General features: G+C 71.6%; 55 protein-coding genes and 1 tRNA gene (2 of these 56 only partly in view). 23 read left to right on the top strand and 33 right to left on the bottom strand.

Annotation, left to right across the window (positions count from 1 at the left end; genetic code table 11):
- The 3 genes in view from ASE01_RS25415 to ASE01_RS07505 are tightly spaced (at most 29 nt apart) and all read right to left on the bottom strand, a layout consistent with a single transcriptional unit that may run on beyond the window.
- Positions 1-88: the 5' end (the start) of an RDD family protein gene (locus ASE01_RS25415; protein ID WP_082605902.1), read on the bottom strand. 1,112 nt of this gene lie to the left of the window's left edge; the window shows 88 of its 1,200 coding nt (coding positions 1-88); its start codon is at positions 86-88; its stop codon lies beyond the left edge, outside the window.
- A 29-nt stretch (positions 89-117) separates the two neighbouring features.
- Entirely contained in the window at positions 118-1,788 is a 1,671-nt protein-coding gene (locus ASE01_RS07510; RefSeq protein WP_056749564.1) for a hypothetical protein, read from the bottom strand.
- A complete protein-coding gene (locus ASE01_RS07505) occupies positions 1,785-2,633 on the bottom strand; it encodes a PP2C family protein-serine/threonine phosphatase (protein ID WP_056749563.1) in 849 nt (282 codons plus the stop codon). Before ASE01_RS07505 ends, ASE01_RS07510 begins: the two co-directional genes overlap by 4 nt.
- Before the next feature lie 33 nt (positions 2,634-2,666).
- On the opposite strand from ASE01_RS07505, the gene ASE01_RS07500 reads away from it, so the two are divergent.
- Positions 2,667-4,955, top strand: coding sequence for a helicase-associated domain-containing protein (locus tag ASE01_RS07500; RefSeq protein WP_235535902.1), 2,289 nt, complete (start codon positions 2,667-2,669; stop codon positions 4,953-4,955).
- 34 nt (positions 4,956-4,989) lie between these two features.
- Positions 4,990-6,666, top strand: coding sequence for a DNA repair helicase XPB (locus ASE01_RS07495; protein WP_056749562.1), 1,677 nt, complete (start codon positions 4,990-4,992; stop codon positions 6,664-6,666).
- 144 nt (positions 6,667-6,810) lie between these two features.
- On the opposite strand, the gene lon is transcribed toward ASE01_RS07495, so the two are convergent.
- A complete protein-coding gene (lon, locus tag ASE01_RS07490; protein ID WP_056749561.1) occupies positions 6,811-9,162 on the bottom strand; it encodes an endopeptidase La in 2,352 nt (783 codons plus the stop codon).
- Between the two features lie 118 nt (positions 9,163-9,280).
- The gene (locus ASE01_RS07485; RefSeq protein ID WP_235535901.1) at positions 9,281-9,583 is read right to left on the bottom strand and encodes a chorismate mutase; all 303 of its coding nucleotides are present in this window, start codon (positions 9,581-9,583) and stop codon (positions 9,281-9,283) included.
- Positions 9,584-9,759: 176 nt separating this feature from the next.
- On the opposite strand from ASE01_RS07485, the gene ASE01_RS07480 reads away from it, so the two are divergent.
- The 3 genes from ASE01_RS07480 to ASE01_RS07470 are packed head-to-tail and all read left to right on the top strand — an operon-like array spanning position 9,760 to position 12,014.
- On the top strand, positions 9,760-10,941 hold the full coding sequence (locus ASE01_RS07480; protein ID WP_056749559.1) for an RtcB family protein: 1,182 nt from the start codon (positions 9,760-9,762) through the stop codon (positions 10,939-10,941).
- Positions 10,942-10,984: 43 nt separating this feature from the next.
- The gene (locus tag ASE01_RS07475) at positions 10,985-11,599 is read left to right on the top strand and encodes a hypothetical protein (protein ID WP_056749558.1); all 615 of its coding nucleotides are present in this window, start codon (positions 10,985-10,987) and stop codon (positions 11,597-11,599) included.
- Positions 11,600-11,645: 46 nt separating this feature from the next.
- Entirely contained in the window at positions 11,646-12,014 is a 369-nt protein-coding gene (locus ASE01_RS07470) for a hypothetical protein (RefSeq protein WP_200958776.1), read from the top strand.
- A 29-nt stretch (positions 12,015-12,043) separates the two neighbouring features.
- Here the strand turns inward: ASE01_RS07470 and ASE01_RS07465 are convergent, their stop codons facing one another.
- A complete protein-coding gene (locus tag ASE01_RS07465; RefSeq protein WP_082605901.1) occupies positions 12,044-12,757 on the bottom strand; it encodes a GntR family transcriptional regulator in 714 nt (237 codons plus the stop codon).
- Between the two features lie 119 nt (positions 12,758-12,876).
- Here ASE01_RS07465 and ASE01_RS07460 point away from each other — a divergent pair, with 119 nt between their 5' ends.
- Entirely contained in the window at positions 12,877-13,500 is a 624-nt protein-coding gene (locus tag ASE01_RS07460) for an alpha-ketoglutarate-dependent dioxygenase AlkB (protein ID WP_082605900.1), read from the top strand.
- 36 nt (positions 13,501-13,536) lie between these two features.
- Here the strand turns inward: ASE01_RS07460 and ASE01_RS07455 are convergent, their stop codons facing one another.
- The 4 genes from ASE01_RS07455 to ASE01_RS07440 form a co-directional block, all read right to left on the bottom strand.
- Positions 13,537-13,929 (bottom strand): VOC family protein, encoded by a 393-nt coding sequence (locus tag ASE01_RS07455; protein WP_056749556.1) that lies wholly within the window; start codon positions 13,927-13,929, stop codon positions 13,537-13,539.
- Positions 13,930-14,003: 74 nt separating this feature from the next.
- On the bottom strand, positions 14,004-14,795 hold the full coding sequence (locus ASE01_RS07450) for a 3'(2'),5'-bisphosphate nucleotidase CysQ (protein WP_056749555.1): 792 nt from the start codon (positions 14,793-14,795) through the stop codon (positions 14,004-14,006).
- Positions 14,796-14,864: 69 nt separating this feature from the next.
- Positions 14,865-15,467: an aminoacyl-tRNA hydrolase gene (gene pth / locus ASE01_RS07445; protein ID WP_056749554.1), complete on the bottom strand. Its 603-nt coding sequence runs from the start codon at positions 15,465-15,467 to the stop codon at positions 14,865-14,867.
- Positions 15,468-15,565: 98 nt separating this feature from the next.
- Positions 15,566-16,171 (bottom strand): 50S ribosomal protein L25/general stress protein Ctc, encoded by a 606-nt coding sequence (locus ASE01_RS07440; RefSeq protein ID WP_056749553.1) that lies wholly within the window; start codon positions 16,169-16,171, stop codon positions 15,566-15,568.
- A 309-nt stretch (positions 16,172-16,480) separates the two neighbouring features.
- Between ASE01_RS07440 and ASE01_RS07435 the strand changes: the two genes are divergently transcribed.
- On the top strand, positions 16,481-17,653 hold the full coding sequence (locus ASE01_RS07435) for an ATP-binding protein (RefSeq protein WP_056749552.1): 1,173 nt from the start codon (positions 16,481-16,483) through the stop codon (positions 17,651-17,653).
- Between the two features lie 98 nt (positions 17,654-17,751).
- On the opposite strand, the gene ASE01_RS07430 is transcribed toward ASE01_RS07435, so the two are convergent.
- Positions 17,752-18,732, bottom strand: coding sequence for a ribose-phosphate diphosphokinase (locus ASE01_RS07430; RefSeq protein WP_056749551.1), 981 nt, complete (start codon positions 18,730-18,732; stop codon positions 17,752-17,754).
- Positions 18,733-18,763: 31 nt separating this feature from the next.
- Positions 18,764-20,233 (bottom strand): bifunctional UDP-N-acetylglucosamine diphosphorylase/glucosamine-1-phosphate N-acetyltransferase GlmU, encoded by a 1,470-nt coding sequence (glmU, locus tag ASE01_RS07425; protein ID WP_082605898.1) that lies wholly within the window; start codon positions 20,231-20,233, stop codon positions 18,764-18,766.
- Positions 20,234-20,271: 38 nt separating this feature from the next.
- Between glmU and ASE01_RS07420 the strand changes: the two genes are divergently transcribed.
- Positions 20,272-21,279: a hypothetical protein gene (locus tag ASE01_RS07420; RefSeq protein WP_157537151.1), complete on the top strand. Its 1,008-nt coding sequence runs from the start codon at positions 20,272-20,274 to the stop codon at positions 21,277-21,279.
- Positions 21,280-21,300: 21 nt separating this feature from the next.
- Entirely contained in the window at positions 21,301-22,212 is a 912-nt protein-coding gene (locus ASE01_RS07415; protein ID WP_056749549.1) for an NAD(P)H-binding protein, read from the top strand.
- A gap of 19 nt (positions 22,213-22,231) precedes the next feature.
- Here ASE01_RS07415 and ASE01_RS07410 read toward each other — a convergent pair whose 3' ends face one another.
- Together ASE01_RS07410 and ASE01_RS07405 are read right to left on the bottom strand one after the other, a co-directional pair.
- Complete coding sequence (locus ASE01_RS07410; protein ID WP_056749548.1) at positions 22,232-22,951, bottom strand: CPBP family intramembrane glutamic endopeptidase; 720 nt, start codon at positions 22,949-22,951, stop codon at positions 22,232-22,234.
- A 1-nt stretch (position 22,952) separates the two neighbouring features.
- Positions 22,953-23,912, bottom strand: coding sequence for a hypothetical protein (locus ASE01_RS07405; protein WP_056749547.1), 960 nt, complete (start codon positions 23,910-23,912; stop codon positions 22,953-22,955).
- Between the two features lie 158 nt (positions 23,913-24,070).
- Between ASE01_RS07405 and ASE01_RS07400 the strand changes: the two genes are divergently transcribed.
- Positions 24,071-26,029, top strand: a complete 1,959-nt coding sequence (locus ASE01_RS07400; protein ID WP_056749546.1) for a fibronectin type III domain-containing protein — start codon at positions 24,071-24,073, stop codon at positions 26,027-26,029.
- Between the two features lie 41 nt (positions 26,030-26,070).
- Positions 26,071-26,322 (top strand): hypothetical protein, encoded by a 252-nt coding sequence (locus ASE01_RS07395; RefSeq protein WP_056749545.1) that lies wholly within the window; start codon positions 26,071-26,073, stop codon positions 26,320-26,322.
- 49 nt (positions 26,323-26,371) lie between these two features.
- Here ASE01_RS07395 and ASE01_RS07390 read toward each other — a convergent pair whose 3' ends face one another.
- From ASE01_RS07390 to ASE01_RS07345, 10 genes are all read right to left on the bottom strand, one after another.
- Positions 26,372-27,475 carry a saccharopine dehydrogenase family protein gene (locus ASE01_RS07390; protein WP_056749544.1) on the bottom strand — a complete coding sequence of 368 codons (1,104 nt, stop codon included), beginning with the start codon at positions 27,473-27,475 and terminating at the stop codon, positions 26,372-26,374.
- Between the two features lie 94 nt (positions 27,476-27,569).
- Positions 27,570-28,439 (bottom strand): oxidoreductase, encoded by an 870-nt coding sequence (locus ASE01_RS07385; protein ID WP_056749543.1) that lies wholly within the window; start codon positions 28,437-28,439, stop codon positions 27,570-27,572.
- Between the two features lie 90 nt (positions 28,440-28,529).
- Positions 28,530-28,607: transfer RNA gene (locus ASE01_RS07380), tRNA-Gln, on the bottom strand.
- 89 nt (positions 28,608-28,696) lie between these two features.
- A complete protein-coding gene (locus ASE01_RS07375) occupies positions 28,697-29,317 on the bottom strand; it encodes a hypothetical protein (RefSeq protein ID WP_056749542.1) in 621 nt (206 codons plus the stop codon).
- Positions 29,318-29,392: 75 nt separating this feature from the next.
- Positions 29,393-29,887 (bottom strand): hypothetical protein, encoded by a 495-nt coding sequence (locus ASE01_RS07370; protein WP_056749541.1) that lies wholly within the window; start codon positions 29,885-29,887, stop codon positions 29,393-29,395.
- Positions 29,888-30,023: 136 nt separating this feature from the next.
- Positions 30,024-31,526 carry a metallophosphoesterase gene (locus ASE01_RS07365; protein WP_235535900.1) on the bottom strand — a complete coding sequence of 501 codons (1,503 nt, stop codon included), beginning with the start codon at positions 31,524-31,526 and terminating at the stop codon, positions 30,024-30,026.
- Positions 31,527-31,540: 14 nt separating this feature from the next.
- A complete protein-coding gene (gene rlmB, locus ASE01_RS07360; RefSeq protein WP_056749539.1) occupies positions 31,541-32,512 on the bottom strand; it encodes a 23S rRNA (guanosine(2251)-2'-O)-methyltransferase RlmB in 972 nt (323 codons plus the stop codon).
- A 1-nt stretch (position 32,513) separates the two neighbouring features.
- Positions 32,514-33,914: a cysteine--tRNA ligase gene (gene cysS, locus ASE01_RS07355; RefSeq protein WP_056749538.1), complete on the bottom strand. Its 1,401-nt coding sequence runs from the start codon at positions 33,912-33,914 to the stop codon at positions 32,514-32,516.
- A 45-nt stretch (positions 33,915-33,959) separates the two neighbouring features.
- On the bottom strand, positions 33,960-34,694 hold the full coding sequence (locus ASE01_RS07350) for an SDR family NAD(P)-dependent oxidoreductase (protein WP_056749537.1): 735 nt from the start codon (positions 34,692-34,694) through the stop codon (positions 33,960-33,962).
- A 6-nt stretch (positions 34,695-34,700) separates the two neighbouring features.
- Positions 34,701-36,239 carry a molybdopterin-dependent oxidoreductase gene (locus ASE01_RS07345; RefSeq protein WP_056749536.1) on the bottom strand — a complete coding sequence of 513 codons (1,539 nt, stop codon included), beginning with the start codon at positions 36,237-36,239 and terminating at the stop codon, positions 34,701-34,703.
- 60 nt (positions 36,240-36,299) lie between these two features.
- Between ASE01_RS07345 and ispF the strand changes: the two genes are divergently transcribed.
- Together ispF and ASE01_RS07335 are read left to right on the top strand one after the other, a co-directional pair.
- Entirely contained in the window at positions 36,300-36,791 is a 492-nt protein-coding gene (gene ispF, locus ASE01_RS07340) for a 2-C-methyl-D-erythritol 2,4-cyclodiphosphate synthase (RefSeq protein WP_056749535.1), read from the top strand.
- A 97-nt stretch (positions 36,792-36,888) separates the two neighbouring features.
- On the top strand, positions 36,889-37,848 hold the full coding sequence (locus tag ASE01_RS07335; protein WP_056749534.1) for an alpha/beta fold hydrolase: 960 nt from the start codon (positions 36,889-36,891) through the stop codon (positions 37,846-37,848).
- 42 nt (positions 37,849-37,890) lie between these two features.
- Here ASE01_RS07335 and nirD read toward each other — a convergent pair whose 3' ends face one another.
- The gene (gene nirD / locus ASE01_RS07330) at positions 37,891-38,256 is read right to left on the bottom strand and encodes a nitrite reductase small subunit NirD (protein WP_056749533.1); all 366 of its coding nucleotides are present in this window, start codon (positions 38,254-38,256) and stop codon (positions 37,891-37,893) included.
- A gap of 104 nt (positions 38,257-38,360) precedes the next feature.
- Here nirD and ASE01_RS07325 point away from each other — a divergent pair, with 104 nt between their 5' ends.
- Positions 38,361-39,086, top strand: coding sequence for an IspD/TarI family cytidylyltransferase (locus ASE01_RS07325; RefSeq protein WP_056749532.1), 726 nt, complete (start codon positions 38,361-38,363; stop codon positions 39,084-39,086).
- Here the strand turns inward: ASE01_RS07325 and ASE01_RS07320 are convergent.
- Together ASE01_RS07320 and ASE01_RS07315 are read right to left on the bottom strand one after the other, a co-directional pair.
- Positions 39,070-39,678, bottom strand: coding sequence for a 2-C-methyl-D-erythritol 4-phosphate cytidylyltransferase (locus tag ASE01_RS07320; protein ID WP_056749531.1), 609 nt, complete (start codon positions 39,676-39,678; stop codon positions 39,070-39,072). The two genes, ASE01_RS07325 and ASE01_RS07320, sit on opposite strands and share 17 nt — an antisense overlap.
- 76 nt (positions 39,679-39,754) lie before the next feature.
- Positions 39,755-40,240, bottom strand: a complete 486-nt coding sequence (locus tag ASE01_RS07315; RefSeq protein ID WP_056749530.1) for a CarD family transcriptional regulator — start codon at positions 40,238-40,240, stop codon at positions 39,755-39,757.
- Between the two features lie 271 nt (positions 40,241-40,511).
- Here ASE01_RS07315 and ASE01_RS24345 point away from each other — a divergent pair, with 271 nt between their 5' ends.
- The 4 genes from ASE01_RS24345 (at position 40,512) to ASE01_RS07295 (ending at position 44,349) form a co-directional block, all read left to right on the top strand.
- Positions 40,512-41,723: a UbiA family prenyltransferase gene (locus ASE01_RS24345; protein WP_157537150.1), complete on the top strand. Its 1,212-nt coding sequence runs from the start codon at positions 40,512-40,514 to the stop codon at positions 41,721-41,723.
- Positions 41,724-41,844: 121 nt separating this feature from the next.
- Positions 41,845-42,525, top strand: a complete 681-nt coding sequence (locus ASE01_RS07305; RefSeq protein ID WP_056749528.1) for a hypothetical protein — start codon at positions 41,845-41,847, stop codon at positions 42,523-42,525.
- Entirely contained in the window at positions 42,525-43,271 is a 747-nt protein-coding gene (locus tag ASE01_RS07300; protein ID WP_056749527.1) for a phosphoglyceromutase, read from the top strand. Before ASE01_RS07305 ends, ASE01_RS07300 begins: the two co-directional genes overlap by 1 nt.
- Positions 43,272-43,410: 139 nt before the next feature.
- Positions 43,411-44,349: a hypothetical protein gene (locus tag ASE01_RS07295; protein WP_056749526.1), complete on the top strand. Its 939-nt coding sequence runs from the start codon at positions 43,411-43,413 to the stop codon at positions 44,347-44,349.
- A 55-nt stretch (positions 44,350-44,404) separates the two neighbouring features.
- On the opposite strand, the gene phoU is transcribed toward ASE01_RS07295, so the two are convergent.
- On the bottom strand, positions 44,405-45,058 hold the full coding sequence (gene phoU, locus ASE01_RS07290) for a phosphate signaling complex protein PhoU (protein WP_056749525.1): 654 nt from the start codon (positions 45,056-45,058) through the stop codon (positions 44,405-44,407).
- A gap of 122 nt (positions 45,059-45,180) precedes the next feature.
- On the opposite strand from phoU, the gene ASE01_RS07285 reads away from it, so the two are divergent.
- On the top strand, positions 45,181-46,419 hold the full coding sequence (locus ASE01_RS07285; RefSeq protein WP_200958775.1) for a sensor histidine kinase: 1,239 nt from the start codon (positions 45,181-45,183) through the stop codon (positions 46,417-46,419).
- On the top strand, positions 46,416-47,093 hold the full coding sequence (locus tag ASE01_RS07280) for a response regulator transcription factor (protein WP_056749523.1): 678 nt from the start codon (positions 46,416-46,418) through the stop codon (positions 47,091-47,093). Before ASE01_RS07285 ends, ASE01_RS07280 begins: the two co-directional genes overlap by 4 nt.
- Positions 47,094-47,202: 109 nt before the next feature.
- Here the strand turns inward: ASE01_RS07280 and ASE01_RS07275 are convergent, their stop codons facing one another.
- A complete protein-coding gene (locus ASE01_RS07275; protein ID WP_056749522.1) occupies positions 47,203-47,724 on the bottom strand; it encodes a YbjN domain-containing protein in 522 nt (173 codons plus the stop codon).
- On the bottom strand, positions 47,721-49,004 hold the full coding sequence (gene mshA, locus ASE01_RS07270; protein WP_056749521.1) for a D-inositol-3-phosphate glycosyltransferase: 1,284 nt from the start codon (positions 49,002-49,004) through the stop codon (positions 47,721-47,723). Before mshA ends, ASE01_RS07275 begins: the two co-directional genes overlap by 4 nt.
- Positions 49,005-49,106: 102 nt before the next feature.
- Between mshA and ASE01_RS07265 the strand changes: the two genes are divergently transcribed.
- Entirely contained in the window at positions 49,107-49,847 is a 741-nt protein-coding gene (locus ASE01_RS07265) for an SDR family NAD(P)-dependent oxidoreductase (RefSeq protein WP_056749520.1), read from the top strand.
- A gap of 60 nt (positions 49,848-49,907) precedes the next feature.
- Here ASE01_RS07265 and ASE01_RS07260 read toward each other — a convergent pair whose 3' ends face one another.
- A complete protein-coding gene (locus ASE01_RS07260; protein WP_056749519.1) occupies positions 49,908-50,597 on the bottom strand; it encodes an aspartate/glutamate racemase family protein in 690 nt (229 codons plus the stop codon).
- 88 nt (positions 50,598-50,685) lie between these two features.
- Between ASE01_RS07260 and typA the strand changes: the two genes are divergently transcribed.
- On the top strand, positions 50,686-52,590 hold the full coding sequence (gene typA, locus ASE01_RS07255) for a translational GTPase TypA (RefSeq protein ID WP_056749518.1): 1,905 nt from the start codon (positions 50,686-50,688) through the stop codon (positions 52,588-52,590).
- Between the two features lies 1 nt (position 52,591).
- Here the strand turns inward: typA and ASE01_RS24800 are convergent, their stop codons facing one another.
- Positions 52,592-53,974 carry an MFS transporter gene (locus ASE01_RS24800; RefSeq protein WP_056749517.1) on the bottom strand — a complete coding sequence of 461 codons (1,383 nt, stop codon included), beginning with the start codon at positions 53,972-53,974 and terminating at the stop codon, positions 52,592-52,594.
- 60 nt (positions 53,975-54,034) lie between these two features.
- Between ASE01_RS24800 and ASE01_RS07245 the strand changes: the two genes are divergently transcribed.
- Positions 54,035-55,435 (top strand): MFS transporter, encoded by a 1,401-nt coding sequence (locus tag ASE01_RS07245; protein WP_056749516.1) that lies wholly within the window; start codon positions 54,035-54,037, stop codon positions 55,433-55,435.
- On the opposite strand, the gene ASE01_RS07240 is transcribed toward ASE01_RS07245, so the two are convergent.
- A protein-coding gene (locus ASE01_RS07240) for an indolepyruvate ferredoxin oxidoreductase family protein (protein WP_056749515.1) crosses the window boundary here: on the bottom strand, positions 55,416-56,193 show its 3' portion. 2,744 nt of this gene lie beyond the right edge of the window; the window shows 778 of its 3,522 coding nt (coding positions 2,745-3,522); its start codon lies beyond the right edge, outside the window; it ends in the stop codon at positions 55,416-55,418. The two genes, ASE01_RS07245 and ASE01_RS07240, sit on opposite strands and share 20 nt — an antisense overlap.

Below are 56,193 nucleotides of genomic sequence, written 5' to 3'. Positions count from 1 at the left end.
GGTCGATCACGAACGCCGAGAAACGGCGGTCGAGCTCGGCCGGCGGGAACATCACCGGCTCCGCCGTCGGCGGTGGTGCGAGGGTCATGGGCAGGCGCTCCGAGTAGCGGTGGCCCGTCAGGGCCGGGTGACCTGGATGGTGACGCCGTCACCGAGGTTGACGATCGCGCCGGGGATCAGCTGCACGGCGATCCCGGGCTTGAGGTCCTCCGGACCGAGGCCCGGCTGGACCAGGACGGTGCCGTTGGTCGAGCCCATGTCCGTGACGACCGCAGAACCGTGGTCGGCTCCGGTGCCGGGACGCACCTCGACGTGCGTCGAGGAGATCTCGTGCAGACGGCTGGGCACGGTCACGAGGGTCGGCTGCTCGGTCGAGGTGAAGCGGCGCGCCTCGGGGGCGCGACCGATCAGCACCGCGCGGTCGACGACGATCGTCTGGCCGTCGGAGATCAGGAGCTTGGCGACGGGCTGAGTGATCGCCGGCGCCGGCGGCTGTCCCGGGATCCCGGGCATCGGCGCGGCGGCGGCAGCGCTGGCGCCGGACACGGTCTGACCGTCGTGGTCGGCGTCGAACGGCGCCGCCTCCTGGGCTCCCGGCGGCGGCGGAACCGCGCCGCCGATGGGCTCCCAGGAGCCGATCGGGAGCGGCGGCGCATCGCTGGACGGGGACGCCCCGGGCGGCGGGGGCGGCACCCAGCCTGCGGGAGCGATCTCGGTCTCTCCCCCCATCGGGGGCAGCGGCGCCGACGGGACGGCAGGGGTGTCGGGGTCGACGAGGGCATCCATCTGGTCCTCGTCGGCCTCCACCGCGGGCTCGACCGGGGGCTCGACCGGGGGCGAGTCCCACGGGGTGACCCAGCCGTCCGGGGCGGGCTGGTCGGGCTGGGCGGGTTGCTCGGGCAGCGGGTCGCTCAACGGGTCGACCGCGGCGATCGGCTCGTTGGCGGTGTCGTCGAGGAGGTCGGCGTCGACCTGGTCCATCAGCTCGGTCGCGGGGCCCTCGTCGAACGGCGAGGGCTCCTCGACGGGCTCCTCGACCAGCTCCTCCGCGAGCTCCTCCGCGGGCTCCTCGACGGGCCCGTCGAGCGCGTCAGGCGTGTGATTGGCCAGCGCGATCGGCAGGGTCAACGGGTCGGCGGCCAGGTGGGCACCGCCGACGATCGGGACACCGGGCGGGGGCAGGGCCGGCACCTCGTCCAGGGCGGAGCTCTCGTCCGGGACGGGGCTCTCCTCGACCACCGGCAGGTCGGCGACCTCGGGCTCCTCGACCATGGCTGGGGGCGCGGGCACCTCGGCTGCGGCAGCCGGCGCCGCGACCGGGAGGACGGCGGGCCGGTCGATGCGACCGACGCGTACCAGTCCGGTGGCGACCGGAAGGTCCGCGGTGCTCGCCTCGACGCCGTCCTCGGCAGGCACGGTGACGGTCAGTGCGGTGACCCGCTCGACGGTCCGCTCGACCCACGTGTGACTGGCCGCGCCGTCCAGGACGACGTCCGCGCCGTCGGCGGTGAGCGTCGCGTGGACATCCTCGCCGCGCAGCAGCACGCGCGTGGCGGCCTCGCCGGAACTGACCAGCACGAAGCCGGGAAGCCGGCTGAGACCGGAGGCGAGCAGCCCGTCGAGCACCTCGTCGAACCCGGCACCACCGTCGACCAGGCCCCAGATCCCGATGACCTGGTCCTTCTGCGAGGCGGGCAGGAGAACCGTCGCGTTCGTTCCGAACACGGCGAACCACGCGCCGGTGCGATAGGACCAGGCGGCTTCTGCGCCCGTGGCGTTCTCGCTCATGGGAGTGCCCCCAACTTCTGCTCCAGACTCATCCGCGAAGCGGCTGAGTCGTGCGGCTCTGAATGGACCAATCCCACCACATCCACCACGACGGCGGTCGCGTTGTCGTGCCCGCCCGCCTCGACGGCAGCAGCCACGACCTGGTCCGCGGCGTCGCGCGGGTCCTCCCAGAGGTCCAGGATCGAGCGGATCTGCTCGTGGTCGAGCATGCCACTCACGCCGTCGGAGCAGAGCAGGAGTCGCTCGGCCGCGGCGAGGGGCAGGAGGAAGTAGTCGGCTTCGCCGCTCACCCCGCCCGGCAACGCCGATCCTCCGAGGGCGCGGGTGATCACGTTGCGGCTCGGGTGGACCGCGGCCGCCGCGGCGGTGATCTGTCCGGAGTCGACGAGCTCCTGCACGACGCTGTGGTCGACGGAGACCTGCTCGAGCTCGCCGTCGGAGAACCGGTAGGCGCGCGAGTCCCCCACGTTGGCCAGCAGCCAGACCGGGCCCGACTCGGAGCCGACCAGCAGCGCGACGACGGCGGTGGTCCCGGCGGAGAAGCTGTCATCGGCTCCCCCGGCGCGCTGCTCGGCGTCAAAGGCCAGGATCCGGTCCTGGACGGCCTGCAGGGTGGCGGCCACTGCCTCGGCACCGCGCTGGGCGTCGTACCCGTCGACAGCGAGGCGGGCGAACTCCTCCACCACGATCCGGCTGGCGACGTCGCCGCGGTCGTGACCGCCCATGCCGTCGGCGACGACGAAGACCGGCGGGTCGGCGAGATAGGCGTCCTCGTTCGCCTCGCGGACCCTCCCGACGTCGGTCGCTGCGCCATGGTGCAGCTCGACCTGCTGGACGTCGTTCATGCGGTCATGGCCTGCGCCGGTAGTTTGGGCGTCGTGGGAGCAGGACCGTCCGGGCACCGGTCGTTGGCCGACCAGTTGCGGTCGTGGCCCGACGAGCGGATCGAACGTCTGCTCTCGCAACGTCTGGACCTGGCCACCCCTGCCCCTCACGACTTCGGTCAACTGGCGTCCCGCGCCGCGGTGAGGAACTCGATCGCTCGTGCGCTCGACGGCCTCACCCGAGGCGAACTTTCGGTACTCGATGCCCTCGTCGTCGCCGGCCAAACCACCGAATCGGAACTCGTGACGATGGTCCACGCCCCGGCGGACCACGTGGTCGCGACCCTACGCCGCCTGCTCGACCTCGCGCTCGCCTGGGAGTCGCCCGAGGGACTGCGCCCGCTGAGCATCGTCGGCGACTGCCTCATCGGCGGGGTCGAGGCAGGCGTCAGCGGGCTGCGTCCCCGCTCCCCGCACCCCCGGCCGGCCACCGAGCTGCTCGCCGTGATCGAGACGCTGACGCCTGCCGCCCGCGCCCTGCTCGACCACGTCATCGACGGTGGCGGGTCGGCGAAGTCCGGCTCGGCCCGGGTCGGCCTGCGGGTCGAGGACGCCGAGACGCCCGCCGAGCTCCTGATCGCCCACCGCCTGCTGGTGCCGGCCGGATCCCTCCAGCCGGGTCTGCTGGTGGTCCCCGGCGAGGTCGGCCTGGCGCTGCGCTCCGGGAGGACCACCGTGCACCCGGTGGACGAACCGCCCGCCCTCGCCACCGCACCCCGACCGGCCCGGTTGACGAGCAGCGCGTCCGTGGGTGCGGCGACCGACGTCGTACGACGCACCGGGCTGCTGCTCGAGTGGTGGGGCACCCGGCCGGCCAGCGCCCTGCGAACGACCGGTCTGGGCGTGCGTGAGCTCAAGGCCACCGCGGCCCACCTCGGCATCAGCGAGCAGGAGGCTGCGCTCGTCATCGAGGTCGCCTCCGAGGCCGGGCTGGCCGCGACCCGGGCCGACGCGGACGGCAACCCGGTGTGGGTGCCCACCGACGAGTTCGACCGGTGGCGCGACCGCCCGGTCGCCGAGCAGTGGACGGTCCTGGCCCGGGCCTGGCTCGCGAGCCCGCGGCTGCCGTCCCTCGTCGGCGAGCGGGGCCCGGACCAGAAGCCGTGGAACGTGCTGACGCCCGAGCTGTCCGCCTCCGGCATGCCCGAGGCCAAGACCATGGTCCTGGAGCTCCTCGCCGGCCTCCCCGACGGCGAAGGACTGGCGGCCGGCACCGGGCTGCCCTCGCTGGTCGCCCGGATCGCGTGGGAGCGGCCGCGCCGCCCCCGGACCCGTCCGGACCTGGTGGCCTGGGCGGTCGCCGAGGCCGCCGTCCTGGGTCTGGTCGGCGCCGACGTCCTCGCTCCCTACGCGCGTGCGCTCGTCGCCGGGGAGGACCCGACCCCCGTGCTGGCCGCGCTCCTGCCGCCACCCGTCGACCACGTGCTGCTCCAGGCCGACCTGACCGCAGTGGCGCCCGGACCGCTGGAGCCCGACCTGGCCCGGCGCCTGGAGCAGGTGGCCGACGTGGAGTCGCATGGCGCCGCGACCGTCTACCGCTTCACGGCCGGCTCGGTCCGGCGCGCGCTCGACGCCGGCTGGACGGTCGCCGAGATCCACGCGTTCGTCCTGGCCGCGTCCAGGACGCCCGTGCCCCAACCGCTGACCTACCTCGTGGAGGACGTCGCCCGCAGCTTCGGACGGCTCCGGGTCGGCGCCGCGGCGGCCTTCATCCGCTCCGACGACGAGGCCGCACTGGTCGGGCTGCTCAACCACCAGCGCGCCTCGACGCTGGGCCTGCAGCGGATCGCGCCGACGGTGCTGATCTCCTCGGTCCCGATCGAGGTCCTCCTGCCGCGGCTGCGTGAGATCGGCGCCGCGCCCGTCGTCGAGGGTCCCGACGGTGTGGTGCGAGTCGGCGCCGTCGACGGACTCCGGGCACGCACCCCGCGGACCCGCGAAGCAGCCGATGCGGCCCGAGCGGCGGCCCGGCACGCGGCCCACGTGACCTCGGCGGTGCGCAGTGTCCGGGAGGGCGACGAGGAGGCCCGGTCGCGCCCGGCGTCGGCGTCCGCGCCGGGTGGCGGCGTGCTCTCCGCCCTGCGCGAGGCCGTCGAGCGACGGGGCGCGGTCATCATCGGTTTCACCGACAACCAGGGTGTCGTCGCGGAGCGTACGGTCCGTCCGCTGGTCGTCGAGGGCGGGCAGCTCCTCGCCCGCGACGAGGACGCTGCGGACGACGACCCCGACGCCGAGCGGCGCTACGCCGTGCACCGGATCAGTCGCGTCGTACCCGTGGGATGAGGGCGGCTGCGGCACCACCACCTAGAATCGTGCGGTGAGTGACGGACCCCTGATCGTGCAGTCGGACAAGTCGCTGCTGCTGGAGGTCGATCACGAGCTGGCAGCGGAGTGCCGCAAGGCCATCGCTCCCTTCGCGGAGCTGGAGCGCTCCCCCGAACACATCCACACCTACCGGTTGACGCCGCTGGGCCTGTGGAACGCACGGGCTGCCGGCCACGACGCCGAGCAGGTCGTGGACACGTTGCTGACCTACTCGCGCTACCCGGTTCCGCACGCGTTGCTCGTCGACGTCGCGGAGACGATGTCGCGCTTCGGCCGGCTCCGTCTGGAGAAGCACCCGACCCACGGCCTGGTGCTGACCTCGACCGACCGCCCGGTGCTGGAGGAGGTGCTGCGCGCGAAGAAGGTCGCCGGCATGCTCGGCGCGCGCCTCGACCCCGACACGGTCGTCGTCCACGCCTCCGAGCGCGGCAACCTGAAGCAGGCGCTGCTCAAGATCGGCTGGCCTGCCGAGGACTACGCCGGGTACGTCGACGGGGAGGCCCACGCGATCGCGTTGGCCCAGGACGGCTGGACGTTGCGCAGCTACCAGGCGGAGGCGGCGGAGTCCTTCTGGCACGGCGGGTCCGGCGTCGTCGTACTCCCCTGTGGCGCCGGCAAGACCATCGTCGGCGCCGCCGCCATGGCCGAGGCCCAGGCGACCACCCTGATCCTGGTGACCAACACCGTCAGCGCCCGGCAGTGGAAGGACGAGCTGATCCGTCGTACCTCCCTCACTGCGGAGGAGATCGGCGAGTACTCCGGGACCGTGAAGGAGATCCGACCGGTCACCATCGCGACGTACCAGGTCGTCACGACGAAGCGGAAGGGCGTCTACCCGCACCTCGAGCTGTTCGACGCCCGCGACTGGGGCCTGATCGTGTACGACGAGGTCCACCTGCTGCCCGCACCGATCTTCCGGATGACCGCCGACCTCCAGGCCCGTCGCCGGCTCGGCCTCACCGCCACGCTCGTGCGCGAGGACGGCCGCGAGGGCGACGTCTTCTCCCTCATCGGACCGAAGAGGTACGACGCCCCCTGGAAGGACATCGAGGCCCAGGGCTGGATCGCGCCGGCGGACTGCATCGAGGTGCGGGTGTCGCTGCCCCACGTCTCACGCATGGTCTACGCGACCGCCGAGCCGGAGGAGAGGTACCGGCTCGCCGCCTGCACCCCCGAGAAGCTGGGCGTCGTCCGCGAGCTCGTCGCCAAGCACGCGGGCCAGCCGACGCTCGTCATCGGGCAGTACCTCGAACAGCTCGACGAGCTGGCCACCGCACTCGACGCCCCCGTCATCACCGGGCAGACCCCGGTCAAGGAACGCCAACGTCTCTTCGAGGGGTTCCGGTCCGGCGAGATCGGGCTGCTGGTCGTCTCGAAGGTCGCGAACTTCTCCATCGACCTGCCCTCGGCCGAGGTCGCGATCCAGGTGTCCGGCTCGTTCGGGTCCCGCCAGGAGGAGGCCCAGCGACTCGGGCGCCTGCTGCGCCCCGGGGAGCCCGGCCCTGACGGGGAGCGCAAGGTCGCGCACTTCTACACGATCGTCTCGCGCGACACCGTCGACGCGGAGTTCGCCCAGAACCGACAGCGCTTCCTGGCCGAGCAGGGCTATGCGTACCGGATCATCGATGCGGAGGATCTGGGGTCGACGCCGTCGGCGGATCAGGTGTGAGTGGGCGGGTGGGTGGCAGTTTCACCGCCTAAGCGGTGAAACTGCCTCTGAGCACATGAAACTCCGTGTGCTCAGAGGCAGTTTTCTGTGCCAGGTTCGGCAGTTTCACCACCTAAGCGGTGAAACTGCCCCACCCCGCCCCGATCAGGCCGCGACGACCTGTTCCTGCGCCACCACCAACGCACGCTCGAGGATCTCGGTCACCACACCGACGGGCGTCACGGTCAGCGACTCCAGGATCTCGGCCGGGACGTCGTCGAGGTCGGGACGGTTGCGCTCGGGGATGAACACCTCGGCGACACCGGCCCGCTGGGCGGCGAGCAGCTTCTGCTTGACCCCGCCGATCGGCAGCACCCGACCCGACAGCGTGACCTCCCCGGTCATCGCGATGTCGGAGCGCACCGGGCGACCGGTCAGCAGCGAGACGAGGGCGGTCACCATGGTGACACCGGCCGACGGCCCGTCCTTGGGTACGGCGCCGGCGGGGAAGTGCACGTGCAGCGACTGCTCGAAGGCGCTGGCCGGGATGCCGAGCTCGTCCGCGTGCGAGCGCACCCACGACAGCGCGATCCGCGCTGATTCCTTCATCACGTCGCCGAGCTGTCCGGTCACGGTCAGACCGGTCTCACCCTCGGCGGACGACGTCTCGACGTACAGGACGTCCCCACCCATCCCCGTCACGGCGAGGCCGGTGGCGACACCGGGGACGGACGTGCGCTCCTCGAGGTCCGGCGTGAAGCGCGGGCGGCCGATCAGGTCGATCAGGCCGTCCACCCCGATGTCGACCCGGTCGACCTCGCCGGAGGCCAGGCGTGCCGTGGCCTTGCGGAAGGCCTTCGCCAGCAGCCGCTCGACCTGACGTACGCCGGCCTCGCGGGTGTAGTTGGCGGCGATCTCGCGCAGGGCCTCGTCGCTGATGCTCACCTCGTCGGGGGTGAGGGCGGCTCGCTCCAGCTGGCGCGGGACGAGGAAGTTGCGGGCGATCGCGACCTTGTCCTCCTCGGTGTAGCCGTCGATCGAGACGAGCTCCATCCGGTCCAGCAGGGCCGCGGGGATGGCCCCGATGTCGTTGGCCGTGGCGATGAACAGGACGTCGGACAGGTCGAGGTCGAGATCGAGGTAGTGGTCGCGGAAGGTGTGGTTCTGCGCAGGGTCCAGGACCTCGAGCAGCGCCGCGGCCGGGTCGCCGCGGTAGTCGGCACCGACCTTGTCGACCTCATCGAGCAGCACGACCGGGTTCATCGAACCGGCCTCCTTGATGGCCCGCACGATGCGGCCGGGCAGCGCGCCGACGTACGTCCGGCGGTGACCGCGGATCTCGGCCTCGTCGCGCACGCCACCGAGCGCGACGCGGACGAACGAGCGTCCCAGCGCCGTGGCGACGGACTCGCCGAGCGAGGTCTTGCCGACACCGGGAGGTCCGGCGAGCAGGACGACCGCGCCGGAACCACGCCCGCCGACGACGTCGAGTCCGCGCTCGGCGCGACGTGCGCGGACGGCGAGGTACTCCGTGATCCGGTCCTTCACCTCGTCGAGGCCGTGGTGATCGGCGTCGAGCACGGCACGGGCGGCCACGATGTCGGTGTCGTCCTCGGTGCGCACCGACCAGGGCAGGTCGAGCACCGTGTCGAGCCAGGTGCGGATCCACCCGGCCTCGGGGTTCTGGTCGCTGGAGCGTTCCAGCTTGTCGAGCTCGCGCAGCAGCGCCTCGCGGACGTGGTCGGGCACGTCGGCGGCCTCGATCCGGGACCGGTGGTCGTCGCCGTCCTCCTGCCCCTCACCGAGCTCCTTGCGGATCGCGCTGAGCTGCTGGCGGAGGAGGAACTCCCGCTGGGACTTCTCCAGCGACTCCCGGACATCGGTCTCGATCTTCTCGCTGACCTCGGACTCGGCGACGAAGTCGCGGGTCCACTCCACGAGCAGACGCAGGCGGTCGCCCACCTCGGGCGTCTCCAACAGCTCGCGCTTGCGGTCGTCGGAGAGGTAGGGCGCGTAGCCGGCGGTGTCGGACAGCGCCGCCGGGTCCTCGATGCGGGTCACCGTGTCGGCGACCTGCCAGGCCTCGCGCCGGTGCAGGAGACCGACCACGAGCTGGCGGTACTCCTCGGCCAGGGCCCGCACGTCGTCGTCGACCACGCCTGCCTCGACCTCCTCGACCTCGACCCACAGGGCTGCGCCGGGGCCGGAGACACCACTGCCGATGCGGGCACGCACGTCGGCCTTCAGGACCGCTGCCGGCTCGCCGCCGGCGAACCGGCCGACCTTCTCGACCGTGGCCACGACGCCGTACGACGCGTAGCGGTCCTCGAGGCGCGGGGCGAGCAGGACGCGGGCGACACCGCCGGGCTCACTGGATTCGTCGGACTCGCGGGCCGCCGCCTGGGCGGCGTCGATGGCGGCACGGGCGGGCTCGTCGAGCTCGACCCGGACCACCATCCCGGGAAGCACCACCACGTCGGAGAGGAAGAGCACCGGAAGCTGGATCGGGTTCGTCATGCCCTCCTCAAGGCACGGCGGCAGCGCCCTGTTCCGGCGTTCGCCGCTGGCGAACTCGGGAACGAAATGGCGCTTGCGGTGGGCCCGGGTGGGCGCGCACCAGATCCGGCCCGCAGGCTCAGGCCTCCTCGGCCTCGGCGAACTGCTCGTGGTTGCGGATGACCTCGCCGATGATCACGGTGAGGATCTTCTCCGCGAAGTGCGGGTCCAGTCCGGAGCTCTCCGCCATCGAGCGCAGCCGCGCGATCTGGACGGACTCGCGAGCCGGGTCGGCCGGGGGCATCCCGGACCGGGCCTTGAGCCGACCGACCTGCTCGGTGCACTTGAACCGCTCGGCCAACAGGTGCACGAGGGCGGCGTCGAGGTTGTCGATGCTCGACCGCAGTCGGTGGAGCTCGGCCCGGGCGTCGTCAGCACTCACGCGGCCCATCCTGCCCTACGATCCGGGCCACCCGCCGACCCCCACCGAAGGACGAGAAGGCCCCTACGGCCCGGGAAACACGGTGCGCAACGTATTTCTGTGGCCGTAGCGTCCTCCGTCGGCACGCCATCGCGGCAGGCCACGACACGAGAAGGGCCACGACACAGGAACCATCGATGGAGAAGATCACCCCGAAGCTGCTCAACTGGGCTTCCATCCTCGAGCAGGGCACGCGCGACCAGGCGGTGACGACGGCGAGCATGCCGTTCATCCACCCGCACCTCGCGCTGATGCCCGACGCCCACCTGGGCCTGGGCGCGACGGTGGGTTCGGTCATCCCGACCCGCGGCGCGATCATCCCGGCAGCGGTCGGCGTCGACATCGGCTGCGGCATGATCGCCGTGCGCACCCAGTTCACCGCCGACCAGCTGCCCGCCGACCGGCGCGTGCTGCGGGAGGCCATCGAGCGGGCCGTCCCGCTCTCGGCCGGCGCGGCGAACAAGAAGATCTCCCGCGAGCACACCGAGCGCCGTCTCGAGCAGCTCACCCGGGCCGCGGGCGAAGCGGGCTTCGCGCCGAGCCGGTACGCCGGGCGGTGGGAGCTGCAGCTGGGGACGCTCGGGTCGGGCAACCACTTCATCGAGGTGACCGTCGACGAGGTCGACCGGGTCTGGCTGTTCCTCCACTCCGGTTCACGGGGCGTGGGCAACCGCATCGCCCAGCACCACATCAGGATCGCCCGCGACCTGTGCGAGAAGTGGTGGATCCAGCTCCCTGACAAGGATCTCGCCTACCTCGCCGAGGGCACCGACGAGTTCTGGGCCTACATCCGCGAGATGCGGTGGGCGCAGACCTACGCGCTGCTCAACCGCGAGGAGATGATGGACCGGGTCGTGCGGCAGTTCGCCGAGTGGGTGGGGCTCGGCTCGGCCGACGAGGTCGAGCGCGCCGAGGAGATCAACTGCCACCACAACTACACCGAGCAGGAGAAGCACTTCGGCACGACCGTCTGGCTCTCCCGCAAGGGTGCGATCAATGCGGAGCTGGGACGCCCGGGCCTCATCCCGGGGTCGATGGGGACGGCGTCGTACGTCGTCAGCGGGCTCGGCAACCCGGTCGCGCTCAACTCCGCGCCGCACGGTGCGGGGCGGGAGTACTCGCGGTCGCGGGCACGGCGCACGTTCACCCGTGACCAGCTGCGGGAGGCGATGACCGGGATCGAGTACCGCGACACCGACGCGTTCATCGACGAGATCCCGGCGGCGTACAAGGACATCGACCAGGTGATGGCCGACGCCGCCGACCTGGTCGAGATCCGGCACACGCTGCGTCAGATCGTGAACGTCAAGGGCGACTGAGCCCGGGTGTGACACGGCTGGGGCGGTCGGTTTGAATGGTCCGATGGAGGACGATCATCCCGACCTGCCCTGGCCGCTCACGGGCGCCGAGGGTCTGCGTGCCGAGCTGCTGGCGGCGTACGACGAACCATCGCGCGGCTATCACAACGTGCGGCACCTGAGCGAGGTCCTCACCCGGCTGGAGGAGCTCGCTGCACAGGGCACGGCCTTCGACCGCACGGAGGTCCTGCTCGCCGCGTGGTTCCACGACGCCGTGTACGACGGGGAGCGCGATGCCGAGGAGCGCTCCGCGTCCTGGGCTGAGGAGGCCCTGGCCGACATCACCTCGGCGGCCACGGTCGCCGAGGTCGCCCGCCTGGTGAGGTTGACCGAGCACCACCGGCCCGAGGCCGGGGACGCCAACGGGTGCGCGCTGTCCGACGCCGACCTCGCGATCCTCGCCACCCCTCCGGACCGCTACGCGGAGTACGTCGCGGCAGTGCGGCGGGAGTACGCCCACCTGCCCGACGAGGTCTTCGAGGCAGGCCGTGCCGAGGTGCTGCGGGCGCTCGCCGCCAAGACCCACCTCTTCCACACGACGTACGCCGCCGCGACGTGGGAGACGTCCGCGCGTGCGAACATCGCGGCCGAGCTGGAGAAGTTCCGCCCGCCTGCCTGAGGCCCGTCCGGGTGGCCGAGTTGGGCAACCCGCGCACAATGGTGACGTGGACGACAGCGTGATCTATCAGGCGCGAGCGAACGTCCTGGCCGATCTCGCGGCCCGGGCGCTCGACACCCCGGCATCGGTGACCCTCCTCGAGGAGGCCTGCTCCGAGCGACGATGGTGGCTCGAGCAGTGGGTCGACGGCGAGCCCTACATCGCGGGCCTGATCGCCCAGGACGTGCAGGACGCGTTGGCCGACCAGTTCGGCCGCCACGAGCGCGACGGTCTCTGGCCCGTGTGCACCCGTTGCGACGGAGGTCCGGTCCACGCGCTGCACGTCGATCCCGACCTCGGGGGGCCCGACCCCCAGTGGGTGTGCGAGGAGAGCGGTCAGCTCGTCGCGCCGCTGGGCAGGCTCGCCACCACCTGAGCCTCCGGCACGCCCAGCCGCTCAGCCGCTCAGCTGCTCAGCTGCAGGCTGAACGTGTGCTCGTTGCCCCGGTAGACCGATCGCGACACCTCGACGACGGTCTCGCCCCAGAGCGCGCGGCGGCAGTGACGGAGCACGACGTCGCCGGGCACCATGTCGAGCAGCGCCGCCTCCTCCGCCGAGGACGTGGCTGCGGAGATCCCGTCCTCGGCCCAGCCGGGACGGCGGCCTCGGGCGGCCAGCTCGTCGTACAGGCTGGCGGGCGGGTGGTCGACGAGACCGTGCACGAGGATCTCGGGCAGGAAGGTGTCGGACAGGCACACCGCGCGGCCGTCGACCAGGCGCAGGCGACGCCAGTGCACGACGGGCTCTCCGGGCTGGATCCGCAGCGCGGTGGAGATCGTCTCCCGGGCGGGGACGCACTCGATGAGGATCGTGCGGGTCTCGGTGGCCAGGCCGCGACGGCTCATCTCCTCGGTGAAGCTTGAGACGCCCGTCGGCACCCGACGGGGTCCGGCGACGAAGGTGCCGCGGCCGGGTACGCGTTCGAGCACGCCTTCGACGACGAGCGCGTCGAGCGCCTGACGCACGGTCATCCGCGCGACGCCGAAGCGATCCACCAGGTCGCGCTCCGACGGCGCCGCGGCGCCGGGCGGGCTGTCACGAACGAGGTCGCGGACGTATTCACGAATCGCGACGTGCTTCAACGACCGACCGGTCGGTCCCCCCTGGACGAGTGCCACGTGACGAGGCTAGGGACGGCGACGGGCCCCCGTCAGCCGAATCGGGAATCCTTTGCCGGCCCCGACGGCACGCTTGCGATGTGCGAACATCTGTTCGAACGAGGGCGTAGGCTGGATCTGTGAGCGTGGACTTCCAGAGCACCCTGTTCAGCGCGCCGGTCCCCGACCAGGAAGTGCGGATCGAGCGCCGCGAGCTCAGCGGCGGCGCGTGGGTCGACGTCGCGCGCGACTGGCTCCCCGAGGCCGACGAGGTGTTCGCGGCACTGGTGCGCGAGGTGCCGTGGCGGGCCGAGCGGCGCGCGATGTACGACCGCGTGGTCGACGTCCCGCGCCTGGTCCACACCTACATGATCGGCGAGGACCTGCCCCACCCACGGCTCACCGAGGCGCGCGAGCACCTCAGCGCCCGGTACGCCGATGAGCTCGGCGAGCCGTTCCGCACCGCCGGCTGCTGCTACTACCGCGACGGTCGCGACAGCGTCGCCTGGCACGGCGACACCATCGGCCGCGGCTCGACGCACGACACGATGGTCGCGATCGTGTCGGTCGGCGACCCCCGCAGGCTGCACCTGCGGCCGCGCGACCCCGAGGCCCGCGACGAGGCGTTCGCCGTCGAGATGGGTCACGGCGACCTCGTCGTGATGGGCGGCTCCTGCCAGCGCACCTGGGAGCACGCCGTCCCGAAGGTCGCCTCCGCCGGACCCCGGATCTCGATCCAGTTCCGGCCCTTCGGCGTCTTCTGAGCGTCCCTGCGGGGGCCGAGCGAGTCTGCGGCGCTGCTACTCGCCGCGCTCCGCGTCCGAGCGCAGGATGCAGAACTCGTTGCCCTCGGGGTCGGCGAGGGTGACCCACCCGGTGCCGTCGTTGCGGATCTCGCGATGGTCGGCGACCTGGGTGGCGCCGTGCTCCAGCAGCCAGGCGACCTCCTCGTCGCGGGTCCGCTCACGCGGGCGGAGGTCGAAGTGGAGGCGGTTCTTGACGGCCTTGGCGTCGGGCACCTCGATGAACAGCACCTGGTGGCCGGACGCCGGGTCGCGGACCATGCACTCCTCGTGCCCGGGCAGGTTGGGATCGCCGTCGATGTCGACGTAGCCCAGGACCGGCTTCCACCACTCCGAGAGCTCGTAGGCGTTCGCGCAGTCGACGGTGGTGTGGGAGAGGTACGACGTCATGGCGCCACTCTCGCCGAGGCGGCCGGGACGGACAACCCGGTTCCGGGTGCCGTCGGGTCGATCGGTCGCGCCGGTCAGTCGGTGCCGTGGGCCGCGATGAACGCGAGGATGCGCTCGGACAGCTCCGGGCGGCACACGATCAAGTCGGGCAGGTAGACGTCGGCCTGGTTGTAGACCAGCTCGCTGCCGTCGACCCGGGACGTGAACAGTCCCGCGGCGCGGGCAACCGCGACCGGAGCCGCGGAGTCCCACTCGTACTGACCGCCCGCGTGGACATACGCGTCCGCCACGTCCCGCACGACGGACATCATCTTCACGCCGGCCGAACCCATCGGGACGAGCTCGGCGTCCAGCTCGGCGGCCAGTGCCTGCACGAAGGCGGGCGGGCGGGTGCGCGAGACCGCGATCCGCGGACGCTGCGACGTACGCGCCGGGACGACCGGCGGCTGTCCGGTGGTGAAGGTCTCGCCGAGGACGGGCTGGGCGACGGCGCCGGCGATGAGGTCGCCGTCCTGCCACAGCGCGACGTGCACGGCCCAGTCGTCACGGGGCGGCTCGGAGAACTCGCGGGTGCCGTCGAGCGGGTCGATGATCCAGACCTTCGACGCGGTGAGCCGGGCGTCCTTGTCGGCGGCGCTCTCCAGGGCCTCCTCGGACAGGACGGCGTCGTCGGGCCGGTGGGCCGCGAGCAGGTCCATGAGGAGCAGGTGCGCAGCACGGTCGCCCGCGTCCTTGAGCTCCTTGCCCTCCAGGCCCTCGGCACGGACCTCCAGCAGCCGTTGTCCGGCGGCCTCGGCCAACCATGCGGCGAACTGGTGGTCGTCGGCGACGACCTCGGGGGTGGGGGTACCGGGCTCGAAGGTCACGGGCGACACCCTAGTGGGGCGCCCGCGCGCGGCGGTGCGGCGCCCAGCGGCAGCACCGCGGGGCGTGTCCTAGGAGTTGAACCTCTGCTGAGTCTTCTCGAGGCCGTCGGCGATGAGCGACTCCACGGCGTCGGCAGCGGAGTCCACCTGGAAGGGGATCTCCTTGCGCTCGACACCTGAGTAGTTCGACAGCACGAAGTCCGCGACCTCCTGGCGACCGGGCGGGCGTCCGATGCCCGCCCGGACCCGGAAGAACTCGCCGGTGCCCAGGGAGGAGCGCATCGACTTGAGGCCGTTGTGGCCGTTGTCGCCACCGCCGCGCTTGATCCGCAGGGTGCCGAAGTCGATGTCGAGCTCGTCGTGGATCGCGATCACCCGCTCGGCGGGGACCTTGTAGAAGGTGGCGAGCGCCTTGACGGGTCCACCGGACTCGTTCATGAACGAACGGGCCTTGGCCAGCACCACGCGCGGCGCACCACTGCCGGGCGCGCCGAGACGGCCCTCGACGACGTCGGCGCGGCCGGTCTTGTGGGCGCGGAACCCGCTGCCCATGCGCGTCGCGAGCTCGTCGACGACCAGGTAACCGATGTTGTGCCGGTGGCCGGCGTACGTCGGTCCGGGGTTGCCCAGGCCGACGACCAGCCAGACCTCGGCGCCGGTCTCGTCACTCACGGCGGTCTCCTCGACGTCCGGTGAAACGGAACTCCCCGGCACGAAGGATCGCGCCGGGGAGATCAGTCGACCCAGAAACCACCTGAGTCGGCTGAAGGTCACTCGCTGGTGCCGGCGCTCTCGGCCTCGGGCGCCTCGGCGCTCTCGGCGGCGGGCTCCTCGGCGACCTGGTCGGTCACGTTGACCACGAGGGTCTCCGGGTCGGTCAGCAGGATGGTGCCCTTCGGCAGCTCCAGCTGGCCAGCGAGGAACTGGGTACCGGCCTCCGCGCCCTCGATGTTGACCTCGAAGGACTCGGGGATGTGGGTGGCCTCGGCCTCGACCTGCACCGAGGTGTTCTCGGTGACGACCAGCGTGCCGCGGAGGGCCTCGCCCACGATGATGACCTGCACGTCGACGGTGACCTTCTCGCCACTGCGCACGGCGACGAAGTCGATGTGCTCGAGGACGCGGCGGACCGGGTCGACCTGGACGGCCTTGCTCAGCACGAGCTGCGGCGTGCCGGCGATGTCGAGCTCGAGGAGCGCGTTGGCGCCACCGTGGCGCAGGGCCATCGTGGTGGCGTGGCCCGGGAGGGACACGTGGATCGGGTCGTTGCCGTGGCCGTAGATGACGGCGGGGATCTTGCCCTCACGACGGGTACGACGGGCGGCGCCCTTGCCGAACTCGGTGCGGACCTCGGCCTGGATCTTCTCGGTGCTCATGGGGATCTCCTGGATCGGAAGGGGCGGTGTGCATTCACGCCGGCGAAACAGGAAACGCCGCGCTTCCCTGGCCCGATGATCGGCAGGCGCGCGGCGTCGTACAACTCGAGCCGGCCCAGTCGATCACGGAGTCACAGAAGCGGGAGCTCCCTCGCCGAGGCAACCGGAGAAGATTACCCAGCCTCGCTGCCCGGCGCGAAATCCACAGCGCCGACTCCGGGCGCCCCCGGCGTGGAGCCCGTGACCGCCGGCCGATACCGGTTTATACTCGGGCGAAGTATAAAGAGGTATCACGTCCCGGGAGACATCATGCCGAGCAACCCCTACACCCCCGGCCAGGTGCCGCGGATCCTCGCCGGACGCACTGCCGAGATGCGCCGGATCGAGGGCCTCCTCGCCCGGGTCGTCACGTTCGGCGAGCTCGGTGGCCCGCTGCTCGTCTTCCACGCCCCGCGCGGCATCGGCAAGACGTCCCTGCTGCGGGCGGGTCAGCGGCGTGCCACCGAATCGGGCTTCGTGACCGCCTGGGTCGCCTGCTCGCGCCAGCAGCCGGTGCTCGCGGAGATCGCCCACAGCATCGGCCGCGCGCTCGAGCGGGCCGACGCCGTACCCGCCGGCGCCGCAGGCAACCGCTGGCGCGGCCAGCTCGAGCGACTCACGGTCGAGGTCGGCCTGCCGGGCGCCAAGGTCCAGGCCGAGGTCGCCCGCCGGGAGTCCTCCACGCCGCCGCACGCCGCGATCGGCGTCCTCGAGTCCCTCCTGCACGACGCCGCCGCCGCGGTCCGCAAACGCGGGGGCGCCGGCCTGCTCCTGCTCCTCGACGAGCTGCACGCCGCGTCCGCCGACGAGATGGCCGTCATCCTCAACACCCTGCAGAACCTCGACGGCGAGCGCGCCGACAACCCGCTCACCACCGTCGCCGCCGGCCTCCCCGTCACCCCGGAGGCACTCACCCGCGCCGCGACCTTCGGCGAGCGCAGCACCTTCGTCTCCCTCGAGGTCCTCTCCGACGACGACGCCCGCGCCGCACTGGTGGACCCGGCCGCCGCCGAAGGGATCACCTGGGCGCCCGATGCCCTCGACGCGATCATCGAGGAGTCGAACGGCTACCCCTACCTGTTGCAGCTGCTCGGCAGCACCACCTGGGAGGCAGCCGAGCCCGCCGACGGTGACCAGCTCGGCCTCGACGCCGTCACGCGCGGCCTCCCGGTCGCCCGCGACCAGCTCGCCGCGATGCACCGCGCCCGGTGGGGAGCGGCCTCACGTCTGGAGAAGCAGTTCCTCGCGGCGATGGCCGCCGTGGGCGACGGCAACATCACCCGCGCCGCGATCGCCGCCGGGATGGGCGTGGACTCCCGTGCGATCAGCGTCCCGCGGGAGCGGTTGATCGACAAGGGCGTGATCGAACCCGTTGGTCACGGGCTGGTGCGGTTCACGCTGCCGGGGTTCGGTGCGTTCGTGCGGGGACTGGACGAGGCCTGATCTCGACAGCACCGTTTGGTCACGAACCGCACGCCCGAGCCCCGAATTGTTGCGGTTTGGTCCCAAACCGCAACAAATACGGAACCACCATTCCGCCCTCAGGCGTGCCCGTCGAACATCGAGGTGACCGAGCCGTCCTCGAAGACCTCACGGATCGCCCGGGCCACGAGGGGCGCGATCGACAGCGTGGTCAGCTTGTCGAACTGCTTCTCCGGCGGGACGGGAAGCGTGTTGGTGATGACGATCTCGGTGGCCGTGCTGTTCTTCAGCCGGTCGACCGCGGGGTCGGACAGGATCGCGTGGGTGGCGGCGATGATGACGCCGGCCGCGCCCTCGGCCATCAGTGCCTCGGCGGCCTTCACGATCGTGCCGCCGGTGTCGATCATGTCGTCGGTGAGGACGCAGATCTTGCCCTTCACGTCACCGACGACGCGGTTGGCGACGACCTCGTTGGCGACGTCGGTACGACGGGTCTTGTGGATGAACGCGAGCGGGGCACCACCGAGGCGGGCGGCCCAGCGCTCGGCGACCTTGATCCGGCCGGCATCCGGGGAGACGACGGCGAGCTCCTGGTCGCCGTACTTCTCCTTGATGTAGTCGGTCAGCAGCGGCAGCGCCATCAGGTGGTCGACGGGGCCGTCGAAGAAGCCCTGGAGCTGGTCGGCGTGCAGGTCGACGGTGATGATCCGGTCGGCACCCGCAGTCTTGAACAGGTCGGCCATCAGGCGGGCCGAGATGGGCTCACGTCCGCGGTGCTTCTTGTCCTGGCGGCTGTAGCCCCAGAACGGCATCACGACGGTGATCCGCTTGGCCGAGGCGCGCTTCAGCGCGTCGACCATGATCAGGTGCTCCATGATCCACTCGTTGATCGGAGCGGTGTGGCTCTGCAGCACGAAGGCATCGCAGCCCCGGACCGACTCCTCGTAACGGACGTAGATCTCGCCGTTGGCGAACTCCCGCGCCTCCGTCGGCACGGACTGCTGCCCGAGGATCTCGGCAACCTCCTCCGCCAGCTCGGGATGTGCCCGACCGGAGAAGACCATGAGGTTCTTCTCCGTCGTCTTCTTCAAGCCGCTCACGCCTGACTCCCCTGGTCGCCTGAGGTGGTGATCAGGATTCTGCCTGCTCGGAAGGGTCCGTCCCAAGTCCCCGTCCGTTTTCGGACTGTTCACCGGCCGCGTCAGCCTGCGCCGTGCCCGCGCGCCGGTTGCTGACCCACCCGGGCAGGTTGCGCTGCGGGCCGCCGCTGACGGCCAGTGCACCGGCCGGGACGTCGCGCCGTACGACGGTTCCACCACCGGTGGAGGCGCCGTCACCGATGTCGACGGGGGCCACGAAGGTGTTGTTGGACCCGGTCTTGGCGTGCCGCCCGACCCGGGTCCGGTGCTTGTTGACGCCGTCGTAGTTGGCGAAGATCGTGCCGGCGCCGATGTTCGCGCCCTCGCCGATCTCGGCGTCGCCGACGTAGGACAGGTGCGGGACCTTCGCACCGTCGGCGATCGTGGCGTTCTTGGTCTCGACGAAGGTGCCGATCTTGCCGCCGGCGCCGAGCAGGGTGCCGGGCCGGAGGTAGGCGAACGGGCCGACGTTCGCACCTGCGCCGATCACCGCGAGCTGGCCGTGGGTGCGCACGACCCGCGCACCGGCGCCGATCTCGCAGTCCTCGAGCGTGGTGTCCGGACCGACGACGGCGTCCTCGGCGACGACGGTCGCTCCGAGGAGCTGGGTGCCGGGCAGGATCGTGACGTCCTGCGCGAGCACGACGTCCGCGTCGATCCAGGTCGTCGCCGGATCCATCACGGTGACGCCCTCGCTCATCCAGCGCGTGACGGTGCGCCGGTTGAGCTCGCGGCCGAGCTCGGCCAGCTGGACCCGGTCGTTGGCGCCCTCGGTCTGCAGCGCGTCGTCGACCGCGTGGGCGGCGACCGTGAGGTCGGCGGTCCGGGCCAGGCCGATCGCGTCGGTGAGGTAGTACTCGCCCTTCGCGTTGTCGTTGCCGATCCGCCCGATCGCGTCGGCGAGGAAGGCGGCGTCGAAGGCCAGGATCCCGGAGTTGATCTCCCGGATCGTGCGCTGCTCCGGCGACGCGTCCTTCTCCTCCACGATCGCCTGGACGATCCCGGCCTCGTCCCGCACGATCCGGCCGTAGCCGTGCGGGTTGGCGACGATGCCGCTGAGGATGCTCACAGCGGCGTCCGCGGCACGGTGCGACGCGGCGAACGCGCGGAGGGTCTCGCCCGCCAGGAGCGGGGTGTCGCCGTACGCGATGAGGACGGTGCCGGCGGTCGGCGGGCCCTCGAGCGCCTCGAGGGCGATGCGGACGGCGTGACCGGTGCCGAGCTGGTCCTCCTGCACGGCCAGCACGGCCTCGGGGAGCAGCTCGCTGACGTGCGGCGCGACGAGCTCGCGCTGATGCCCCACGACGGTCACGACGCGGGTCGGCTCCAGGGTGCCGACGGCCGCGAGGACGTGGCCGATCATGCTGCGCCCACCGATCCGGTGCAGCACCTTCGGGGTCTTGGACTTCATGCGCGTACCGCCACCGGCGGCCAGGACGATGACGGTCAGCTGTTCACTCACCTGAACAACATTAGGGCGTGACGGCCTACGCTCACACCATGACCTCAGCCTCCCGGTCCGAGCGCCTCCTCGACGCCCAGGTGGCCTGGTTCGTGGGGCGCCTCACGGGTGAGGAGCTCCCCGCACTGGTCGAGCGCGACCTGGCTGCACTGCTGGACCTCGAGTCGCGGATCACCCTCGCCGACCTCGTCGACGTCGACACCGCCAAGGCAGCGGTGCGGGCCGCCCTGCTCACCGTCCCGCCCAGCGCGGGGGCGAGCACGATCGTCACGATGGTGGCCGACGTCGCCCACGACGGTCCGGAGGCGTCGTACACGCTGGCCGACCTGGTGGACCGGGACGACCTGGAGCGGCTGACCGACGGGGCGCTGGCCCGGACCGACCTGCTGGCCGCACTGCTCGACGACCTCAGCGCGAGCCCCGTCGTCACCACCCTCGCCTCCCGTTTCGTCTCGCGGCTGGTGAGCGAGGTGCTGCAGTCCAACAAGGCCGTCGCCGACAAGATCCCCGGAGTGGGCGCCCTGTTCGCGCTCGGCATGGGGGCCGCCGGAGTCGTCGCCGGCGCGGCCGACAAGCAGTTCGAGGGCGTCCTGGGCGTGGGCGCTGCCTTCGCCACCCGCCGGCTCAACAAGGTCGTCGTCGACACCCTCGCCGACCCGGCCGCCCGCGCCGCGGTCCTCGAGGTCTACGACCTGTACGCCGACCGTCCGATCCCCCACCTGCGCGACGCCGCGAAGCGCGAGGACGTGCACCGGGCCGCCGGACTGCTGCAGGACATGGCGATCTCGGCGGCCGCCGGCGAACCCGCCCAGGCGCTGGCCGACGCGGTCGTCGACGCCTTCTGGGGGATCTACGGCGAGCACCCCGTGTCCGCCTTCGCCATCGACCTCGGCATCGAACGCCCCGTCGTCCTCGAGCACGCGACGCGCATCGCCGCGATCGCCATCGGCGTGGCCCACGGGAACGGCGATCTGGAGCGCCTCCTCCGCGAGCGCCTCGCGCCGTTCTACGCCTCCCCCGAGGTCGCGGCGATCCTCGGAGACTGAGGTCCCACGTAGGCTCGGCGCATGGACGAACCGAGCACGGTCCTGGTCACCGGGGCGACCGGCTTCATCGGCCGCCGCCTGGCCACCGAACTCACCGACCGGGGTGTCGAGGTCCGTGCGATGACACGTCGCCCGGACGACTACGACGGCCCGGGCCAGCCCGTCGGTGCCGATGTCGCCGACGAGGACTCCCTCGACCGCGCGCTCGAGGGCGTGGACGTCGCGGTCTACCTCGTCCACTCCCTCGACCACGCCGACTTCGAGGAGCGCGACGCCGCGGCAGCACGACGGTTCGGCCGCGCAGCCGCCAGGGCCGGACTGCGCCAGATCGTCTACATGGGCGGTCTCGGCGAGGACGGCGAGGACCTCTCGCCGCACCTGCGCTCGCGCCGGGAGGTCGAGGGCCTGCTCGGCGAGGGCGGTGTGCCCGTCACGGTCCTGCGCGCGGCGATCGTGGTCGGCCACGGCGGCATCTCCTGGGAGCTCACCCGGCAGCTGGTCAAGAACCTGCCGGCGATGGTCGTGCCCCGCTGGACCTCGACCCGGACCCAGCCCGTCGCCGTCGACGACGTGGTCCGCTACCTCGCGGGCGTCATCGACAACGAGGCGGCGATCGGCGAGGTGTTCGAGGTCGGCGGCCCCGAGGCCATGACCTACCTCGACATGCTCCGCATCGCCTCGGAGGTGACGTCGGGACGCGGCGTCCCGATCGTTCCGCTCCCGGTGCTGACGCCGCGCCTGTCGTCGTACTGGCTGGCGCTGGTGACCGATGTCGACGTCACGACCGGGCGCAACCTGATCGACTCGATGAGCACCGAGGTGGTCGTCACCGACCACCGGATCCGGGACATCGTGCCGGGCGAGCCCGTCTCCTATCGCGAGGCCGTACGACGCGCGCTCGCCGAACGCCTCGCCGAGGGCGACCAGATCTGAACCGCGGGCCAAGCGCCCGTCACTGGCCGAAGAGCAGGGGCAGCGCGAAGAGCATCGTCAGCGACCAGGTGCAGTGGGTGAGGACCGGCCCGAGGATCCCGCCCGACGCCCGGCGCTCGAGCCCGACGACGACGCCGAGCAGGATCGCCGCGAAGGCGAGCATCACGTTGCCGGTCGCGAGGGTGGCGATCACGTAGGCGACGGTGGTCCAGCCGACCGGGTGGCGGGGCACGGCGGCATAGGCGGCGCCACGGAAGAAGACCTCCTCGGCGACCCCGTTCACCGCGGTGATCAGGACCAGCAGCGGGAGCGAGCCCTGGTCCGCGAAGTCGAGGACCGATCGCACCTGGCGATCCAGCCAGGGGATCTCCCGCACCACCAGCGCGCCGACGACGAACACCCCCGCGAGCCCGAGGCCGAGCAGGACCGGGGCGAGGACCGGCCGCACCAGCCGGTCGTCGTCCCGCAACGAGGCGATCCGCCCCAGGTGCAACGGTCCGGAGGCGAAGGCGCCGATCGTCCACACGACCGCCAGGGCGAAGGTCGCGGGGTAGAACCAGCCGCTTCCCGGTTCGATCCGCAGCGAGATCCCCAGGACCACTGCCCCGAGCAGGACGAAGGCGATCGTCACCGCCTGCCGGCGCCGCAGCGCTCCGGAGGTGTCGCGGTGGTCGCGCGGCACGACGTCCCACAGCGAGCGACTCACCCAGCGCGGCATCGACGGACGGCTCGGCGCCATCTCAGCGCGGCCTTCCGCTGGCCCAGGCGACGCCGAGCTCGAGCATCGTGCCCGCGCCGAAGTGCGACATCGCCTCGGAGATCCGCCGGCGACCGGTGCGCTCGGAGATGCCCAGCGCCCGGGACGCCGCCTCGAGGGTGGCGCCCGCACTCATCAGGTCCAGGAGCGGGTGCCAGGCAGCAGCCTCGGTGCGGACGGGTACGGCGCGCTCCCACATCCGCTCGAACAGCCAACCGGCCATCCCGGCGACCGCACGGTCGCGGATCGCGAGCACCGACGTCGGCCAGTGCTCACCCCACACCAACGGCAGGGCGACGGTCGTCTCGTCGGTCACCCAGAACCAGCTCGGGGGTGCATCGAGCAGCCTGATCTGGACGCCGCCGGCGAGCTCCTCGGCCACGCGGTCCTGCGCGGCGGGATGGGTGGCGTCGGCGATGGAGGCGATCACGCGGGCATGGCGGCCCTCCCCACGGCTGGCGTCGTGCCAGACCTCCTGCATCGCAGGGTCGGCGACGTAGAGCCGCGAGGCGTCCGGCAGGACCACGTCGGTGCGCATCGAGGGCTCCCTGGCGTTGCGTGCGTGCCACAGGTCGACCACCGCCTCGGGTCCGTGGAAGACCTCGGCCCGACCCGCGCGCAGTCCCTCGCTGGCCCACTCGCCGGTGAGGCCCGGGAGAGCGCCGACCGCCCGGGTCAGGTCGGCGAGCCCCTGGGACAGGTCGGCCTCGAGCGCAGCCGCGCGCCGTCGTACCGTCGCAGCGACGACGTCGACCGGATCGGCGTAGCGCACGTGCTCGCCGTCGACGGCGACGTAGCCCTCGGCGACCAGGGTCCGGAGGTCGCGACGCACCTCGTCCTCGTCCCGCACGGCGAGCGCCGCCAGCTGCGCGACCGTCCCCGCGCGGGTGCGCAGACCCACGGCGAGGAGGTCGGCAGGCGTGCCGATCAGGTCCGAGGCCATGGACCGATCGTGGCACGGCCGTGGGTGACCGGTCGCGCCCGGATCGGTCCGTCCGGTTCCTGCCATGGCCGGAAAAAGCCACACATCGAGGCCCTGACGGCCGACAGGCTCTTCGGACGGGCCCGACAATCGCGCCCCTTGGAAGGACGACTGACGACATGCACGCACCTCGGCCGCACGCGCCGCTCCCCCGACGACTGGGCGCCGGCATCGCTGCCGCGGCCGTCCTCACCGCTGGACTCGCCTGCCTCGGAACGGCCCACGCCGCCGAGCTCGCGGACTTCCCGCAGGACCTGACGTTCTCCCCCACCGACCTGGTCGCGACCGCCGATGACGTGTACGCCGTCGGCTACGTCGGCGTCGACACCGACGAGGACTACGTGTTCGACGAGATCGACGGTTACGTCGAGGCCGTCGGCGCCGGGGTCAAGGTCCACCTGGGCAACGGCTCGTGGCCGTCCGCCGTGGCCGCGAGCCCCGACGGTGCGACCCTCCGGGTGATCGGCACGCAGGTGGACGAGGAGTACCCCGAGAACGGAACGGGCAACTACGTCTGGACAATCGACACCGAGACGATGACGGTGAGCTCGAGGGTGAGCGAGGGCTTCTCCAGCCTCTACGACATCGCCACGGGCGCGGGCGGCACGTGGTTGTCCTCCACGGACGACGGCGCCGCGAAGGTCCGTCGCATCGGCAGCGCGACCGTCAACCTCGGCTACAACATCGCCCCCACGAAGCTCGCCCTGCTCCCGAACGGCGAGTCGACCGACGTCGTCGTCGCCGGCACCGACTACCTCGAGGAGGGCAACCAGGCCTCCCTGCGCATCATCAGCGGCGAGGAGGTGGGCGAGAAGGTCGTCCTCGGACCGGACGGTTCCTCCGACGACAGCGTCATCGACGTGGACGTCGACGAGGTGAACGGGCTGATCTACGCGACGAGCTTCCGCAACGTCGAGGACGGCCCGCAGGAGTACGGCCTGAACGTCATCGGCGGCGAGACCGACCTCTACATCCCCATCGACTACCCGGTGTTCTCGGTGGCTGTCTCGCCCGACGGCGAGACCGTCTACCTCCCCGGCACCGGCGTCTCCGCGTACGACGCCGACCAGCTCGCGTCCTACACCGAGGAGGAGCCTGCCCCGGCCGCCGACCTCGGCGGCTCGGGCTTCATCGGGCTCGCCACCCTCGACCCCAGCGGCCGGCTCTACGCGACCATGGACCACGACGTGCTCGACCCGGTGTCCGAGGAGCCCACCGGCGAGGAGGTCACCCGCGTGCACGCCCTCGAGGCACCCAGCGCGCCGACCGGCCTCACCGCGCTCACCTCGGAATGGGACAGCTCCACGCTGAGTGCCACGTGGTCCGCGCCCTCGTCGTCCGGCGGCGCCTCCGACGGCTCGTTGTCCTACCGGCTCACGCTGCAGGACGACGCCGGCGGCGAGGCCATCACGGCCGAGAGCTTCATGACCGACCACGAGTTCACCAACCTCCTCGCCGGCCACACCTACACGCTGAGCGTGACGAGCACCAACGGTGCCTTCACCGGTGCGCCTGCCACCGCTTCGTGGACCGCTCCCTCGACGCTGGCGAAGCCGGGCGCCGTCGCAGTGACCGGCAAGGCATCCGTCGCCTCCCGGCTCTCGGTGGCGACCACGGGTAGCTGGCCCGAGGGCACGGCGCTCACCTACGAGTGGCGCAACAACGCCGGCACCGTGCTCAGCCGGTCCGCCACGATGGTCGTCAGCGCCACCCAGGTCGCCCGTCGGATCCGGGTCCACGTCACCGGCACCCTCGCGGGCTTCACCCCCGCCACGGTGGTGAGTCCGTACAGCGCCCAGGTCGCGCAGGGAACGCTCGTCGCCCCGACGCCGAAGATCTCGGGCACCGCGAAGGTCGGTCGCACGCTGACCGCCACCCCCGGCTCCTGGACGTCCGGCACCCGCCTGACCTACCGCTGGACCTCGAACGGCACCACCATCCGCGGCGCCACCAGCCGGACCTTCAAGCCGACCCGCGCGCAGGTCGGCAAGCGGATCCGGGTGGTCGTCACCGGCACCAAGTCCGGCTACCGCACGGTCGCGAAGACCAGCGGTGTGACGGCTGCGGTCAAGCGGTAGCACCCACGGCGCCGGGTACGGCGTCGACGAGGTCGTGATCCATGGCGTTCTCCGCCTTGAGGCGTGCCAGCTCGCGTTCGCGAGCGGCACAGCCTCGGGGCGGAGACGCGCTCACGACCCAGGACCAGCAGACGCGCCTGGTCGGCCGCGAGCAGGACGGGACGCAGCGCGCGGAGCACGTGCTTCGCCGTCCCGTCCGGGATGGCGAGGACGTCGGCCGCCTCACCTGCCTCCTCGAGCGGCTTGAGCGTCTCGTCGACGCCGATCAGATGGCCGACGTACCAGCCCCGTGACGGGTCACCGCGACGTCGGTGTTCGGCAGCGCGGACGGCGCCGGGCGGCTCATGCGCCGACCTCCTTCAGGCCCGCCGCGGCGCAGCCCTCGACCAGTGCGTCGAGCCCGAAGGCGCCCACCGGGCCGAGCCCGCCGGTCGAGAGCAACCGGCCCGAGGCTGCTGCGATGGCGCCCCACGCGAGCATGTCGGCGGTGTAGTCGTAGGGATCGGGCCCCTCGAGCGTCGAGGTCGCCAGCACGCTGCCGTCGGCGGCGCGGGCCACGGCGACGATGCTGACCGAGGCGTTGGCCCGCTGCTGCGCGGACGGTCCGCCGGTCGAGCCCTTCACCAGCCGTCCGGCAGCAGCCAGGGCGAGGGACTTCAGCGGCCGCACGCTCCGGACCGGCGTCGAGGCGAGCGTGGCGAGGGCCATGCCGCGCGCGAGGGCCGGTGGGACGCCCAGGAAGGAACCGACGTCGCGCAGCTGCGGGTACGCCGCCGGCAACGCCAGGTGCTCGGCTCCCGGGACCGATGCGGCTGTCAGCGTGCGACCGCCGACCTCGAACCGCTCGACGCGTCGCCCTGCGCGCTCGGGCCGCAGGGCACCGTCCCGGAAGGCGAAGCCCTGCTCGAGCATCATCCCCGCGACCGAGGCCCGGGTCCCGCCGCTGGTCCCGAAGTTGCGCACGAAGTAGCCGACGTCGACCCGGGTGGCCGCCGCGCCTGCCTTCTCGACGGCGAGCGCACCGGCCAGGCTGCCGGGCACGAAGTCGAAGCCGAACGCTGAGAGCAGCGCCGCACCGTTGGCGTCGGCGACCGGCCCCCACCGCTCGAAGACGCTGCGCAGGAACGGCCCCTCCCCCGTCGAGTCGAGGTAGTGGGCGCCCTTCTCGGCCGCGACCTGAACTGCGGCTTCGCCGTACCTCAGGAACGGCCCCACCGTGCTGATCAGGACGTCCCCGGCCCGTACGACGCCCGCGAGTGCGGTCGCGTCCCCCGCGTCGGCCACGGCGTGCTCCAGACCACCCAGCTCCGTCGCGAGCGCCGTGACGCGTTCGGCGGAGCGGGCGACGAGGACCGGCCGCACGCCCTGGCGGACCAGGCTCCGGGCCGTGAGCTCACCGGTGTACCCGGTGGCACCGAAGACGAGGATGCGCGCAGAAGGCTCCATGGACGGCAACGTAGCCGAGATCCGTCCACAATGACAGCACTACTGTCACAGTCCGGCTGTCACACGTGCGCGGCAGCGGTTCACCGTTCCGGGGTCACGCCAGCGACCAGGCCACCCCCGTGCGCTCCTCGGACACCGACCACAGACGCCGGGCCGCATCGGCGTCCCGGGCCTCCTTCGAGCGCTGGTTGATGCCCGGCGCGCCGCGGAGCCCACGGAAACCCGACGGCCCGACGTAGCTGTCCGGGGGGAGGTCTGCGGTGATCGCGTGGAAGGTCGGTCGGGCGCCGAACTCGGCACTCGTCGCGACCACCTTGTTGCCGACCCACATCAGCTTGTTCATCAGCGGGTTCGCGTGGTGGCTCTGGAGGTTGGTCGCGGAGTAGCCCGGATGGCATCCGTGCGCGACGACCGCCGATCCTGCCGCCGTCAGCCGGCGCTGCAGCTCGGAGGTGAAGAGGAGGTTGGACAGCTTGGACTGCTGGTAGGCACGGGTCGGGCCGTACTCCCCCACCAGGTCGAGGTTGTCGAAGTTGACCTGCCGTCCGCGGTGCAGGTCCGAGGACACCGACACGACCCGCTCCTCGATGAGCGGCAGCAGCAGGTTGGTCAGGGCGAAGTGGCCCAGGTGGTTGGTCCCGAGCTGCAGCTCGAAGCCGTCCGCCGTCCGCCCCTCGGCGACCATCATGATGCCGGCGTTGTTGACCAGCGTCGTGATCGGAGCGGTCCAGCCGGCAGCGAAGGCACGCACGGAGTTGAGGTCGCCGAGGTCCAGCGCGCGGACCTCCCAGGTCCCCGGTCCGGACAGGGCGGCAGCGGCCGCCTCGCCCTTCGCCACATCGCGACAGGCCAGGACGACGTGCCCACCTGCAGCCGTCAGCTTCTTCGCCACCTCGAGACCCAGGCCGGAGTTGGCACCGGTCACGACATACGTCTTGCCGCTCAGATCAGGGATTGTCGTCATACCCGCAGTATGGCGGCCCGGTGCTTGCTGTCGCGAGGACGGCGTCGCGGGCTCGAACGGGCCCGCAACGCCTCGACGCCATCGCGAGCGTGGCTCCCCGGGTTGGAATCGAACCAACGACAACCAGATTCAAAGTCTGGGCGCCCATGCCAGCAGAGCAACCGGGGAAGGTGTGGCCAAGCCTAGACGGATGGGGACGCGCCGGGGGACGGGACCTGACCAGCGAGGCCGGCTGGCGCTCCCCGAGCACCGGACGGTCAGCCGTTGTCGACCAGGCACAACAGGACGTCACGCGTGGCGTACTCCAGCGGTTGGCCCGGCACGGCGCAGGTGTCGCCGGCGTTGCCGACGCTGGCAACCTTCAGCGAGGTGCCCTTCGTGGCAGCGCAGTCGACCTTCTCCTCGGTGCTGACACCAAGGCTGAGGCAGTCCCCCTCGTCCGCGTTGAGGATCAGGCAGAGGTCGGCGACATTGCCGGTGTTGCCGGTGCCGAGCGAGATCACGTAGGTGGTCTCGTTCTCGTCGCAGTCACCGTCATCGGAGGTGACCTCGTAGGTGGCGTCGAGCTCATCGCAGTCGTGCGTCTCGTGTTCGGCGTTGATCGTGCCGGTGACGCTGAGGCATTCGCCGACCTCGGGCGCGTCGACCCGCTCGTCGGCAATGTCGTCGACAGCTTCCTTGACCGCGTCGCTGCCGATCACCACGAGCGCCACGGCACCGCCGCCGCACAGGAGCAGCAGGCCGAGCAGGACGGCTCCCAGGATGATCCAGAGCTTCTTCCCGCTCCCGCCCGAGGACGGGGTCGGGGGCGGCGCGTACGGATTCATCGGCTGCCCGGAGGGCGGCGGGAGGTTCGGGGAGCTGTACGGGTCGGTCATGGCCTCATTCTCCTGAGAAACAGCCCCGGCCGGGCTCCCTTGCGGGATCCCGGCCGGAACAGGTGCGGTGCGAGGTCAGGCGTTCTCGACCAGGCAGTACAGCAGGTCGCGCTTCGTGTACTCGAGCGGCTGACCGGGGCTGGCGCAGGTGTCGCCCGACTTGCCGACGGAGGCGACCTTCAGCGAGGTGCCCTTCGTGGCAGCGCAGTCGACCTTCTCCTCGGTGCTGGCACCGAGGCTCAGGCAGTCGCCCTCGTTCGCGTTGAGCGCGAGGCACAGGTCGGCCACGTTGGCGCTGTTGCCGGAGCCGAGCGAGATCTTGTAGGTGGTCTCGTTCTCGTCGCAGTCACCGTTGTCCGCGGTGACCTTGTAGGTCGCCGCGAGGTCGGCACACTTCTGCTCCTCGTGCTTGGCGTTGATCGTGCCGGTCACGCTCAGGCACTGACCGACCTCAGGCGCGTTGGCCTCGGCGATCTTCTCCTGGCCCTTGTTCTGAACGAAGTAGAAGACGACCGCGACGATGATCGCGATGCCGACGCCGCCGAGCTTGGCGATGAGGCTCTTTCCCATGGGGGGATCCCTTTCCGAGTGAAGGGCGGCCCGAGACACCCTCAGCGAATTTTCAGGATCACCTTAGGGGAACCTTCTCCAAATGCGTCATCGCCAGACCGCGTCGTGATCGGATCCGACGCGGAGCGATCCGACGTCAGTAGAGGAGCTCGACGTACTCGTCGACGTCGTAGCGGCCGTTGGTCTGCAGGGTGACCGACTGGATTCCCACCGGACGGCCCTCGCGGTAGGTGATCAGCGCAACGCTGGCGGCCCGTCGCAGCTTGCTGCCGATGGCGATCGCGTACGCCGCGCCGCCGGTCGTCCCGGCGGTGTAGCGATAGCCGATCCGGCCGTCCTCCGCCGTCACCGGGGTGGGTCCGGACTGGACGTGGACGTGGCCGCCGATCACCAGGTCGACGCATCCCTCGGCGAGTGCTCCCCTGCCCATGTTGGCGTCGTGCAGCAGGAGGGTCGCCACCCGGTCGTCGGCCTCGTCCGCGGCGCAGGCGGTCTCGGTGACGCGGTCGGAGACCTCGCTGAAGCTCAGCCCGGTCTCGTCGCGCCAGTTGCCCAGACCGCTGGCCCGGGGGTCGTCGACGCCGAGGATCCGCGAGCCACCGGGCCCCTCGATCACCTCACCGTCGAAGTAGGTCCAGCCCAGGTCCTCCATGTGCGAGCGCACGAAGGTCCCGTTGTCGTGGTTGCCGGCCACGGCCCACCGGCCGTCGTAGTCCTCGAAGGCCGCCGAGACCGAGTCGAGCGAGAAGGCTTCCCAGCGCTCCCCGGTCGAGGTGTCGTCGCCGGCGTCGAACGCCACCGTGGCGCCTGCCCGGTCGCCGATCGCCCGCGCGACCTTGTCCATGCCGACGTTGAGGTGACGGTCCGAGACCAGGACCGCGACGGTCTCGCCGTCCTCCGGCTCACGCAACTCGAGCCCGGCGGCGTCCTCGGCCGCCTTGGTGTAGAACTCCAGGCCCTGGTCATAGCTGCTGACCGCGCTGGAGATCAGCCGACGGGTCTCCTCGGTCGTGGCGTCGCCCATGATCTCCACGTCCCGGGCCTGGGCCGGGAGCGGGATCTCGTCACCGATGAACTCCCCCAGCGTGCTCCACTCCTGCGCAGCAGGGTCCTGGCGGCCCCAGCCGACTGGCGCCGCCAGCGCCACCACGAGGAGTACGACGAGCAGGCCGGTCGCGACGCCGCCCACGCTCGGGAGCCGGGTGAGCAGCACCCGTCGGCGTTCGCGTCCCACGGCCACCCACACCAGGAACGGGAGCACCGCCAGGGCAGCCCCCTGGACGGCGGCGGCGACCGCCATCGTGCGGACCGCGCGGCTCACCACCGCGATCTGGCCCTCGGGCTGGGAGGCGATGGCGGCGTACCGCGCCGTCAGCTCCTGCAGCGAGGTCGTGTCGGTCTTGCCGAGCTCGATCTCCACACCGACCCGGGAGCCCGACGGCGCCCGCAGGTCGGGCAGGATCGGGCCGCTGCGCAGCACCACGTCGCCCGAGAAGTCCGGGCTGACGGTGGCCTCGTGGCTCGCGAGGTCGACCGTGCGCTCGCTGCCGACGAAGATCGTCGACGCGACGACCGCGGCGAGGAGCGCCCACGCGCCGACCCCGCCGAGGACCTTCAGCACCCGGAGAAGTGTCGGCACGGCAGGCCCAGCTCCTACCGGGACCGGGCCTCGGCGATGGCGTAGAGCGCGACCGAGGCCGCGACGCCCGCGTTGAGGGACTCCAGCGCGCTGGACATCGGGATCGACATCAGCCGGTCGCAGCTCTCGGCGACCAGGCGGGAGAGGCCCTCGCCCTCGGAACCGACGACGATGACGAGGTGGTCGGAGACCAGGTCTGCGTCCGCGACGAGCTCGGGCAGCGAGAGGTCACCGTCGGCAGCGAGGCCGATGACGAAGCAGCCCGCCTCCTGGTAGGCCTTGATCTGGCGGGTCAGGTTGACCGTCTGCGCGACGGGGCACCGCGCCGCAGCACCGGCCGAGGTCTTCCAGGCCGAGGCCGTCATCGACGCCGCGCGACGCTCCGGGATGACCACGCCGTGCGCACCGAACCCGGCGGCGCTCCGCACGATCGCGCCCAGGTTGCGCGGGTCGGTGATCGAGTCGAGCATGACGACGAGCGCCTTCTCCTTGGCCTCGTCGGCGGCGTCGAGCAGGTCCTCCGGGTGGGCGTACTCGTACGCCGGGATCCGTGCGGCGAGGCCCTGGTGGACGGCTCCGTCGGTGAGTCGGTCCAGCTCGTTGCGGCTCACCTCGAGCAGGCCGATGCCGCCCTCGGCGGCGATCCGGAAGACCTCACGCAGGCGGTTGTCGCGCTCGGCGCCCTCGGCGACGTACACCGCGGTCACCGGCACCTTCTCGCGCAGCGCCTCGACGACCGGGTTGCGCCCGGCGATCCACTCGGCGTCCCCGCTCTTGCGCCGACCCCGCGGGCCGCCGGTGCTGCCGCGCTTCTCGGCACGCTTCTTGGCCTCGGCCACCTTGTGCGCCTTGTGGTACTCGCGCTCGGTCGCCTTCGGCGTCGGGCCGCGGCCCTCGAGGCCGCGGCGCACCTTGCCGCCGGAGCCGACGCTCGCCTTCTTGTTCGTCTTGCGGATCGCGCCCTTGCGGCTCGAGTTCCCAGCCATGTCAGTTCACCGTCCAGGTAGGTCCATCAGGGGTGTCGGTGACCTCGATGCCGGCCGACTTGATCCGGTCGCGGATGGCGTCCGCACGTGCCCAGTCCTTGTCGACCCGCGCCTGCGCACGCTCGTCGAGCAGACCTGCCACCAGTGCGTCCACCGCCGCGGTGAGGCGTTCCTCGGTGTCCGAGCCGCCGCTGCCGGCCCAGGCCGGGTCGGCCGGGTGCACGCCCAGGACGTCGAGCATGGCCGCGACCGAGGCGGCACTCGAGGTCACGTCCTCGCCCGCTGCCAGCTGGCGGTTGCCCTCACGCACCGTGTCGTGCAGGACGGCCACCGCTGCAGGGGTCCCGAGGTCCTCGTCCATCGCAGCCGCGAAGGCGTCGGGGACGGCACCGGCGTCGAGCGCCGGCGACCCGGCCCGCTCGAGGAAGGCCTCGATCCGGCGGTAGCCCACCGCGGCCTCGTCGAGGGCCTCGAAGGAGAACTCGACGTGGGAGCGGTAGTGCGCCGCGACAACGTAGTAGCGCAGCTCGGCGCCGCGGTAGCGCTCGAGGATCGCCGGGATCGAGAGGGTGTTGCCGAGCGACTTGCTCATCTTCTCGCCGGCGGTGGTGATCCAGGCGTTGTGCATCCAGTACGACGCGAAGGCACCGCCCGCAGCGCGTGACTGCGCCTGCTCGTTCTCGTGGTGCGGGAAGCGCAGGTCGACGCCGCCGCCGTGGATGTCGAAGGCGTCGCCGAGGTACTTGCCGGCCATCGCCGAGCACTCGATGTGCCAGCCCGGTCGGCCCGGCCCCCACGGGCTCGGCCAGGACGCGGTCGCCGGCTCGGACTCCTTGCGGCCCTTCCAGAGGGCGAAGTCACGGGGGTCGCGCTTGCCGCGCGGATCGGCGTCGGCAGCCGGCTCCATGTCCTCGATGCCCTGGTGGGTCAGCTCGCCGTACTGCTGCCACGACCGGACGTCGAAGTAGACGTCGCCGGAGGAGTCCGCTGCGGCGTACGCGTGACCGCGCTCGATCAGCCGCTCGATCAGCACGATCATCTCGGGGATGTGGCCGGTGGCCGCGGGTTCGTACGTCGGCGGGGCGACGTTGAGCGCGGCGTACGCCTTGTCGAGCTCGATCTTCATCGCGTAGGCGAGGTTGTACCAGGGACGTCCCTGCTCGGCCGACTTGGTGAGGATCTTGTCGTCGATGTCGGTGATGTTGCGGATGAAGGTGACCTCGAAGCCGCGGTGGCGCAACCAGCGCTGCAGCACGTCGAAGTTGACCCCGGAGCGGACGTGCCCGACGTGGGGCTCGCTCTGCACCGTCAGACCACACACGTACAGACCCGCCCTGCCCTCCTGGAGGGGCACGAAGTCACGGACCTCGCGGGTCGCGGTGTCGTAGAGCCTGATCGTCACCCGCCCAGTCTAGGGATGGTGGTCGACGGGTCGCTCATCCGCGCGCTAGCAGCCATACCCGCCGTCGACGTCGAGCTTCTGGCCGGTGATGAACCCGGCGCGGGCGGAGGCGAGGAAGCAGACGGCCTCGGCGATGTCGGCGGCGCTCCCGAAGGTCCGCAGCGGGATGTTGCCGCGCGTCACCTCGAGGGCGTGGTCGTCGAGCTCACCGCTGCTGATCAGTCGCTCGGCCATGCCGTCGGTGAGCATGCCGGGACCGACCGCGTTGACGCGCACGCCGAACCGGCCCTCCTCGACGGCCAGTCCGCGCACCAGCGCCTCGACGGCGGCCTTGGGCGCAGACGACAGCCCGTCGCGGACCGGGAAGCGGGCGGTGGCTGCGGTCGTGACGGCCGTCAGCGAGCCCTTCGACTCGCGCAGGAAGGGCAGCGCCGCGTGGGCGACCGCGAAGAAGCCGCCGGTGTCGACGGCGAGCTGGGCGGCCAGGTCGGCAGGAGGCACCCGCGAGAGGTGCACCATCGGGACGTGGGGGCCGGCGGCGTGGACGACCGTGTGCAGTCCCCCGAGCTCGGCAGCCGCGTGGTTGAGGACCCGCGGGACCTCGGACACGTCCGCGAGGTCCAGGCCGTACGACCCCACGCCGATGTCGACCGGACGGGAGCGGTGGGTGACCGCGACCTTCGCGCCACGCTCGATGAGCAGCTCGGCGATCGCACGGCCGAGGCCGCCCGAGCCGCCGACCACGAGCGCGCCACCGGGCAGGGTCGAGAAGTCGTCCACGTGTGCTCAGGCCTTCGCGTTGATCTCGATGGTGTGCCAGCCGGTGGCACCGTCGGGCAGGACGTCGGCGATGGCGCCCGTCTGGACGTCGTCCTCGAGGTCGATGGCCCGCACCCGGAGCTGGCGGCTGCCCTCCTCCACGTCGAGGCTGACCCGCCACTGGACCCAGGTGTCGACGTTGGGCGTGGTGGCGAGCTCGGCCCGCTGCCAACGGCCGCCGTCGACCTGCACCTCGACCGCGGAGATTCCGGTGTGCTGCAACCAGGCCACGCCGGCGACCACGAGCTCGCCCGCGGGCACGTCGTCGCCGTTGCGCGGCACGTCGATGCGGGAGGCGATCTTGACCGGGCCGAGCTCGGACCAACCCTTGTCGGTCCAGTACGCCGTGATGTCGTCGAAGCGGGTGACCTCCATGTCGACGACCCACTTGGTGGCCGACACGTAGCCGTAGAGGCCCGGGACGATGGTGCGGACCGGGAAGCCGTGCTCGATCGGGAGCGGCTCGCCGTTCATCGCCACGGCGAGCATGGCGTTGCGCTCGTCCATCAGGGCGGCGAGCGGCGTACCGCAGTTCCAGCCGTCGTCCGAGGTCTGCAGGACGGCGTTGGCCTCGGGCAGGGGCCCGGCCTCGGCGAGGATCGAGGCCAGCCGCACGCCGCTCCACCAGGCGTTGCCGATCAGGTCGCCGCCGACGGTGTTCGAGACGCAGTTGAGCGTGATCCAGTCCTGGGTGATCTCGCGCGCGACGAGGTCGCGGTAGGAGAGCGTGATCTCCTTCTCGACCATTCCGTGGATGCGCAGCGACCAGTCGGCCGGCGCGATGGTCGGCTTGATGAAGGCCGTGTCGATCAGGTAGAAGTCGTCGCTCGGCGTCTCCCACGTGCTGACGCCGGGGATCTCGAAGCTCACCCCGTCCGGGACGTCCGGGGCGGTGACGCCCTCGATCCGCAGCAGACGGCGGCTCTCCTCGGCGCGACGACGTGCCGACCCGGCCACGCGGCCGAGCAGGCCCGCGGCACCAGCGAACGCGGTCGCGCCGCCGACGGCGAGGAAGAAGTGCCGACGTGTGTGCATCGGCTCGGCCCGCGGGTCCTCGCTCTCCGCGACGAGCTCCCAGCGGCGCAACCACTCGGCGAGCACCGCGAGCGTCACGATCCAGAACAGGAAGCCGACGACGGTCGGGGCGAAGTCGATGACCGACGGATTGGGCTTGGTCGCCACGGCGACGACAGCGATGCCCGCGAGGACGACGTACCCGGTCACGGCCGCCCACCACCGGCGTCGGGCCAGGCGCCCGAGCAGCGCGAAGGCGACGAGGAGGAACAGGATGATCCCGACGACCAGGACCTTCTTGTCGTCCTTGTCGAAGGTGTTGATCGCCCATTTCACGACCGGTCCGGGCGTCAGGGAGGCGAATCCTTCCGCCACCACGGCGACCGGGGACTCCCGCACGTGGAGCAGCGCGGCAGCGGCATAGCTGAGCGCCAGGCCGACGACGCCGGCGACGAGGCCGGAGAGCGCCCACCAGCCACGGGATGTCTTCACCCGGTGATTGTCCCTCAGGCATGATCAGCGCGTGAACCCAACCGCTGGCGGAGTGTCGAAATGACGGGCGCAGGTCTGCGGATCGGCATCGGCACCGATGTGCACCGGCTCGTGCCGCGAGCACCGGAGGACCCCCCGCTCGCGCTCGGCGGGCTGCTGTGGCCCGAGGAGGACGTCCGTCTCGACGGGCACTCCGACGCCGACGTCGCGGCCCACGCCGCGTGCGACGCACTGCTCTCCGCGGCCGGCCTGGGCGACCTGGGCAGCAACTTCGGTACGTCGCAGCCACAGTGGGCCGGCGCCAGCGGCGCCGCGCTGCTCGGCGAGACGCTCAACCGGGTCCGGGCGGCCGGTTTCACCGTCGTCAACGTCGCGGTGCAGGTCATCGGCAACCGTCCGCGGATCGGCCCCCGCCGGGCCGAGGCCGAAGCCGCGCTGTCCGCCGTCGTCGGTGCTCCCGTCTCGCTCTCGGCGACCACCACGGACGGCCTCGGCCTCACCGGACGGGGCGAGGGCGTCGCCGCGATGGCGACGGCGCTGCTGAGCTCCTGAGGCGGCGCGACGTCGTACCACGGTCCGTGCGACACGCTGTCGCAGATGGCCTCCGGCGTGGCAGGGTGGCTCGCGACATCGACGTCGAGGAGGCCCCATGAGCGAGCACAACGTGATCAGCGAGGACGGCCTCCGGATCCACGTGACGGTCCGCGGTCGTGACGATGCACCACTGACGGTGCTCCTGTCCCACTGCTGGACGGCCGACGAGTCCGACTGGCACTACCAGGTCACCGACCTGCTCGCGCGCTACGGCCACGACGTCCGGAACATCACGTGGGACCACCGCGGCCACGGCCGCTCCGACCGCGCGAGCGAGGCCGCGTGCACGATCCCGCACCTCGCGCGCGACCTCGGCCTGGTCGTCGACACCTACGCGCCCGAGGGGCCGCTCGTGATCGCCGGGCACTCCGTCGGCGGCATGACGATCACCGCCCTGCCCGAGGAGCGATCCGACCTGGTGCCGCGCATCGCCGGTGCGATGTTCGTCAGCACCACGAGCGGCGAGCTCGGCAAGGTGACCCTCGGCCTGCCGGCGGTGGCCGGGCCGCTCCTGCGCGACCGCCTGCCGTTCATCCTCGCCAACAGGTCACGGATGCTGAGCCTGAGCCGTCGCGAACGGTTCCCCGTGATCGAGCGACAGATCGCCTCGAGGTTCCTGTTCGGCACCCCGGCCCGTCCCCGCGACGTCGGACACGTCGTCGACCAGCTGATCCACGCCTGGCCCGAGACGATGTCGGGCTTCTTCAAGGACATGATGGCGCACGACCGGATCGGCAACCTGGCAGCGTTCGACGACGTCCCCACGACCGTCCTGGTCGGCGGCCGCGACCTGCTGACCCCACCCGAGCATGCCGGCAAGATCGCCCAGGGCATCCGCGGCGCCCGTCTGCTGGTGGCGCCCGGCGCCGGCCACTACCTCCCGTTCGAGCGGCGCGAGCTGGTCAGCACCGAGCTCTGCGCGCTCGTGGACCGCGCCCTGGCCCGGGTCGCCGACCAACCCTCGGGCGAGCGTCCGGCCTCCCGCCTGCGACCCCGGCACCGCGCACGCACCTGAATCTCCCCGATCAGGTATCTCTGGGGCCAGGGAGCTCTGCGGTCAGGCCGCCTGGACCTTGCGGTGGCCGATCAGCACGACGCCCTCGACCACCTTGACGTCGTACGCCGGGACGGTGACGTGCAGGTCGTCCAGGCACCGTCCGGTCCGCAGGTCGAACGCGTGCCGATGCGCGGGCGAGGCGACGAAGGGCGTCTCACCGCGCCGTCCCACGATCCCCTTCGAGATGCCCCCGACGGCGTGCCGGGCGAACGGGTCGTGGTTGCCCAACGCGTAGACCGCGTCGTCCCCGGTGCGGAAGATCGCGACGGCCTGACCGTGCACGAGCGCAGTCACCCCACGATCGACCTCGAGTTCGACCATTCGGCAGACCGGCTGCCATTCCTCCACGGTCCCGCGACCTGTCATGCAGCCGAACGTAGGCGCGCGCTGTTCTCGGGGTTGTTTCGCTTTGTAACGAGCATGAAAACCCTTCCGCTCGGACGAACAGCCGTGAGCGCTAACCTGCCGAGGTGTCCAGCGCAGCCATCGTCGTCCTCGCCGCCGGTAGCGGCACCCGGGTCGGAGCCGAGATCAACAAGGTCCTGCTGCCGCTGCACGACCTGCCGATCCTGGCCCGATCGGTCCGCACCGCCCTCGCGGTGCCCGGCGTCGACCCCGTCGTCGTCGTGTGTCGGCCCGGCGAACGCTCCGCCGTCGGCGCGGTCCTCGCGCCGGTCATCGGCGAGCACGAGGTCCTCCTCATCGACGGTGGCGCGACCCGCCAGGCCTCCGAGCAGGCGGCGCTCGACCTGCTCGCGCCCCGCGTGGCCGAACGCAGCATCGACGTGATCGCGATCCACGACGGCGCCCGGCCGCTGGCCACCGTGGAGCTGTACGAGCGCACGATCGCCACCGCACGGGAGTACGGCGGCGCCGTACCCACGACCGAGCTGGCGGGCCTGCTGCCGCGCGACGGCGCCGACCACCCGGCACCGGGCGGTCCGGGCAGCCGCCTGGTGGGCGTGCAGACGCCGCAGGCGTTCCGGGCGGCGCCACTGCTCGCGGCCTACGCCGCCGCCTCGACAGCAGGGTTCGAGGGCACCGACACCGCCGCGGCGTTCACCGAGTTCGCTCCGGGCCCCGACCTGACCGTCCGGTCCGTCGCCTCCGGTCCGGGCAACCTCAAGATCACCTTCGCCGAGGACATCCCGGTCGCCGAGCGCCTGCTGGACCGGAGCCTCAGCCGGGGGCAGTGAGCGCGGCGAGCACGGCGAGGTCCTCCTCCGAGGCAACCCGACGTGCCTGCGCAGGTGCCGGGGCGAGCTCGATGCGCGCCTCGCCGTACCTCGCCCGGAGGATCGCGACGAGCTCGACGAAGTCCGTCGACGGCAGCGACGCCCCCTCGGCGAACAGGTCGCGCACGACCGCAGGCGGCAGCACGACCGGCGAGCAGACGCTCACCAGTGCGTCGCGGTCGACGCTGGCGCCGAGGACCTCGCCACCCGGCGCCGGGTGGGCCTGCTTGACCGTGTCGGTGACCGGTCGGACCCCGACCACGACGACGTCCTCGACGGCGGCCCGCTCCGCACACCGCGCCAGGAACTCCGGCGGGGTCATCGGACAGAGGGCGTCGTGCAGGAGCAGGGTGTCGCCCTCCTCGGCGAGGTGCGACCAGGGCACGGTCTGGTCGAGGAGGTCCACACCCGACTCGCCGGCCGCCCAGGCGGCCGCGGCCACCAGCGACTCCCCGTGGATCAGGCGGTAGGGCAGCGACCCGCGGTCCTCGTCCAGCACCACCGCACGGGCGGGCACGGAGATGTCGAAGGCGTCATACGGATGGGGGTTCATCAGAACCCCACCGTATGACGCCTTCGATCAACTGTTTGAGTTGGAGCCGAACAACGGACCCGAAGGTCCGGATCGACTAGGAGGCCAGCACCTCGTCGAGGATGGTCTCGGCCTTGTCCTCGTTGGTGTTCTCGCAGAGCGCGAGCTCGGAGACCAGGATCTGGCGGGCCTTGGCGAGCATGCGCTTCTCGCCGGCCGACAGTCCACGGTCACGCTCCCGGCGCCAGAGGTCACGAACGACCTCCGCCACCTTCATGACGTCGCCACTGTGGAGCTTCTCGAGGTTGGCCTTGTAGCGCCTCGACCAGTTGGTCGGTTCCTCGACGTGCTCAGCCCGCAGCACACCGAAGACCTTGTCCAGCCCGTCCTTGTCCACGACATCCCGAACACCCACGAGATCCAGGTTGTCTGCAGGGACCCTGACAACCAGGTCCTGCTGAGCGACAATCCGGAGCACGAGGTACTGCCGTTCCAGGCCCTTGATCGTCCGCATCTCGATGTTCTCGATGACAGCGGCCCCGTGATTGGGGTACACGACCGTTTCGCCAACGGTGAAAGTCATATGAGCAAAACCCCTTCCTAGGGTCACCTATCCTACCACGTCCAGCGCCCACCTCAGAATGCGTTTGCGCAGGTCAGCGCGGCATTCGGTGGCTTGACAACCCGAACGAGGTGTGATGGCGACCCCTTGCTGACCTGTGGGCCACGTCACCCGCCACAGGGGGACCGGGTGCCCCGGGGGCTCCGGTCGGGGGGCCGTGTGGGAGTGCAGGGGCACCACAGATCGGCGGGCCCGCGCACGCACCGGCCCGCTGTGGTCAATACTGCTCGCCATGGCAAAGAAGCAGCGCTGGCGGCGCAGTCGCTCTGCCGGGGAGGGAACTGTCCCGGGCGTGGACGTCGTGGAGGACGACGTCGACCCGACGCTCGCGGACGACACCGGTGTCGATGAGGACATCGAGGACGACACCACGGCCGAGGCCGACGTCGAGCCCGCTCCGGACGAGGAACTCCTCGACCCGGTCGACCCGGTCGACCCGGTCGACCCGGTCGACCCGGTCGACCCGGTCGACCCGGTCGACCCGGTCGAGCAGACCGAGCAGACCTCCGTGATCGAGGAGCTCGAGGTCGACGAGGAGATCGAGGTCGAGCTCGACCCCGATCACGAGAGCGACCTGGACCCCGACGACGAACCCGACGACTCCGACGACCTCGACGACCTCGACGACGAAGAGGACGAAGAGGACGAAGAGGACGACGAAGAGGACGAGGACGACTTCCCCGCCGCCGTACCCGCGCGCCGGGGTGGCCTGGCCGGAGCCCTGCTCGGCGGTCGGCGCCCCCAGGACGTCGCGGCGATCCAGCTCCTGCAGGCGGCGCACGCCAAGCAGGCCATCGGCACCGCCCTGGCCATGGGACTGGTGGCCGCCGTGGCCGGCCGGCCCGCCCGCGAGGCCGGCGTGGTCCTGCTGACCGTCCTGGTCGGCCAGACCATCCTCGGCTGGCACAACGACATCGTCGACCGGCAGCGCGACCAGGCGCACGGCCTGACCGGCAAGCCGCTCGCGATGGGTCGGATCAGCTCCGAGACCGTCTGGTACGCCATCATCGTGGCCACCCTGCTGCTGGTGCCGCTCGCGATCACCACCGGCATCCAGGCCGGCTGTCTCTACCTTGCCGCGGTCGCGGTCGGCATGCTCGGCAACGTCCTGCTCCGCACCGGGATCTTCTCGTGGTGGTCCTGGGCCGTGTCCTTCGCCCTCCTGCCGGCGTACCTCTCGTACGGCGGCTGGGGAGGTCAGGCGGTCGGCAGCGCTCCCGAGACCGTCATCGTCGCGCTCACCGCGCTGCTCGGCATCGGCATCCACTTCACCCGCGCGGTCTGGGGCCTGGTGGCCGATCACGAGGACGGCTGGACCTACCTGCCGCTGAAGCTGGGACTCAAGCTGGGTGCCACCCGACTCCTGGCCCTGTCGACGCTCTTCACCGTCCTGGTCGTCATCGCGCTGGCCGTGATGGGCGCCAAGGTGGGCCTCAGCCGCTGAGGGTCCACCTGGGACCGCTAGAGTGTGGCCGCTCCCGTGGCGTCCGCGCCCCGGGTGCGTCCACCCGGTTCCACCGGCCGCTCGACGGCCGACAACGACAGACCAGCGGAGGCCTGCCGACATGCCCCACCTGCGCCCGACTGCGATCCGACAGCACCTCCGCGCGAGCGCCCTGCTGCTGGCCCTGGTTCCGGCCGCCGCGACGCTCACGTCCTGCGGCTTCGACTACCCGACCGACCGGGTGAACACCATTGCCGGTGGCGAGAACAACCGCGACCACTCCGTCGACGCACTCGGCATCCGCGTGCTCGCGACCGAGAAGGGCGAGGGCCGCCTGATCGGCGCCCTCGCGAACAACCTCGACGACGCGGCGTCCCTGGACACCGTCACCTCGCCCGACGGCCGGTTCCAGGCTGCCGAGTTCGAGCCCGTCGAGGTCGAGGGCCGTGCCGGTGTCAACCTCACCAACGAGCCCGTCATCGCGCTGAGCGGCGACTTCACCGCCGGCCAGGTCCTCGCGGTGGAGCTCACCTTCAGCACCGGCGAGACCGCCAGCCTGAACGTCCCCGTCGTCAAGGCGTGCTTCCAGTACACCGACGTCCCCACCCCTGAGGCCGAGGAGAGCCCCGCCGAGGGCGAGTCGGACACCCAGGGCGAGGCTGCCGACGCCGCCGCCGAGGAAGAGGTCGACGCAGCCGAGCAGGACGAGGCCGGGCACGACGAGGCCGGGCACGACGAGGAGGGCGGCGACGCCACCTTCAACTGCGCCGACGAGGCGCCGTCCCCCGAGAGCGCCCACTGATGAGCTTCCCGCTGGTCCTGCTCCGGCACGGCGAGAGCGAGTGGAACGCCAAGAACCTCTTCACCGGCTGGGTCGACGTGGCCCTGACCGAGAAGGGTCGCGGCGAGGCGGTCCGGGGCGGCGAGCTCCTCAAGGAGTCCGGCCTGCTGCCGGACGTCGTCCACACCTCGCTCCAGCGTCGCGCGATCAACACCGCCGCGCTCGCGCTCGACGCCGCCGACCGGCACTGGATCCCCGTCCGTCGTTCGTGGCGCCTCAACGAGCGCCACTACGGCGCACTGCAGGGCAAGGACAAGAAGCAGACGCTCGCGGAGTACGGCGAGGAGCAGTTCATGCTCTGGCGGCGCTCCTTCGACGTCCCTCCCCCGCCGCTGGACGACGCCGACGAGTTCTCACAGTCGGCCGACCCCCGCTACGCCGACCTCGGTGACGAGCTGCCCCGCACGGAGTGCCTCAAGGACGTCATCGCCCGCCTGACGCCGTACTGGGACGCGGCGATCGTGCCGGACCTCCGCGCGGGACACACGGTGCTGATCGCCGCCCACGGCAACAGCCTGCGCGCGATCGTCAAGCACCTCGACCAGGTCAGCGACACCGACATCGCCGGGCTCAACATCCCCACCGGCATGCCCCTGCTCTACGAGCTGGACGAGGACACCCTCGCCCCGACGGTCCCCGGTGGTCGCTACCTCGACCCCGAGGCCGCTGCTGCCGCGGCCGCAGCCGTCGCCAACCAGGGTCGCTGACCGCTTCGCCGCTTCGGGTCGTGTGCCTGTGACCCCGGATTCCCGGGGTCTCAGGCACACGACCCGATCTGCGTGACGGGGGCTGTGGACAACCGCGACCGGACGTTCGCCGACCTCTCCGGCGGGGCACGCGGCCCGGATGCCGATCGACCTCTCCCGCCGCACCTCCTCCCTGGCCGCACAGCAGAGCGGGATGCTCGCCCGCCGTCAGCTCACTGCGCTCGGCATCGGCTGGGATCACGTCGAGCGGCAGGTCCGCGCAGGTCGCTGGGCGCTGCGCACCCCCCGCGTCGTCAGTACGACGACCGGCGAGCTCACCGTGGCCCAACGCCGCTGGCTCGGGGTCCTGCACGCCGGGCCGCGCAGTCTGCTCGGCGGGTTGAGCGCAGCCGAGCACCTCGGCCTGCGTGGCTGGGAGCGCGAGACGGTGACGGTGCTCGTCGACGACGAGCTGAGCTTCGAACCCGTCGGCGGCATCGACTTCTTCCGCTCACGCCGCCCGTTCACGCTCCTGGCCGGCGCTCGCCCCGGGATCCCGTGTGCGGCGCTGGAACCAGCAGTGCTGCTCTGGGCGGGGTACGACGCGACACTGCGCGCCGCGCACGGCGTCCTCGCGGCGACGGTTCAGCAGCGGCTGACGACGCCGGCCCGCCTCGGCCAGACCCTGGACCACCTGCGGCCGCTGCGACGTGGCGCCGGGTTCCGGGCGATGCTCGCCGACGTCGAGGGCGGGGTGCACTCGGGTGCGGAGCGCGACGTACGACGGATGTGTCGCCGCCACGACCTTCCCCTGCCGGTGCGCCAGCGGTCCCGCCTCGACAGCGCCGCTCGGCGCCGGTGGACCGATTGCGAGTGGCGGCTGGCGGACGGGCGAACCCTGGTCCTGGAAGTCGACGGCGCCTTCCACATGGAAGCCTCGCAGTGGCAGGACGACCTGCGCCGGGCGCGACGGCTCACCTCGGTGGACCGCATCGTCGTGCGCGCCACGGCCTTCGAGCTTCGTCACGAGTGCGCGGAGGTCGCTGCCGACCTGGTCGCGCTGGGGGTCGTCCCCCTCACGCTGCGGTCGTGTGCCTGAGACCCCGGGATTCCGCGGCCTCAGGCACACGACCCCGAAGCGACATGCGCAACCGTCAGGCGGCGGGAGCCGGGTTGTGGCCGGTGACCACGAAGATCACGCGGTTGGCGACCGACACGGCGTGGTCGGCGATGCGCTCGTAGTAGCGGCCGAGCAGGGCGATGTCGACCGCTGCCTCGACGCCGTGGTTCCAGTCGTCGCCGAGGAGCTCGGTGAAGCTCGTACGACGCAGCTGGTCCATCTCCTCGTCGTCACGGCCCAGGGCGATGGCGGCCTCGACGTCGCGACCCGCGATCACGTCGGTGACGCGGGCGACCATGTCCTCGGCGACCGTGGCCATCCGCTCCATCGTCGGGCGGATCTCGTCGGGCACGGCGATGTCCGGCACCCGCAGGCGGGCGACCTTGGCGACGTGGACGGACAGGTCGCCCATCCGCTCGAGCTCGGCGACCATCCGCAGCGCGGCGACGATGGTGCGCAGGTCGCCGGCGACGGGCTGCTGCAGGGAGAGCAGGTTGAAGGCGTTGTCCTCGACGGCCTCACGGGCCCGGTCGATCAGGACGTCGTCGCTGATCACCTGCTCGGCCAGCGCGGAGTCGCCGGTGAGCAGGGCAGCCGTGGCCAGGCCGACGGCGGTCTGGACCCGGCGGCTGATCCCGGCGAGGTCGTCGAAGATCGCATCGAGCTGGTCGGTGTACGCATCACGCATGGATCCGAGAGTACGGAGCCGAGGTGACCGGAGAGCGGTGCCCGGTGAACGCAGGATGAACATCGCGAAGCCCGGCTTCGGCGATTCCGGGACCGAGACGCGCGTCGCCGTACGATCACAGTGTGGAACCGACGACGCAAGCCTTCCTGGCTGCGCTCCTCGGCGCCCTCGTTGCGGGTGGCGCCATGCTGGCATGGCACCTCAGCGACCGCCAGCAGGGCCGCTACACCCAGCCCGAGGAACCCATCCTGCCTCCCGGCGTCGCCGCCGTCCTGTCCGTGCTGCGCAGCAGCGCCGTGGTGGTCGACGAGTCCGACGTGGTGCTCAAGGCCTCGGCACCGGCCTTCGCGATGGGCTTCGTCCGCGGCTCGACGCTGCTCTCCGAGGAGCTCGGCGACCTGATCCGCCAGGTGCGTCGTGACGGCCAGATCCGCGAGACCGAGCTGATCGTCCCCCGCTCGAGCGGCAGCCCGCGCCACGTCACCGCCCGCGTCGCCCCGCTCGGCTCCCGGCTGGTGCTGGCCCTGGTCGAGGACCGCACCCGTGAGCGCCAGCTCGACGCCGTACGACGTGACTTCGTCGCCAACGTGAGCCATGAGCTCAAGACCCCGATCGGCGCGATCCGGCTGCTCTCCGAGGCCGTCCAGGACGCCTCCGACGACCCGGCCGCCGTCTACCGCTTCGCCTCGCGCATGCTCACCGAGAGCGACCGGCTCTCCCGTCTGATCCAGCAGATCATCGAGCTCTCCCGCCTCCAGGGCGACGAGCCGCTCGAGTCCCCCACACCCGTCTCGATCGACGACGTGGTGGCCTCGGCCGTCGACTTCGTCGACATGAACGCCGGCGCGAAGGACATCACCCTGATCGCCGAGGGCGAGGAGGGACTGAAGGTGCTCGGCAGCGAGAAGCAGGTCGGCGCCGCGGTCTCCAACCTCGTCGCGAACGCCGTGGCCTACTCGGAGCCCAACTCCCGCGTGGTGGTCACCCGCAAGCGGGTCGGGACCACTGTCGAGATCTCGGTGATCGACCAGGGCATCGGCATCCCCGAGGCCGAGGTCGAGCGCATCTTCGAGCGGTTCTACCGCGTCGACCCGGCCCGGCACCGTTCGACCGGCGGGACCGGACTGGGCCTGTCCATCGTCAAGCACGTCGCCGCCACCCACGGCGGCGAGGTGCGGGTCTGGTCCGTCGAGGGCCAGGGATCGACGTTCACGATCTCGCTGCCCCAGCACCCTCTCCATCACGAGGGGTCGGCCTTCCAGGGGCTGGCCTCCCTCGCCTCCGGCGCCGACTCGGCCAGGCACCGCCCCGATCCCACGAACATCCAGCACGACCAGGAAGACCAGGAGGAACGCCCGTGACACGGGTTCTCGTCGTCGAAGACGAAGAAAGCTACAGCGACGCCCTTGCCTACCTACTCCGCAAGGAGGGGTTCGAGGTGGCGATCGCGGCTGACGGCAACGATGCGCTCAAGGAGTTCGACCGCAACGGCGCCGACATCGTGCTGCTCGACCTGATGCTGCCGGGCATCCCGGGAACCGAGGTGTGCCGCACCATCCGGCAGACCTCCAACGTCCCGGTCATCATGGTCAGCGCCAAGGACGACGAGGTCGACAAGGTCGTCGGCCTCGAGCTCGGTGCCGACGACTACGTCACCAAGCCGTACTCCCCCCGCGAACTGGTCGCCCGGATCCGCGCCGTCCTGCGCCGCGGCATCGGCGACGAGCTGCTCCCCGACACGCTCGAGGCCGGTCCGGTGCGGATGGACGTCGAGCGTCACGTGGTGACCGTCGACGGCGTCGAGCAGCGGCTCCCGCTCAAGGAGTTCGAGCTCCTCGAGATGTTCCTGCGCAACCCGGGCCGGGTCTTGACCCGCGGTCAGCTGATCGACCGGGTCTGGGGATCGGACTACGTCGGCGACACCAAGACCCTCGACGTGCACGTGAAGCGGCTGCGCGCCAAGCTCGAGCCCGAGCCCAGCGAGCCGAAGTACCTCGTGACGGTTCGCGGCCTCGGCTACAAGCTGGAGGTCTGAACGCGTCTCGACACCGGGTACGACGGTCCACCGGGGCCAGCGGTCTCGAGACGGTCGCTGCGCGACCTCCTCGACCAGCGCGAGCACCAGGGCCGGCTGCCGACACCGATCACTCGGTCGGGGAGGGATCGGCTTCCAGCCAGCCGCGGAACGCATCGAGGTTGGCGGTCGACTCGCCCCGCTCGATGCGCCAGGCCCATTCCTTGCGGATCGAGGACTCGAAGCCGAGCTCGAGAATCGTGTTGAAGGACGAGTCGGCATAGCTGAGCACCGACCCGAACAGGCGGTCGAGGTCGTCGGTCGTGACCGAGGACAGCGGCAGCCGGGCGTCGAGGTAGATGTCGCCGTGGTGGTCGATGCCGAACGCGACGGCGTACATCTTCATGTTGCGCTCGAGGAGCCAGCGGTAGACCCGCTCGAACTCCTCGTCGGGGCGGCGGCACACGAACGCGTGCACGCCCAGCGAGTGCGGCCCGAGGTCGACCCGCACGGGCGTCTGGAGCTTCTTCTCGCCGGGGAGCGCGAAGGTGAAGACCCCCTCGGCCGTCTCCTCGAACTCGAGCTCGTTGGCCTCCAGCCAGGCGCGTACGACGGCCCCCGGTCCTGTCGGCGAGGCTCCGGTGTCGGTCACGACAGTGCTCCCGCTTCCTTGCGCATCAGCGACCGTGCGCGTTCGTAGACGGCGAGGGTCTGGGCGGCGGTGGCCTCCCAGGAGAACTGCTCGGCCTGGACCAGCGCGCCCGCGGCGAGGCGGTCGCGCAGGGCCGGGTCCGTGACGACCCGCTCGAGGGCACTCGCCCACTCGCTCGGGTCGTGGGTGTCGAGGAGGAGTCCGCTGCGACCGTCGCGGACCACGGTCGTCAGTCCGCCGACAGCCGCGGCGACCACGGGCGCGCCGCTGGCCTGGGCCTCCGCAGCCACCAGGCCGAAGGACTCGTTGTAGGAGGGCACGGCGACCAGGGTGGCCGAGGAGTACCAGCCGGCGAGCTGGTCCTGGGGCACCGGCGGCACGAAACGGACGACGTCGTCGATGCGGAGCTCAGCCGCGAGGTTGGCGAGCGCGGTGGGGCGCTCCAGGCCGCTGCCCGACGGGCCGCCGACGACGGGGACGACCAGCCTGCCGCGCAGGTCGGGGCGGCGGTTCACGAGCTCGGCGACCGCGCGCAGCAGCACGTCGGGGGCCTTGAGCGGCTGGATCCGGCCGGCGAAGAGGAGCACGAGCGCGTCCTGCGGCAGGTCCCGCTCGCGACGGGCACGGGCCCGGTCCTGGGCCGAGAGTGGGCGGAACACCTCGGTGTCCACGCCGGGGTGCACGACCTCGACGCGACCCGGGTCGGCGTCGTACAGGTTGATCAGCTGCTTGGCCTCGAGGTCGGTGTTGGCGAGGAGTACGTCGGCGGCCTCGACCACCTGCTCCTCGCCGATCTCGCGGGCCAGCGGCTCGGGGGTGTCGCCCTCGGCGAGCGCGGCGTTCTTGACCTTGGCCATGGTGTGCATCGAGTGGACCAGCGGCACGCCCCAGCGGTCGCGGGCAAGGGCCCCGACCTGCCCGGAGAGCCAGTAGTGCGAGTGCACGATGTCGAAGTGGCCGGCCGGGTGGGCGGCCTCGGTGCGCAGCACGTCACGGGCGAAGACGCACAGCTGACCGGGCAGCTGCTCCTTGCTGAGCCCCTCGAACGGGCCGGCGTGCACGTGGTGGACCGTCACGCCGTCCTCGGTGTGCACCACGGGGTCCAGGGAGGAGCTGGTGGCCCGGGTGAAGACGTCGACCTCGATGCCGCGGGCGACCAGCCGACGGGCCACCTCGAGGACGTAGACGTTCATCCCGCCGGCGTCGCCGGTGCCCGGCTGGTCGAGCGGGGACGTGTGCAGGCTGACCATGGCGACCCGCCCGATCGCAGTCTCCTCCATGCCACCTCCTGGCGTCGTGAACGTCCGGAGACGCGCGCGCCCCGGCGATCGCCTCAACCCTCCCAGTGTGCCCGGCATTCCCTTGCAGCAAGAATGGTGGTCATGGCCTCCCCCCTCGCCGTCGTCACCGGAGCTTCCAGCGGCATCGGCGCCGCCACTGCCCGTCACCTCGCCCGCGCGGGGTACGAGGTCGTCTGTGCCGCTCGGCGTACCGACCGGATCGAGGCGCTGGCCGCCGAGATCGGCGGTCGTGCGGTGCCGTGCGACGTCACCGACGCCGACTCGGTCGCCGCTCTCGCCGCTGCCGTCGGGCCCCGCCTGGACGTGCTCGTCAACAACGCCGGTGGCGCGTTCGGTCTCTCGCCCGTAGCGGAGGCGGACCCCGACGAGTGGCGCCGGATGTACGACGTCAACGTGATCGGACTGATGCAGGTGACCCGGGCGCTGCTCCCCGCCCTGGTGGCCAGCGGCGCCGGGGTGATCGTCAACGTCGGCTCGACCGCCGGTCGGCTGACCTACGAGGGCGGCGCGGGCTACACCGCCGCCAAGCACGGCACCAGGGCCGTCACCCAGACGCTGCGCCTGGAGCTGTTCGACCAGCCGGTGCGGATCAGCGAGGTGGCGCCCGGCATGGTCCGGACCGACGAGTTCTCGCTGGTGCGCTTCGAGGGTGACCAGGAGCGGGCGGACGCGGTCTACGCCGGCGTGCCGGACCCGCTGGTCGCCGACGACGTCGCGGATGCGATCACCTGGGTCGCGACGCGACCGCCGCACGTGAACATCGACGAGCTGGTCATCAAGCCGCGGGCCCAGGCGGCCCAGCACAAGGTCCACCGCATCTGACCCGCCGGGGCCGGGGGCGCCTGACAGGCCCGGAGACAGGCCCGGGAGTCCGACCGGGGCTCAGGCCAGGGCGCGGTCGAGCGCCGCCGCGACGTGCAGGCTGGTGCACCCGAAGACGGGGATCTCGGAGTCGGCCTGGCGGATGAGGAGCTCCAGCTCGGAGCACCCGAGGATCACGCCGCCGGCGCCGGCGTCCCACAGCTCGCTGATCACGCCGACGACCGAGCGGCGGGAGTCGTCGAGGACCTTCCCGTGCACGAGCTCGTCGTAGATGATCCGGTTGAGCTCGTCGTGGTGGCCGGCATCGGGCACCAGGACCTCCAGGCCGTGGCTGGCGATCCGGTCGGTGAAGAACGTGCGCGACATCGCGAACCGGGTGCCCAGGAGGGCGACGGACTCCACGCCCTGCTCCTTGCAGGACTCCGCGACGACGTCGCCGAGATGCAGCAGCGGGATCGAGACGGCGTCCTGGACCTGGTCGGCGACGCGGTGGAAGGTCGTGGTGCAGAGCATCAGGAAGTCGGCGCCGGCACGCTCGACGGACTCCGCCGCGCCACGCAGGATGGTGGCCACACCGTCCCAGTCCTCGGCGTCGCCGAGGGCGGTGACCTCCGCGAAGTCGACCGACGCCAGGACGGTCTTGGCTGAGTGGAAGCCACCCAGGCTCTTCTCCACGCCCTGGTTCAGGGCCACGTAGTAGGCCGCGCTGCTCTCCCAGGACATACCGCCGATGAGGCCGATCGTCTGCATGGGCCGAGTCTAGATGAGCAAGTCCACGGGGTCGCACGCTGCGCGAGGATGCGAGTCGAGAGGTCCGCCCCGAGTAGGCTGGACCCTCGTGTCCCAGACTCGTCGTTCCGATCTCCGCAATGTCGCCATCGTCGCCCACGTCGACCATGGCAAGACGACCCTCGTCGACGCGATGCTCCACCAGGCCGGCGCCTTCAGTGCGCACCAGGCCGAGGGTGTTGCCGATCGCGTGATGGACTCGGGTGACCTCGAGCGCGAGAAGGGCATCACGATCCTCGCGAAGAACACCGCGGTGCACTACCGCGGTCCTTCCGCCCAGGAGATGGCCAATGGCGACATGGTCATCAACATCATCGACACCCCCGGTCACGCCGACTTCGGTGGCGAGGTCGAGCGCGGCCTGTCGATGGTCGACGGCATCGTGCTGCTGGTCGACGCCTCCGAGGGTCCGCTGCCGCAGACCCGCTTCGTGCTGCGCAAGGCGCTCAACGCCGACATGCCGGTGATCCTGGTCGTCAACAAGACCGACCGCGGCGACGCACGCATCGACGAGGTCGTCGACGAGACGTACGAGCTCTTCATGGACCTGCTCGACGAGACCCACGCCCAGGACGCCCTGGACTTCCCCGTCGTGTTCGCCTCCGGCAAGGCCGGCATCGCCTCGCTGACCAAGCCCGAGAACGGCACGCTGCCCGAGGGCAGCGACCTCGAGCCGCTGTTCCGCACGATCCTCGAGAACATCCCCGCCCCCGTGTACGACGAGGGCGCGCCCCTCCAGGCGCACGTGACCAACCTCGACGCCTCGCCGTTCCTGGGTCGTCTGGCGCTGCTCCGCATCAAGCAGGGCACCCTGAAGAAGGGCCAGACGGTCGCCTGGATCCAGCGCGACGGTGCGATCAAGAACGTCAAGATCACCGAGCTCCTCATCACCGAGGGCCTCGAGCGCAAGCCCGGCGAGAAGGCCGGCCCCGGCGACATCGTCGCCGTCGCGGGCATCCCGGACATCACCATCGGCGAGACCCTGGCCGACCCGGAGAACCCGATCGCGCTGCCGCTCATCCACGTCGACGAGCCGGCCATCTCGATGACCATCGGCACCAACACGTCCCCGCTGGTCGGCAAGGGCGGCAAGGGCCACAAGGTCACCGCCCGCCTGGTCAAGGACCGCCTCGACGCCGAGCTCATCGGCAACGTGTCGCTCCGCGTCCTGCCGACCGAGCGTCCCGACGCCTGGGAGGTGCAGGGCCGCGGCGAGCTGGCGCTGGCCATCCTCGTCGAGCAGATGCGTCGCGAGGGCTACGAGCTCACCGTCGGCAAGCCGCAGGTGGTCACCAAGGAGGTCAACGGCAAGGTCCACGAGCCGTTCGAGCGCCTGACCATCGACGCCCCCGAGGAGTTCCTCGGCACGATCACCGAGCTGCTGGCCGGCCGCAAGGGCCGCATGGAGGGCATGACCAACCACGGCACCGGCTGGGTCCGGATGGAGTTCGTCGTCCCGGCCCGTGGCCTGATCGGCTTCCGCACCGAGTTCCTCACCGATACCCGCGGTACCGGCATCGCGCACTCGATCTCCGAGGGCTACTTCCCGTGGGCCGGCGAGATCCGCTCGCGCCAGTCGGGCTCGCTGGTCGCCGACCGTGCGGGTGCCACGACGGCGTACGCCATGACGTCGCTGCAGGAGCGGGGCACGATGTTCCTCGACCCCGCCACCGAGGTCTACGAGGGCATGATTGTCGGCGAGAACTCCCGCGCCGACGACATGGACGTCAACATCACCAAGGAGAAGCAGCAGACCAACATCCGGTCCGCCACCTCCGACAACTTCGAGAAGCTCATCCCGCCGAAGAAGCTGTCCCTCGAGCAGTGCCTGGAGTTCTGCCGCGAGGACGAGTGCGTGGAGATCACCCCGGAGACGGTCCGGATCCGCAAGGTCGTGCTCTCGGCCAACGAGCGCGCCAAGGTCACCAGCCGCGCCAAGAAGGCCAACAAGTAGTTCAGGACGAGGTCTCGGCCGCTTCGGCGGCCGGGACCTCCTTGATTTTGCCGGGCGTCCCGGCCTCCCGGGCCGCTGCTGCCGCCCGGCGCATCTCGGGCGCCAGCACGAGCAGGCTGAGCAGCGGCAGCACCGCCAGCACGATCAGGCTGCCGGACTCGTCGACGAACTCGCTGAGCCCACCGACGACGGCGGAGCCGATCGAGCCGCCGGTCATGAAGACCAGGGTCGCGATGCCGAGGGCGACACCACGCACGTGGTCGTCGACCGCTGCCCCGACCGCCGCGCCCAGCGCCGGCTGACCGATCCCGAAGGCGGCGCACACCACCAACAGGGACAGCGCGAGCAGGGTCGGGTTCGCCAGCTCGGCGCCCAGGGCACAGATCAGCATCGCCACGGACGCCACCGCAGCGGCGATCCCGATCGCCCGGACCGGGCCGAAGGCGGCGATCACGGCGCCCGCGATCCGGGGCAGGACGACCGACAGCGCCACGCTCGGAAGCAGCAGCAGGCCGACCTGGTAGGGCTCCCAGCCGTGGTCCAGCAGGACGGCCGGCATCGCGATCAGCGAGGCGAACCAGGCCGCCGGCAGCGACGCCGCGGACAACGCGCTGCGCACGACCGTCTGGTTGCGCACCACGTCGAGCGGCAGGAAGCCGTCGGGGCGGCGGCGTGTCCAGAAGGTCACGGCCGGGATCCCGGTCAGCAGCAGGACCGCGCCGGTCACGGCGATCACCGCCCCCGTCGACGGGGACTGGATGAGCAGCACGGCGCCCGCTGCGGTCAACGCGACCAGCACGGCACCGAAGATGTCGAGCGCGGCTCCGGTGCCCTCGGCCGTCAGCGCCTTCCAGATGAACGGCACGACGAGCAGGGCGAGGACGGGCAGCGCGAGCACCGCCCGCCAGCCGAAGCCCGCCTCGACCAGGCCTCCCGCGAGCGGGCCGAGCGAGGTGACGGCCGCGGCCATCGCGGCCAGGCGTCCGAGGGCCAGACCGCGGATCTCGCCGTCGTACCGGGCGCTCACGGCGACCACCCCGAGGGTGGGTACGGCGGCGGCACCCGCGCCCTGGATCAGGCGCGCCACGAGGAGGACGTCGAAGGTGGGCGCAAAGGCCGCGATCAGCGCGCCTGCCGTCATCAGGGAGATTCCGATGACGAGGGGGATCCTGATGCCGATGAGGTCGGCGAGGCGACCGTAGGTCGCGGTGGTGACGGCGAGCGCGAGGATGTAGACGGTGATCGTCCACGTCGCAGCTCCGGTGGAGACCTCCAGATCGGCGCCCAGGAGCGGCACGGCGATCGCAGCAGAAGCAGAGCCCATGCCGGTCAGACCGAAGAGCAGGCCCAGCAGCAGCGAGATCCGACGCGAGTCATTGGGCACCCGGCCACAACGCTCGGGGCCGCCGGGGTATTCCCCGCAGCCACCGTCAGACTGTGGGGCGTGACAGCGAACGGACACCGACGCGACGGCTGGCTCTTCGCGACGCTCGCCGCCGTCACCGTGGTCACCGCGATCGTCAGCAGCCTCGGCGCGCCCCTGGTCCCCAGCATCGCCGCCGACCACGGCGTCTCGCTGGCCACCGCCCAGTGGGCCCTGACCTCGACCCTCATCGCCGCGGCCGCCGCCACGCCTGCGCTCGGCCGCTGGGGCAGCGGCCGACTGCGGCGCCCCGTCGTCCTCAGTGGCCTCGGCGTCGTACTCCTCGGATGCCTGCTCGCCGCCGTCGCCGAACAGGTCTCCGGGATGGGTGTCCTGATCGCGGGTCGGGCGCTCCAGGGTGTGGGCCTCGCGATTCCGCCGCTCGCCCTGGCCGTGGCCCGCGACGCGTGGTCCGGTGAGCGACTGGTGAGCCGCCTCTCGCTGCTGTCCGTCGCCACCGTCGCGGGTGCCGGGCTCGGCTATCCCGTGGCCGGCGTGCTCGCCGAGGTCTCGGGCGTCGCCGGCGCCTACCTCGCCGGTGCCGCCATGGTGACGATCGCCCTCGCGCTCGGGTGGCGCCACCTGCCCCACGACGCCGAGGGTGAGCCCCAGGCCGTCGACCTGTGGGGCGTGGGACTGGTCGGGCTCGGTCTGGTCGGCGCGCTCCTCGCGGTCAGCCAGGGCTCCGCCTGGGGCTGGACGTCGGCGCCGGTCCTGGGCCTGGCCGGCGGTGGCGTCGCCCTCCTGCTGTGGTGGGGCGCACGCAGCATCCGGCTGACCCGCCGCGGCCGCCAACCCCTCGTGGACCTCGTGCTCGCCGCCCGACCGGCTCTCCTGCGCATCCATCTGTTCACCGTGATGATCGCGACGGCGATGTACACCCTGTTGACGCTGGTCGTGCTCCTCGTGCGGGGCAACGGCGACGCCGGTTGGGGCCTGGACCGCGGCGCGACGTCCGCCGGTCTCGTGCTGGTGCCCTACGCACTCCTCAGCATCGCAGGCAGCCGGGTCGCGCTGCGGATCGCGCGCCGTTCCGGTCCACGCGTGCTGCTCCCCCTCGGTGGCGCGGTGTTCGCCTCCTCGCTCGTGCTGCTCGCCCTCGCCCACGGCACCTTCTGGCAGGCACTGGTGGTGATGGCGATCGGCGGGATCGGCAGTGGCTTCACCTTCTCCTCGCTGCCGATGCTGATGGTCCCGCACGTGCCGCGGTCCGAGACCGGCAGCGCCCTGGGCTTCAACCAGCTGATGCGCTACACCGGTTTCGCCATCGGCTCGGCGATCACCATCGCCCTGGTGGAGGCGTACGGCGGCGACGAAGCCGCCTTCCGCTGGACCGCCCTCACGCTGGCGGCGCTGTGTCTCGCGTCCGCCGTCGCCGTGACCACCGGTGGGAGCGAGCGGGTCAGCCGCCAACGGACGTGACCACACCCTCGAGGTGCGGCGTCAGCCCGAGCAGTGTCGCGCGCTGGCGCACCGCGTCGGCGTACTCCTCCACGTTGGCGAGCTTGACCTCCTCATAGCCTCGTACGCCGTCAGCGAGCTCGAGCAGCGCGACGAGCTCGTCACGACCCACCCGATCCACCGCGGCACCGGCTGAGCGGGCCAGCGAGACGTAGTGCTCGACGAGCGCGCGCTCCACGCGGCGCACCCGGCCGATCCCGAAGACGTCGAGCCGCGTGCCCCGCAGGAACTTCAGCCACGCCAGGAGCGCGAAGGCGGGGCGGAACCACGGACCGACGACGATCTTGCGGTCGATGCCGAGTGCCTTGAGGATCGGCGGGTGGAGGTAGAAGGACACCTTGGCGCCGACCCCGAACTCCTCCTCGACCCGCTCCCGGGCGGACTCGAGCAGGTGCAGGCGGGACACCTCGTACTCGTCCTTGTAGGCCATCAGCCGGTGGGCCTGGAAGGCGACGGCCTCGGTGAGCCGGCCGACCTCGCCGTGCTGCCCGAGCTCGTCCTGGGCCACCTGCTGCACCAGCTCGACGTAGCGCTTCGCGAGACGCTCGGACTGGAAGGCCACGAGCTCGGGCACCCGGACCTCGAGCAGGTCACGCGTCCGGGAGCCGGCCGGCAGCGCATCGATCGCCGAGGCCAGCTCGGGCGAGATGGTCGCCGCGGGCACGTGCCTCTTCGCCTGCACGAGTGCAGCGACCGTCTCCGGCTCGGCGACGGCGGCA

The sequence above is a fragment of the Nocardioides sp. Root190 genome, assembly GCF_001428565.1.
In the GTDB taxonomy this organism is placed as follows: Bacteria; Actinomycetota; Actinomycetes; order Propionibacteriales; family Nocardioidaceae; genus Nocardioides.
This window is presented reverse-complemented; position numbering and strand designations above follow the sequence as displayed.

Coding starts and splice junctions, on each gene's coding strand:
- ispF (WP_056749535.1), top strand. CDS start 36,300: ATGACGGGCGCAGGTCTGCGGATCGGCATCGGCACCGATGTGCACCGG.
- ASE01_RS07265 (WP_056749520.1), top strand. CDS start 49,107: ATGGCCTCCCCCCTCGCCGTCGTCACCGGAGCTTCCAGCGGCATCGGC.
- ASE01_RS07480 (WP_056749559.1), top strand. CDS start 9,760: ATGGAGAAGATCACCCCGAAGCTGCTCAACTGGGCTTCCATCCTCGAG.
- mshA (WP_056749521.1), bottom strand. CDS start 49,004: ATGGAGGAGACTGCGATCGGGCGGGTCGCCATGGTCAGCCTGCACACG.
- lon (WP_056749561.1), bottom strand. CDS start 9,162: ATGACGAACCCGATCCAGCTTCCGGTGCTCTTCCTCTCCGACGTGGTG.
- ASE01_RS07505 (WP_056749563.1), bottom strand. CDS start 2,633: ATGAACGACGTCCAGCAGGTCGAGCTGCACCATGGCGCAGCGACCGAC.
- ASE01_RS07305 (WP_056749528.1), top strand. CDS start 41,845: ATGCCCCACCTGCGCCCGACTGCGATCCGACAGCACCTCCGCGCGAGC.
- nirD (WP_056749533.1), bottom strand. CDS start 38,256: ATGACAGGTCGCGGGACCGTGGAGGAATGGCAGCCGGTCTGCCGAATG.
- ASE01_RS07400 (WP_056749546.1), top strand. CDS start 24,071: ATGCACGCACCTCGGCCGCACGCGCCGCTCCCCCGACGACTGGGCGCC.
- phoU (WP_056749525.1), bottom strand. CDS start 45,058: ATGCGTGATGCGTACACCGACCAGCTCGATGCGATCTTCGACGACCTC.
- ASE01_RS07315 (WP_056749530.1), bottom strand. CDS start 40,240: ATGACTTTCACCGTTGGCGAAACGGTCGTGTACCCCAATCACGGGGCC.
- ASE01_RS07420 (WP_157537151.1), top strand. CDS start 20,272: ATGACCTCAGCCTCCCGGTCCGAGCGCCTCCTCGACGCCCAGGTGGCC.
- ASE01_RS07260 (WP_056749519.1), bottom strand. CDS start 50,597: ATGCAGACGATCGGCCTCATCGGCGGTATGTCCTGGGAGAGCAGCGCG.
- ASE01_RS24345 (WP_157537150.1), top strand. CDS start 40,512: ATGGCAAAGAAGCAGCGCTGGCGGCGCAGTCGCTCTGCCGGGGAGGGA.
- ASE01_RS07320 (WP_056749531.1), bottom strand. CDS start 39,678: ATGAACCCCCATCCGTATGACGCCTTCGACATCTCCGTGCCCGCCCGT.
- ASE01_RS07405 (WP_056749547.1), bottom strand. CDS start 23,912: ATGGCCTCGGACCTGATCGGCACGCCTGCCGACCTCCTCGCCGTGGGT.
- ASE01_RS07295 (WP_056749526.1), top strand. CDS start 43,411: ATGCCGATCGACCTCTCCCGCCGCACCTCCTCCCTGGCCGCACAGCAG.
- ASE01_RS07375 (WP_056749542.1), bottom strand. CDS start 29,317: ATGACCGACCCGTACAGCTCCCCGAACCTCCCGCCGCCCTCCGGGCAG.
- ASE01_RS07475 (WP_056749558.1), top strand. CDS start 10,985: ATGGAGGACGATCATCCCGACCTGCCCTGGCCGCTCACGGGCGCCGAG.
- ASE01_RS07440 (WP_056749553.1), bottom strand. CDS start 16,171: ATGAGCACCGAGAAGATCCAGGCCGAGGTCCGCACCGAGTTCGGCAAG.
- ASE01_RS07455 (WP_056749556.1), bottom strand. CDS start 13,929: ATGACGTCGTACCTCTCCCACACCACCGTCGACTGCGCGAACGCCTAC.
- ASE01_RS07385 (WP_056749543.1), bottom strand. CDS start 28,439: ATGACGACAATCCCTGATCTGAGCGGCAAGACGTATGTCGTGACCGGT.
- ASE01_RS07370 (WP_056749541.1), bottom strand. CDS start 29,887: ATGGGAAAGAGCCTCATCGCCAAGCTCGGCGGCGTCGGCATCGCGATC.
- ASE01_RS07335 (WP_056749534.1), top strand. CDS start 36,889: ATGAGCGAGCACAACGTGATCAGCGAGGACGGCCTCCGGATCCACGTG.
- ASE01_RS07415 (WP_056749549.1), top strand. CDS start 21,301: ATGGACGAACCGAGCACGGTCCTGGTCACCGGGGCGACCGGCTTCATC.
- ASE01_RS07435 (WP_056749552.1), top strand. CDS start 16,481: ATGCCGAGCAACCCCTACACCCCCGGCCAGGTGCCGCGGATCCTCGCC.
- ASE01_RS07410 (WP_056749548.1), bottom strand. CDS start 22,951: ATGGCGCCGAGCCGTCCGTCGATGCCGCGCTGGGTGAGTCGCTCGCTG.
- rlmB (WP_056749539.1), bottom strand. CDS start 32,512: ATGGCTGGGAACTCGAGCCGCAAGGGCGCGATCCGCAAGACGAACAAG.
- ASE01_RS07390 (WP_056749544.1), bottom strand. CDS start 27,475: ATGGAGCCTTCTGCGCGCATCCTCGTCTTCGGTGCCACCGGGTACACC.
- ASE01_RS07300 (WP_056749527.1), top strand. CDS start 42,525: ATGAGCTTCCCGCTGGTCCTGCTCCGGCACGGCGAGAGCGAGTGGAAC.
- ASE01_RS07510 (WP_056749564.1), bottom strand. CDS start 1,788: ATGAGCGAGAACGCCACGGGCGCAGAAGCCGCCTGGTCCTATCGCACC.
- ASE01_RS07395 (WP_056749545.1), top strand. CDS start 26,071: ATGGCGTTCTCCGCCTTGAGGCGTGCCAGCTCGCGTTCGCGAGCGGCA.